The following is a 57,671-nucleotide window of genomic DNA, read 5'->3' as shown; positions in this document are numbered from 1 at the left end:
CATATTCTGTATACGGTGGAAGTGGGCAGTATACATATGAATTAGCCGGTGGGGATTATGAACTTTTCCAGACGACAATCAGTACATCAGGATATATGAGTGTATCATTTGAAAATGTAGATGCCGGCGAATATCAGATTCAGGTTAAGGCAACAGATAAGAATAACCCGGCCCTATATACGGTTGCGACAATTACATATACAATTATTGATGGAGCACATATCAGTGCGATTGTCCGGGATGCAAATGGTGATCCGATCCGAAGAGGAAATTATTCCTTTCATGGATATTCGGATGATCCATCACAGGAATTGAGTTCTACCAGTGGTTCAATAAAAGATGGTACAATGTCTTATACCATTATTCCGGGAAATTATAATATTACCTTTTATAATGCAAGTCATACAGCAAAGTATACATTTTACAATCAGAAATGTCCGGTGAATTCCAGTGATGAGCCGATGACTTTTGATGTGACACTTCCGGTCTATCCGGTAACGATCGTTCCGGATCCGGAAAAGAGTACAGCCACATCATTTGGATATTGGGTAGATGTGAATGGTGCAAATGCGTATGGATATGAATCAGGAGATACGCTCTATCTTCCAAATGGTACTTATTATATTAAGACGGAAGATGGTAAAAGTTATGCCAGATTTACTGTGAACGGCAAGAGTCTGACAGTAAAGGCATATGATCGTCAGTAAGGAGGACAGGATATGAATCGAATACATAATATGAGCTATGCCAAACGGATCCTTGCATGGGTGCTTGCTGTAACAGTCGTACTATCTATCCTGACTATTCCACAGGGAGAGAGCTATGCTGCTGCAGGAACGGTGAAGTCAGTTGCTGTAACAAATCTTCCGGCAAAGCAGTTGACACTGAAAAAAGGAAAAACATTTACTTTAAAAACAAAGGTAACGGTATCCGGTAAGGCGTCCAAGAAGGTTACTTATAAGACAAGCAATAAAAAGATCGTGACAGTAAATGCAAAGGGTAAGATCACAGCAAAGAAAAAGGGAACAGCAAAGATTTATGTGATCTCAAAGGCAAATAAAAAGAAAAAATGCACGATCACAGTGACCGTCGGTACACCGGTTACCAAGGTAAAGCTGAATAAGACAAAATCAACCATGACAGTTGGTAAGAAGCAGACCTTAAAGGCAACGGTTACACCGAAGAAAGCCAGCAATAAGGCAGTTGTATGGAAGTCATCCAACACAAAGGTTGCAACAGTATCAGGCAAAGGCGTTGTAAAGGCAAAGAAAGCAGGAACCGTTACGATCACAGCAACCGCAAAGGATGGTTCCGGTAAGAAAGCCACCTGTAAGATTACAGTAAAGAACAAGGTAAAGCCGGCTCCGGCACCTGTAACTGTAAAAAGTGTGAAGGCGATTGGAATGATGCAGGTTCAGGTAGAATTAACAGGTGCCAAGGAATTAAGCAGTTCGGATTTTAAAATCTATAAAAGAAAGTACTCCTTTGGTAGTTATAAGAAGGAATGTAATATTGATTCGGTTAAGACCTCCGATAAGATAACATACAAGATAACACTGGATACTTTAGATGCGCTTGTAACAGGAGATATGGTACAGGTTGTGATTGCCAAAATGAATTATAAGGGAGAGGCTGCATATAAGGGAATCATAAGAGAGCAGACGACAAAGTCCGAGATCATAAAAAGTGTTGGATATAGTATCAATCACTATTCCGATGAAAAATATTATGAACCGGGACTGGTCGGGCTGTGTTCGTTTAAGATAACAGGAGAGCTTCCTCCGGGAATTACATATAAGATAATAAAAGACGATGATATGTTTAATGGTATAACCGATTGTCTGGAGTTTTCAGGAAGTTTTACAAAAGGCGGAATTTATACCACGAAAATTGAGGTAGAAGACGAGATCGGTAATAAGGTCCATCATACGATCACATGGAAGATAGCCGATGAGAACCGGTTAATGGCAGCAGATATTGTGCAATATGATTATCTGCGGCAGGAAAAAGGAGAAACAAAGAAATCATGCCATGTTGATCTGGATGCCTCAGTTTATGGCGGAAACGGAAGTGTGGAATATGAGATACTTAAGTGTTCAAATGAAATAAGTTACAGCAAAAGTGCATTTGGACTTAACTGCATTCTGGATACAGAAAAAACAGGCACTTATACACTGAAAGCCAAAGTAACAGATACCGAAGATGCTTCAATAACAACGATTTTATCAGTTACAATAATTGTGAAGGATAGTGTAGCATTTAAGGGCTGTGTGTATGATCTGGACGGACACAAGATTACATCAACGGTCGCGGATGTGGCTGCACCGTACTATATATCTTTATATGCAAAAGAAAAAGATACGTTGTGTGATGCGTCAGAATTTAATGATCCGGAATCAGATGGATCATTTCAGATTTTTGTTCCGGACGGAACCTATGATGTCTTTGTAGCAAGCGAGGCACAAGATATAGGAACCTGGGTATGCGACAGCAAGGTAACCGCATCTACCCCATATCAGAAAATCGTACTTCCGGTATATCAGATCACGATCGGATCGGACAATCCGGCAATCGACATTCGTAATTTTACAAAATGGAGATCCAATGAGAGAAAAACAATATATGGAAACGTAATATATCTTACAGCCGGAACCCATATCTGGACAAGCACCGCCACTATAGATGGCGTAGAATATACTGCTACATTAAACGTAACAGTAACAGATAAAACACGATCCACAACCGTAAAGGCACATGTAGTGGCAAAATAAAACAAAAGAATAATAAAGATTATAATTATAAAACGGATACCTGTTATGATGATTTGATGCACATATCACATTATGATAGGTATTCGTTTTTTATTATGCAAAAATGATATTATAGTCAAAGATATAAATGTTACAATGAGAATATGTTTTATTGATATTATGCCAAAATATAAATAAACATCACCAACAATGCAGATACTACGATAGAAACTATGGATTTGTATAACACTAAAAAATAGTTCAAAGAATATGCGTAAATTCAAAATTAGCTACTGTACAAAGGTGAATGAATATGCAGGTATGATCTGTCCGGCTGGTACTTGTATCCTATAACAACATTAGCGAAGCTTCCGTCATGAAGTGCACATTGTCAGCACATACGGGTGCATGTTTGAGCCGCAGGCGAGTTTGCACAGGAGAGTATGTGCGGATAAGACATGTGCACTTCGTAGGAAGAGGAGCAAGTTGTTATAGGATACAAGCACCAGCGGACACACATACCTGCATATCCCTCACAAAACTAGTGGCTAATTCTGAATTATCCCCCGCCAATTCCGGGTGTTGAATGTTTTTCATAATTGCGGTATAATATTGAATTAATATGTACAAATACAGGAAGTCTGGAGGTATACAGAATGAGTGAAGAAAATACAAGCACGTATGAAAATATAGAAGAAGAAAATTCCATCGGCCATGTACAGATCGCAGGCGAGGTAATCGCGATCATCGCAGGTCTGGCAGCAACCGAGGTAGACGGCGTATCAAGACTTGCCGGCTCACTATCAAATGAACTCGCAAGCCGTCTGGGCAAGAAGAATCCGGCAAAGGGCGTGAAGGTAGAATTATTGCCGGGCGAAGTAAAAGTAGATCTTGCGATCGATGTATTATATGAATACAGCATTCCAACTGTGACAACACAGGTTCAGGATAAAGTAAAGCAGGCGATCGAGACTATGACAGGTCTTAATGTAACCAAGGTAAATATACGTGTAGCCGGCGTTCGCATGGCAGACGCAAACTAGAGAGGAACATATGACAAGACGAGAGATAAGAGAAACCGTATTTAAAATTTTATTCAGTCTGGAATTCAATGACGTTTCAGAGATCAGAGAAGAAGCAGAGCTCGAACTGGAGCATGCCAGCCTTTATGATGAAGACGATAACAAGATGGATGCAGTAGCCATGACAGAGGAAGAAAAAGCCTATGTTATAGATCGAGTAGAGGCAGTCGTAGCCCATATTACAGAGATCGATGAAACGATCAGTGGTATTTCACAGGGATGGAAGCTTGGCAGAATCGGAAAAGCAGAGCTTGCGATTCTCAGACTGGCTGTATACGAGATCAAATTTGATGAAGATATTCCTGTAAAGGTAGCGATCAATGAAGCAGTAGAACTTGCAAAAACATACTGCGACGTAGAAGCAAAGAGCTTCATCAATGCACTTCTTGCAAAGCTTGCAGATTAGGTGAGAATATGGCAAAGAAAAGCTATACTGTCGGACAGGTAAATGGATATATCAAGAATCTGATCAGCAGTGATTATCTGCTTGGTGATATTTATGTGAAGGGAGAAGTCTCTAACTGCAAATATCACAGTTCCGGGCATATCTATTTTTCATTGAAGGATGAGACCGGTTCGATCATGGCTGTTATGTTTAAAAGTTATGCATATTCCGGTCTTGATTTCAAACTGGAAAACGGGCAGCAGGTAGTCTGCCACGGAAGTGTGAATATCTACGAACGGGATGGCAGATATCAGTTATATGTAAAAGAGATCAAGCTGGATGGGATTGGAAATCTCTATGAGCGGTATGAACAGTTGAAACAGAAGCTGTATGAACAGGGACTGTTTGAATTTGATATCAAGAAGCCGATACCGGCATATCCGAAGCGGGTAGGTATCGTGACAGCACAGACAGGTGCGGCGATCCAGGATATCAGAAACATCGCAAAGAGAAGAAATCCATATGTCCAGCTTATCCTGTATCCGGCAAAGGTACAGGGAGATGGGGCAGCAGAAGATATCGCGCATGGAATCGAAGTGTTGGATAACATGGGCGTAGATACGATCATTATCGGTCGTGGCGGTGGCTCGATCGAAGACCTCTGGGCGTTTAATGAGGAGGTTGTTGCATGGGCAATCTATCATGCAAAGACGCCGATCATTTCCGGTACAGGTCATGAGATTGATAATACGATCGCTGATTATGCGGCGGATCTTCGAGCACCGACACCATCAGCCGCCTGTGAGCAGGCAATCCCGGATGTGATGTCTACAGTCCATCAGGTCATAAATCAGGGCAGACAGATGGACTATCTGATGAAACGGAGACTTGCAGCATATCAGGAGAAGCTGCAGGCTGCAGAAAGGCATCTTCGTATCCTGAATCCGAAGCAGAGGCTTGCACAGCAGCAGATCTATCTGGATGAACTGTCAGATCGTTTAAACCGTGCTATGAAGAACAAGTACGACAGATACGAACACCGGGTGATGCTTCTTGCAGAACGTCTGCATGGTCTGTCACCATCGGCGAAGCTTATAAATGGATTTGGATATATCGAAAAGACCGGAACGCCGGTAACGACGATAAAAGAGATAGAAAAAGATGACCATATTACCATCCGTGTTCATGATGGTCTGATCGAGACAAGAGTAACGGATGTGAAAGAGGAAGATTAGAAATGGCAGAGAAGATGGAAAAGGAGGATTTCTCGATCGAGGAATCCCTGAAGAAAATAGAAGCGATCACGGCTGTCTTAGAGAATCCTGCGACATCGTTAAAGGACAGTCTGGCAGCCTATGCCGAGGGCGTACAGCTTGTTCAGGCATGTAAGGATAATTTGTGTGATGTAGAAAAAGAAATGATCGTATTAAGTGGAGAGAACAGTGGAAAAGAATAAATTAGAACTTCGTACAAAAGAAGTACAGGATATTATATACACATATGCACCGGCAGAAGAAGGGTTTCAGAAAACTATCTTTACGGCAATGAACTATTCCTTTCAGGCAGGAGGAAAGAGACTCCGTCCGTTATTAATGCAGGAAACCTATCGTTTATTTGGCGGAACAGGAAAAGTTGTAGAGCCTTTCATGGCAGCAATCGAGATGATACATACCTATTCCCTGATCCATGATGATCTGCCGGCATTGGATAATGATGAGTACCGCAGAGGCAGAAAGACTTCTCATGTGGTATTTGGTGAGGCAATGGCGATCCTTGCAGGAGATGCCCTTTTAAACTATGCATTTGAAACAGCCTGTAAGGCATTTGAGCTGGAACCGGCTGATCAGAATGTCGCAAGAGCATTTACGATCCTTGCAAAAAAAGCAGGCGTCAATGGAATGATCGGTGGACAGGTTGTAGATGTAGAGATGACAGGGAAGCAGATGAGTGGTGATCAGCTTCATTTTGTATATGAGAATAAAACGGGTGCGTTGATCGAGGCATCGATGATGATCGGTGCAGTACTTGCCGGAGCAACGGAAGACGAATTGAAGCAGGTCGAGATGATCGCATCGGATATCGGACTGGCATTCCAGATCCAGGATGATCTTCTGGATATTCTGGGTGACAGCGCAGTGCTTGGAAAACCTGTCTGCTCAGATGAAGAAAATGGTAAAGTAACTTATGTCACGGTCCACGGACTTGAGGAGTCCAAGAAGGATGTCGCGGAGATATCCAGGCGTGCGGTTACAAGACTGGATCAGCTTCCGTATAAGAACGAATTTCTGGATGAATTGATTCTGGAACTGGTCAACAGAAAGAAATAACAGAGATGAAAGATATGAGTATACTGGATCGAATACAAGAACCAAATGATATAAAGAAAATAGATGAGAAAGATCTGCCGGAGCTGGCACAGGATATCCGAGAGTTTCTGATCGCAAATGTCAGCGAGACGGGTGGGCATCTGGCGTCAAACCTTGGGTGCGTGGAACTTACGATCGCACTTCACCGTGCGATGGATTTCCCGGCTGATAAGCTGGTATGGGATGTAGGACATCAGTCCTATGTGCATAAGATCCTGACCGGACGAAAAGATCAGATGACAACGTTACGGAAGTTTGGTGGTTTAAGCGGATTTCCCAAGACCAGTGAGAGTGATTGTGATGCTTTTAATACAGGACACAGTTCGACCGCGATGTCGGCGGCACTTGGTATGGCATGCGCAAGAGGAATCAAAGGAACGCAGGAAAAGATAGCAGCGGTTGTCGGAGATGGTTCCTTCACTGGTGGTATGGTTTATGAAGCGCTAAATAATATGGCAGAGGTCAAGACCGGATGTCTGGTCGTGCTGAATGACAATGAGATGTCGATCGACCACAATGTAGGTGGAATGTCAAGCTACCTGAGTAAGCTTCGTGTTGGTCAGCCATATAATGATCTGAAAAACGGAATCGAGAAAGCACTGAGGCATATACCGGTAGCAGGTGAGAAGCTTGCCAAAGGATTGAAGCGGTCAAAGGACTCCCTGAAGCAGATGTTTGTTCCGGGAATGTTCTTTGAGGAGATGGGCGTTACCTATATCGGACCGATCGATGGTCATAATATACGCTTGATGGAAGAAACCTTCCGACGTGCATTTAAGTTAAATAAACCGATTCTGGTTCATGTGAAAACGATCAAGGGAAAAGGGTATAAATATGCGGAGAAGCATCCATGCTATTTCCATGGGATCAGTTCCTTTGATGTTGCAACCGGAAAAGTGAAAAATGTAGAAAAAGGTTTATCTTATACTGCTGTATTTGCGAGAAAACTGATAGAACTTGGAACAGAAAATAATCGAATCGTTGCGATCACGGCAGCAATGAGCAAGGGAACCGGAGTCAATAAATTTGCAGAGGAATTCCCGGATCGAACCTTTGATGTGGGAATTGCAGAAGAACATGCGGTAACATTTGCGGCAGGACTTGCTGCGGAGGGCATGATCCCCGTGGTAGCGGTATATTCTTCCTTCTTACAGCGAGCTTACGATCAGATCCTGCATGATGTCTGTATGCAGAACCTGCATGTGATATTTGCAATCGACCGGTCAGGGCTGGTCGGGGCAGACGGTGAGACACATCAGGGAATCTTTGATACAGCATTTTTATCGCATATTCCGAATCTGGTCATTATGGCTCCGAAGAACCGCTATGAGCTGACCAGAGCGATGGAATGGGCAGTAGCCTATGACGGACCGGTTGCGATCAAATACGCCAGAGGACAGGCATATTACGGTTTGAAAGATTATAATGAGCCGGTCGAATACGGAAAGAGCGAGATCCTCCGTGAGGGAAGTGAGATCGCATTAGTAGCGGTTGGAAATATGGTGGAAGAAACCGAGAAATTATATAATCGGTTCCTACAGGAAGGCAGACAGGTGACCTTTGTCAATGCAAGATTTATCAAGCCATTAGATAAAGAGATGATCGACCATCTGGCAGAGACACATAAGCTGATCGTAACGATCGAGGAAGGTATTCTGCATGGCGGTTATGGTGCTCTGGTTGAGGAATATCTGGAATCAAAGGCAAGTGATGTGAAGGTGCTTCCGATCGCAATCGAAGATACCTTTGTCCGTCATGGAAGTGTAGAAGAACTGAGAAAGATGTTGAAGATAGATGCTGAATCCATATACAGACGGATTCGGGACATAATGGAGTAGAGATGAAAGAACGACTGGATGTAATGATGGTAAATCGTGGACTTGCAGAGTCCAGAGAAAAAGCAAAGGCGATCATCATGTCGGGCATTGTCTATGTAGATAACATAAAGGAAGACAAGGCAGGATCGACATTTGATGAGAAAGCACAGATAGAAGTAAGAGGCAACACATTAAAATATGTGAGTCGCGGTGGTTTAAAGCTTGAAAAGGCAATGGATTGCTTTGGAGTAAGTCTTGCAGGAAAAGTGGCAATGGATGTTGGATCTTCAACCGGTGGATTTACGGACTGTATGCTGCAAAATGGTGCAGTCAAGGTGTATTCGGTGGATGTCGGACATGGACAGCTTGCATGGAAGCTTCGAAACGATGAGCGGGTTGTCTGTATGGAGAAAACAAATATCCGTTATGTGACACCGGATGATATCGAAGACAGGATTGCATTTGCATCGATTGATGTATCCTTTATCTCTTTGACAAAGGTGCTTCCTCCGGTAAAAGAGCTTCTGACAGACGACGGAGAGATCGTGTGTCTGATCAAGCCACAGTTTGAAGCCGGTAGAGAAAAGGTCGGTAAGAAGGGCGTTGTCAGAGATCAGAAGGTGCATGTAGAAGTGGTTGAGATGATCGTTGACTTCGCAAGACAGATCGGATTTAAAACACTTGACTTAAGCTATTCACCGATCAAGGGACCGGAAGGAAATATCGAGTATCTTTTGTACATAACAAAGGATCAGACGAAGGAAAATAAAGAATTTGATATAAAGGCTATGGTGGAAGAATCACACAGATGCCTGTAAGAGGAGTAAAGATCCGATGAATCGTTTTATGATCGTGGTGAATCCCGATAAGGACACCGATTCGACAGTTACAAACAGAATACAGAGTTATCTGGAAGCGCATGGAGCAGCCTGTATGGTGCGGGACGTATTCCAGCTGGAGTCTTCGGACTGGGAAGCTTTAAAGAAAGAGCAGTTTGATTGTGTACTGGTTCTTGGTGGTGATGGAACACTGTTACGCATGGCAGGTGAGACGGAAGATATTGATATACCGTTATTTGGGATCAATCTGGGTACGGTAGGCTTTCTGACAGAAGGGGAAGTTGCAAATATCGAAGAGATACTGGATCGGCTGCTGACGGATGATTTTACGATCGAAGAACGAATGATGGTCACAGGTACGGTTACGAAAGCGGATGGCACAACGTATCGCAAGAGTGCTTTAAATGATATCGTGATCAGCCGGGCAGGATTTTCCAGACTGATCGGACTTAATGTGTCTGTTGATGGACAGGTGCTTGATACATATGAGGCAGATGGTGTTGTGATATCGACACCGACAGGCTCAACCGGCTATAATCTGTCAGCGGGAGGGCCAATCGTCAGCCCGGATGCAGAGCTATTAGTGATCACGCCGGTATCACCACATTCATTGACTGCAAAGAGTATCGTATTATCCGGCAAAGAGAGGATCACGATAGAGATCACCAAGAAGCGTAAGACGCAGGATACAGAGGCAATCTGTTCCTTTGATGGTGGTAATGATGTGGAATTATCCGTTGGTGACCGGGTAGATATCCGCAAGGCGGAGAAGATAACCAGACTGATCAAAGCAAGTAATGTAAATTTTTATGAGATACTTAGAAATAAATTAGGAGGAAACTGAGATGAAATATCAAAGACAGGCAAAGATATTAGAGCTTGTTGAAAAATATGATATTGAAACACAGGATGATCTTCTGGAGAAACTGAAGGAAGAGGGATTTCAGGCAACACAGGCAACTGTTTCCAGAGATATTCGGGAAATGAATCTGACCAAGGTATCCGTACCGGGAGCCAGACAGAAGTACGCCGTTGAGAAGAACAATCGTTATGAGACGCTGGATTCCTATAAGAAGGTTCTGAGCACAGGAATTATTTCTGTAGATGCAGCAGAGAACCTGATCGTGATCAAGACAATCTCCGGTGTTGCCATGGCTGTAGCGGCTGCACTGGATCATATGGCTATTGATGGGCTGATGGGCTGTATCGCAGGAGATGATACGATCTTCCTTGCTGTGAAGGATAAGAACCTGACGATGTCGATCAAGGCGCAGATTGAAAAGATGTAAATTCTGTTATTTTGTGCATGGAATACACAGGAGGACATATGCTTTTAAATGTACACATAAAAAATATTGCATTGATTGAAGATGCAAATATCAATTTTACAGATGGACTGAATATCTTAACCGGTGAGACCGGTGCAGGTAAGTCTATTATTATGGGAGCTTTAAAGATTGGTATGGGAGGCAAGCTTCCAAAAGATATGCTGAGAGATCCGGAAAAAGAAGGCTTCTGTCAGTTATTGTTTTTTATTGATGATGAATCACTGGTGAAGCAGCTGCAGGAGCTTGGGGTTACACCGTCAGAGGATGGAGAGATCATCGTAACCAGACGAATAGTAAATGGCAGAACCATGAATACTATTAATGACCAGACAGTAACAGCAGCAAAGTTAAAAGATGTTTCGGCACTTCTTGTGGATATGCATGCACAGCATGAGCAGCAGATCCTGTTGAAGAAGGCAGAGCATTTGAATATTATGGATAAATTTGCAAAAAGACCGCTTGCTTCATTAAAACAGAAATATGAAGACTGCTATAAAACATTTGAAGATCTTCGAAAAGAACTGGAAGAAGGACAGATGGATGAAGGCGAGCGGAAACGGAAACTGGAATATATCCGGTTTGAAGCAGGAGAGATCGAAGGAGCCAGGCTGGTTCCGGGTGAAGATGAAGAACTGGAGAAGCAGTACCGTAAGATGGTGAATGCCAAGGATATTGTAGAAGCAGTTTCTGAGGTGTATTCGATCACAGGGTATAACCGGAACGCATCTGCCGGAAATGAGATCGGACGTGCACTTGCAAGCTTAAAAGCGATAAAAGGTCTGGATGAGGAGATAGAGAGCATCTTCAGCGAGCTTACAAATATTGATTCGCTGTTAAATGATTTTAATGTATCGGTCAGTGATTATATGCAGAGTATGGAATTTGATGAGTCTGAATTCCATGAGGTTGAAGACCGGCTGAATACCATTAATAATTTAAAAGGAAAATATGGAAGAACCCTAGATGATGTGCTTGCTTATCTGGAGCAGCTGAAGCAGGATGAAGCAAAGCTTGTGCAGTATGAGGAATATGCGGAAGAATTGCAGCAGAAGGTGCAAACAGCACAAAAAGAACTGGATCAGGCAGCGGAAGCTTTAAGTGCAGAACGAAGGATTCAGGCAAAAGAATTATGTAAGCGGGTATCAGAGGCACTGGAGGATCTGAGTTTTAATCAGATCCGGTTCGATATGCATTTTGACCGTCTGGCACATCCGGGAACCTCCGGTATCGACGACTGTTACTTTGTTGTATCGACAAATGTCGGAGAAAAAGAACGTCCGCTTTATGAGGTCGCATCCGGCGGTGAGCTTTCGAGGATCATGCTTGCGATCAAATCCTGCATGGCATCGGAAGATAACATTGATACTCTGATATTTGATGAGATTGATGTCGGCATCAGCGGCAGAGCAGCATCAAGTGTGGCAGCAAAGCTTGCGGTTATATCAAAAGCGCATCAGGTGATCAGTATTACGCATCTGCCACAGATCGCGGCAATGGCGGACAGCCATTACAGAATTGAAAAAGTGGTAAAGGATGGCAAGACGATCACGCAGATATCCAAGTTAGACCGGGAAGAATCCGTGCTTGAGATTGCCAGACTGCTTGGTGGCGCAGAGATCACAAATGCCGCGGTTGAAAATGCCAGAGATATGAAAGAACTGGCAGACAAAGCAAAAATACACTAATTAAAAACAGAACAAAAAAACCAATACTAAGAGTAGCAATAAATCAGTTGCTGCTCTTTTTTATCTTTTTTTGCGCGGACAACAAGCCAAAGTCTGTGTAGTGAATTTTCTGAGAGCAGCCTGTAAATGGAAAGGAGAAGTTAGGATGGAAGAAAGTAAAACTTCAAGCCGTTACCGTTCGCTGCTGATCGGATTTTTGATCTTGGATCTGATCGCATTTACACTGTTGGCAGTCGCTTATTTCTGGAACGGAGATATCGGAGATCAGGAGATCAGGTATGAAGATGCGGAGCTTGTATTCGATGATCTGTCCGGACAGAAAGTGATACCGTCCGGCGAACCGGTCGGGATCTATCTGAAAACAGATGGAGTTATGGTTGTAGACTGTGGTGAGGTGGAAACTGCACAGGGAGAGATCTGCTCTCCCTGTAACGGCCTGATTCAGACAGGAGATTACATCACAGCTGTAAACGGAACAGCCATATCAACAAAAAAGGAACTGATGCAGGCTTTATCCGGGAATATTACCGGAGCTGTGAGGCTTACATTTCTGCGGGACGGAAAGTCACAGGTAGCAGAGGTTACACCTGTGAAAACAAATAAGAATTCTTATATGTTAGGCCTGTGGGTGAAAGATGACATATCGGGTATCGGAACAGTGACCTTTCTATGTGGCAATCAGTTTATGGCACTTGGACACAGCGTATCGGATAATGATACCGGGCTTAAGATCAGCAGCACCGGTGGGGGTATCTATACTACACATATAACGAAGATCAACCGATCCTTTGTGTCGATGCCGGGACAGCTTCAGGGAACGATCCTTTACAAGAAGGATCTGATCGGAATTGTAGAAGGTAATTATGATAACGGAATCGGCGGATATCTGGATGAAGAATATGTGGCGAAGCATTACAAAGCTGCAGAAGCCATGTATATCGCAGATCCTGATGAAGTTCAGACCGGAGAGGCATATATTTATTCCAGATTGGATGGGGATCTGAAAAAATACAAGATCAACATTCTGGCGGTTCATACCGATACTGCCAATAAAAATATGGAATTTAAGGTAGAGGACGAGGATCTGATCGCACTTACCGGTGGTGTCTGTCAGGGCATGAGTGGAAGCCCGATCGTACAGAATGGCAAGCTGATCGGTGCGGTTACACATGTGCTTGTGGATGATCCGACGGAAGGGTATGCTGTATTTATTGAAAATATGATAAAGTAGTGACTTAATCGATCATTCATGTTAGAATCGAAGCTGTACACTGTGAAAAGAAAAAAGAGAAGGGATATTTTGCTTCAGGGTACATGGAGCAGAAGTTAGAGTACGATGGATATACAAAATAATAACAACAGAAGTTCATTTTCGGGGAAGATAGGGTATGTGCTGTCGGCGGCAGGAGCGTCGGTCGGTCTTGGAAATATATGGCGGTTTCCGTATCTGGCAGCAAAGTACGGAGGAGGAATCTTCCTTCTGATCTATATTCTACTGGCACTCACATTTGGATATACAATGATCGTTGCTGAGTCTGCGATTGGTCGTATGACAAGAAAGAGTCCGGTCGGAGCGTTTCGGTCATTTGGTAAGAAGAAATGGTTGTCCTTTGGCGGCTGGATCAATGCGATCATACCGGTGTTGATCGTACCGTATTATTCGGTGATCGGTGGCTGGGTTATCAAATATCTGGTGGAATATGTCAAAGGAAATGGAAAGAATCTGGCAAAGGATGGATATTTTACAGACTTTATCTCGAATGGCGTTTCGACAGAGCTTTGTTTCATCGTATTCTGTCTGTTTACGCTGGGGATCATCTTTGCAGGTGTTCAGAATGGTATTGAGCGTGTATCAAAGATCATGATGCCGGTACTGATCGTGTTATCGATCCTTATTGCTGTATATTCAGTGACAAGACCGGGGGCATTAAAGGGCGTGAAGTATTTTCTTGTTCCGAATTTTGATAATTTTTCATGGATGACTGTGGTAGCGGCGATGGGCCAGATGTTTTATTCCCTGTCAATCGCAATGGGTATTCTGATCACATTTGGTTCTTATATGAAAAAGGATACGGCGATCGAGGATGCTACAAGGAATGTTGAGGTGTTTGATACGGCGATTGCGATCATGGCAGGACTTATGATCATTCCTGCGGTATTCGCATTTTCAGGTGGTAATCCTGATACCTTACAGGCAGGTCCTTCATTGATGTTTATAACGATCCCTAAGGTATTTCAGAATATGGGACTTGGAACAATAGTCGGTATTCTGTTCTTCCTGTTGGTTTTATTTGCAGCAGTAACCAGCTCAATCGCACTGACTGAGAGTGCAGTATCCACATTTGAGGATGAGATCGGTTGGAACAGAAAGAAAGCAACTGTTTTCGTAGGTGTGATCATGCTGATCCTTGGAAGTCTGTCATCACTTGGATATGGACCGCTCGCCTGTGTAAAGATCATCGGTATGCAGTTCTTAGATCTGTTTGATTTTCTGACGAATTCGGTTATGATGCCGATCGCAGCACTTATGACCTGCTTACTGGTTTCAAGAGTTGTGGGAATCGATAAGATAGAAGAGGAAATCCGTCATGGTGAGGGTGCATTCCGCAGAAAGAAAGTCTTCGTTGTGATGATCAAATACATATGTCCGATCTTCGTCCTGATCATTCTTGCAAGCTCGGTTGCAAATGCACTTGGCTGGATCTCGATGTAGAATAATAAAATAGATATTCAATATATGAATGAAGAATGAGAATCAATATTCAGTGGGGTGATCTGATAAGAATAAAATCTCCTTGTGTTAAAAATGGATGTGCTGTTTATGGTATCCGTTTATGGCAGAAGGAGATTTTTATTTTTGTGTTGGATAAAAGTCTTGACTTTTTTTTGCTCTACTCATATAATTACCATCGGTAATTAACTATGGTAACTATACAGACCGATATATAAAATTATCTGATTGCAGATGATAATTTTCAAATGGCTTAAGAAAGGAGTATCAGGACATGGATGCAGATAAGATCAAACGGATGCTGGATGCCTGTTATCTGGCGAAACGGATACGGGAGCTGTTGCCGGAACTTCCGGAGGGTATCACACCGGCATATATCCAGTATATGGATGTCATACATATCATCAAAAGGAGTCAGGAACACGTAAAGGTATCGGACATCAGCGACTACCTGAATCTTCCAAGACCGGGAGTGACAAGAACGGTAAAGGAAATGGAAGCCAAAGGTTACCTCAGCAAATATGCCTCAGCGGAGGATGGCAGAATAACCTATATCCGGATCACAGAGAAAGGTGAACTGCTGTCAGAGAAATATGACCAGAATTATTACAGCCGGTTATCAGAGTATATGGGTGATATCTCTGATGAAGAAGCAGACTGTATGATCCATACGATTGAGAAGTTTTATAAAGTCATGAGCGAAAGGAGGGTCAACATTGAATAGTTCAAGATCAGATTTTACACAGGGAAGTATACTTGGAAAATTAATTCCGTTTATGATGCCGGTGCTTGGTGCACTTGTATTACAGGCGGCATATGGAGCAGTTGACCTTCTGGTGGTTGGACGATTTGGCAGTACCTCCGGTCTGTCTGCGGTATCGACCGGAAGTCAGGTTCTAAATCTGGTTACATTTGTGATCACACAGCTTGCGATGGGAATTACGGTACTGATCGCAAGATATATCGGAGAGAAGAAACCGGAGCAGATCGGAGCGTTGATCGGTGGATCTGCAGTTGTATTTGCGGTGATTTCAGCCGTACTGTTTGTTGTTATGATCGCATTTCCCCGTCCAATCGCAATTCTGATGCAGGCGCCGGAAAAGGCAGTAGGACTGACTTCTGCTTATATCCGCATCTGTGGAGGCGGTATTTTCTTCATTGTTGCTTATAATCTGTTATCGGCGATATTCCGTGGACTTGGTGACAGCAGATCACCATTAATATTTGTAGCGGTTGCCTGTGGCGTAAATATCATCGGGGATCTGGTGCTGGTAGCCGGATGCCATATGGATGCAGCCGGAGCAGCGATCGCAACTGTGGCAGCACAGGCGGTCAGTGTTGTATTTGCAATTATTCTGCTTGTAAAGAAACAGCTTCCATTTACGATCACAAAGGCAGATTTCAGACTGAATGAGCACTGTAAAAAGGCGTTAAAGACCGGACTGCCGCTGGCACTTCAGGAATGTCTGACACAGGGATCTTTCCTTGCATTATGTGCATTTGTCAATCGCCTGGGACTGGAAGCATCATCGGGCTATGGAGTAGCCTGCAAGGTTGTAAATTTCGCCATGCTGGTACCTAGTTCGCTGATGCAGTCGATGGCATCCTTTGTTTCACAGAACGTCGGAGCCGGTAATGAGAAGCGGGCAAAGAAAGCAATGTATTCCGGTATGGGTATAGGACTTGTGATCGGGTGTATTGTATTTGTACTTGTCATGTTCAAGGGTGATCTTCTGACCGGTATCTTTACAACGGAACAGGTGGTTATTCAGAAAGGCTATGATTACCTGAGAGGTTTTGCATTAGAGTCTATTGTTACAGCGATTCTATTCAGCATGATCGGTTATTTTAACGGACATGACAAGACATTGTGGGTTATGATCCAGGGGTTGATCCAGACCCTGCTTGTGCGTCTGCCACTTGCCTATTATATGAGCATCCAGCCGGATGCCAGCCTGATGAAGATCGGACTTGCAGCACCGGTCGCAACGATATTCGGTATCGTGATAAATATTATCTTCTATATTCATATGAATAAGAAAATGCATTTTTAAAATTCCGCTTTTGTTCACCACGGTAAAAGAGGACGGAGACTGCAGTTCCGCAGCACCAGCCGACCGGCCAGGAGCACCAGATACCGACAGAACCGAATATCTTTGAAAAGATGATAGATAAGACTACTCGAAGGATCAGATCGGTAAAGGTGGAGATCATGAATTTGTTCATGATACCAGCGCCACGCAGAATTCCGTCTGCCATTAATTTGATGGATACGACGAAATAAAATGGTGCGAGGATACATAAGAAAGTGATACCTGTTTTGATCGCAGTTGCAGTCGGATTGTCAAGAAAGAGCAGTAACAGCCATCTTCCGCAGGTGAAGTATAACAATGCAAATGGAATACATAACAGCCAGACCAGCTTTAAGGAAGCCTTGAAGCCGGAACGGATACGATCGATCTTGCCTGCACCGATATTCTGGGCGGTATAGTTTGAGATACCATTTCCCAGTGTGGTAAGAGAGGTGATAACCAGATTGTTCAGCTTGACAGCCGCAGAATATCCGGCGATAACGCTGGTTCCGAAGTCGTTGATAACGCTCTGGATGATAATATTTCCGATGGATATAAAGCTCTGCTGCAGGGTGCTTGGGATAGCAACGACCAGGATTTGTTTTAAGATGCTGCCATCAAAGAACCGGAAACGGCCGTCTGTCTTGATACCGGTAAGACGGCGTATCACAACAGCGACAGCCAGAATAGCACTGACACCCTGACAGAGGAAGGTCGCCCAGGCAACACCTGCGATTCCCATCTGAAAGGATTTTACAAATAAGATATCGATAAATATATTGGAAACGGATGATATTGCAAGGAAGATGAATGGAGTTCTGGAATCACCGAGAGCGGAGAAAATTCCGGTTGCAATGTTGTAAAAGAACATAAACGGAAGACCATAGATATAGATGTTCAGATACAACAGGGAAGCATCCATGATATCGTCCGGAGTGTGAATCAGAGCAAGCAGTTCCCGGCTGGTGAGCAGACCGGCGATCACCATAACAGCCAGTAAAACAGCCGTAAAGATAAAAGTGGTCGATACAGCCGTCTTCATATTCCGATATTCTTTTGCTCCAAATAATCTGGATACGATAACCGAGCATCCCATATTGCATCCAAATGCAAATGCGATAAAGATCAATGTGATCTCGTAACTGTTGCCAACAGCGGCAAGAGCACTTTCATTGATAAATTTTCCGGCAACCAGACTGTCGGCAATGTTATAGAGCTGCTGGAAGATCACACTTCCAAAGAGTGGCAGACAGAAACGCCACAGCACAGATTCCGGTTTCCCTACGGTCAGATCCTTGTTCATTTTTATTCGTCCTCATTTCTTTTTTTATGACATGATGAATTATAGAACGATAAAATAAAATGTCAAGAATGATTAAAGGTTCCCGTGGAGTAATTGGGATAAATCATCAGGTGTATCAATATCCCTTAGTTCGTTTATATCTGAAACAGAAAAGGTACGGATACGATCAGGATGATTATTTATTACCAGACTGCCGCCTTTTCTTAAAGGAAGATTCTGAAGTTCCTCAAAAAATTCAGACGGGAAGATAACAGGAGAACCGACTATATCTCCATAACAGGTTCGCCAGATTGAGTTTCTGTCATTTTCCGCACAAAGAAGCAGCGAGATCATGGATTCTTTTTGAAGCAAAGGCTGGTCGGCGGGGAGAAAGACGCAGCGATCGATATGATCACCAATGGTTTCCAGACCGAGGCGAATCATGTCGTTTCGATGCGGAAAGGTATGAAGCAGTACCGGAATATTTTGTTTTATATATAGGCTCTGAATTTCCTTGTGAATGGTTACCACGACAGATGTTGTAAACAGATTCTTAATAATGTTAAGAGAGAAATCGATCAATGGTTGTCCATTGAAATCAGCAAGCAGCTTATTTCCACCAAAGCGGGTACCCTGACCGGATGCCATGATGATACAGCCTGCATTTCCATATGGTTGATCGAGATCCACAAGGAAAACATCCTTATGGTTACGCAGTTCCTCCAGGAACGGAAGCTTTTGTTTTCGCACGACCATGAGAAGCTGTTTGTGCTTCATTAAGGTTCGTATAGCTTGCCGGTATTTGCAGGAATTACTTTCCAGAAAACCGATTTCATCAATCGTGATCCATTCGGAAGTTGTATGCAGACAGGAATGTAAGAATGCGGTTCCTTTTTCATCAAAGCATTCGGGAATAGCAAGCATCTGATTTCTCTTATGGGTTGGATCCGAATGATAACGTCCAATCTGGATTATTTCTTTTGAACAGTTGTTTTTCAGGTAGACTCCTTTTTCCGGTACTACCCAGGAGGTAACACCGGGCATCGGGGAGGAAAAGAGAGATGCCAGAAGTGTTGTTTTTCCACTTCCGGATGCTCCTGTCAGAACCAGATGTTTTTTTCCACTAGTCTGAAAAGATCTCCATATAGAGTTTGCTGTTGGCCTCGTTACAGGCATTCCGGTAGGTTTCATATTTTTTCAGCCATTCCTTTCCCTCTGGAGTCAGAGTACTTCCACCACCGGATCTGCCACCGGTGCTACGTTTTGTCAGAGAAAATCCCAGTTCTTTTTCTGCCTTATTGATCATACGGAGTGCCTTTGTATAGGCAAGTCCCATAGAGATTGATGCAGAACGGAGAGAGCCGGTTTCTTCGATCATATGAAGCAGTTGGCATGGTCCGGCCCCAAAAAATTTTTCGTTATTATCATTTACAAAATAAATTTTTGTTATTGCTTTCAAGATGTTTCAGCCTCCTTCATCATAACAAGCCTGCTATTTCCAAGACGATCGTTAAGCGTTGACAGACTGATTGTACCATATATTTTGGAAAGAAGCTGTTCCATATCGGAAATTGATGTTTCGGATGGAATGATCGTACCGATCAATCTGCCGTCTGACAGGATCAGAAGTGAATCACAATAATTTAGCGCCAGAGCTGAATCATGTAGTGTGATCAGGGCAGAAGCATGATTTTGTTGGATATAATCCTGTAAAAGTTCCATTGCCTGATAACGTAGCCGAAAATCTAAGGCACTTTCCGGTTCATCCAAAAGAAGAAGTTTTCGTTTGCCTGCAAATGTACGTGCTAATATACATAACTGTTTCTGACCGGCACTCAGACTTTGAAAATTATCATACATCCGGTTGCCAAGACCAACATCGATAAGTGCCTGTATAGCTGTTTCTTTCATTTGCCGGGTTGGAGTCTGCAACAGTTTCAGTTCAGGGTTGAACCCCATCATAACTACATCAAAAAGCGTGAGATCTAAAGAGATACTGTTATTTTGTGGTATATATCCACAAAGCCTTGCCAGTTCCTTTGGGGAAACTGATTCTACGGTAATTGTATCAAGCTGACAGTTCCCCGTATGGGGAAGCAGATTTGCCAGGGACTTGATCAAGGTGGTTTTTCCGCAACCGTTTGCCCCCAGTATACCAATAATCTGACCGGAGTCGACGGAAAAACTGATATTTCTGATAATGTTTGTTCCATTATATCCGGCAGACAGATTGTTTACAGTTAGTAATTTCATATCCGATCACTTCTCCTTATACATAAATAGATTAAGAATGGGACTCCTAAAAGACTTGTAAAGATACTTACAGGCAGTTCTGTGGATGCTATACTACGAGCGAATATATCTCCCATGGTCAGCAGACATCCACCGATCAGTCCGCTTAACAGCATAGTGGATAGTCGGTTGTTTTTTAGTAATAAACGTGCTCCGTGTGGTGCCAGAAGAGATACGAAGCTGATCAGTCCGGTCATACTGATCACACCGGAAACAGCCAGTGTCGCAATCAACAAAACAATCAGACGAATCTGCTGTACATTTACACCGAGCATTTTTCCCTCATTATCATCTAAAGAGAGAAGTATGATCTGTCGATATAATAAGAATAGAATGACTGAACAGAAAAGACATAGGATAATATTTCCTTTTATGGAGTAGATGCTGATTCCATTTAGGCTTCCCATGATCCAATATTCAATTGATGCCAGTTGTTTTTCCGGATCTGCGATTAATTTCAGACAAACCAGCGCCGTCTGTGCGAGACTGTGAACAGCGATTCCGGCAAGTACAATGCTGTGACCATCCCGGCCTGCGGTTATGGAAGATAATACCAGTGCAAGGATAACAGAACAAACAGCCCCTGCAAAAGCAGAGACTGTGATCGCCATAGAACCGGATAAGAACAGAATTCCAAATGCTGCACCGGCACTGGCTCCCGAAGATACGCCAATGATATCAGGGGAGGCCAGAGGATTCCGAAAAACGGTCTGATAGACAAAACCTGCCATGCCAAGGACAAATCCTCCGATAGCACCGATAACAGCGCGGCTGGCACGGAGCGTAAGAAATATACGCCATTGCATGGAGTCTCCGGCTATCAGACCGGTCAGGGTGATCCTGTATTTTCCGATAAACAGGGAAGCTGCTGTCAGAAGAATCAGACCTACGCTTCCGGCAATAAGATATAAATTTGCTTTATTTTTTGATTCCATAGAATGTTTCATAGAAAGAATTCATCTCTTTCGTATAAGTATCAGTTGAAACCTGATCAGGATGCAGGATTCCGGCAAGCCAGATGGAAGCCAGGATACTAGCAGGTACAGGACTGTCCAGTGCTTCGATATCCCCTGGAATAGCATAAACGTGGTTATTTTTTACTGCTGTGCAGTCTTTCAGGTTCGGATCGCTTAATACATCATCTACTGTATATTCTGCATCAGAAGCAAGAATAATATAATCAGGATCCCAGGAGAGAAGCTGTTCATAGCTAATCTCGGCCCAATAGGTATCAGAGATATCAGATGCTACATTTTTACCGCCTGCAAGTTCGATAATACCTGATTGGTACATAGCTGGACCGGCAGTTGACAGGAGAGAAGAATTACCTGCAAGGTAAATATTCGGAGTGTCGTCTGCGGTTGCAAGAGAAGTAGTAAGCATTTCTTTTTCCTGATTAATGAAGTCAAGCAGTTGGTCTGCTTTATCCTGGGTATTTGTAGCTGTGGCAATAAGACTGATCATATCGGATAACTGATCCGGACTTTCTGGATTTACCAGTAACACAGGAATACCAAGCTCTGTCAGACTCTTTGCGGCATCCTTTAGCTTTAACGGCAAAATTACAAGATCCGGTGAAAGAGAAGCACAGGTTTCCAGATCGAATTCCTTTGCTGTTCCGACATTTGGAAGTTCCAGAAGCTCCGGAGCAGCCAGTTTGTAGATTGGTCTTTTGTCTGCCTTTGCCTCAATGCCTACCACCTTGTCCGATAATCCAAGTGCAATCAGAAGACTGGAAGGAATGTAATATCCGCTTACAATCTTAGCTGGCTCTTTTTCAATGGTAACGGTGCGGTCTGCCTGATCCGTAACTGTGACCGGATAAGAGGTTTCTTTTTCGGCAGCTTCTGTAGACACATCATCTGAAGAAGCTTCTGATGATAATTCTGAGGTTGCTTCTGATGAAGCGGTTGTCCCCGTGTCTGCAGGCTTTGATGAAGTATTACAGCCTACCAGAGATAAAAGCAGGGAACAGATTAATAATAAGGATAAGTATTTTTTTAGTGTGTTTTTCATAATAACTCCTTTTCGTTATATTTTGAATAATATAACGGTATTGTAGCAAAGCATCTTTTCAAAAACAAGTATTTTTACTATAATATATTTTGATATAGTGCGGCTAAGGCAACATTTAAAGGAGCTTTTTATGGTAACAATTCAGAATTATATACGTGTTAAAAGTCTGGAAGAGGCTTATCAGTTAAATCAAAAAAAAGGTAGCTGTATAATCGGTGGAATGTTATGGACAAAGATGCAGAACCGGACGATATTGACAGCAATTGATCTATGTGATCTGAAACTGGATCAGATCGAGGAGACGGAGAATGAGATCATTATCGGTTCGATGGTATCTCTACGACAGCTTGAATTGCATAGAGGCTTAAATAATTATACACAAAATTCTGTCAGAGACGCTGTAAAAGATATTGTCGGTGTACAGTTTCGTAACTTGGCAACGATAGGTGGAAGTATCTGGGGACGTTTTGGTTTCTCTGATGTGCTGACGGTATTTCTTGCCATGGATACATATGTGGAATTATATCAGGGTGGGAGAATACCACTTAGAGAATTTGTGGGGCAGAAACCGGATCAGGATGTTCTGGTTCGTCTTGTCATAAAGAAAACGTCTGGGTGCTTCTCTTATGCATCTGTAAGAAATCAAAGTACTGATTTTCCGGTGATCGCATGTGCGGCTTCTGTTGTAGGCGGGGAATATCGTTTATCAGTGGGAGCAAGACCGGGACGAGCGATGCTTCTTCTGGATGAAGAAGGACTTTTGTCAGAGAAACTGACAGAAGACTCTATAGAGGACTTTGCTATGTGGGCAGAGAAACATATTCCGACAGGAAGTAATCATCGAGCTGGAGCAAAGTATCGTTCCAGACTGATTCGTATATTAAGTCAGAGATTATTAAATAAATTGAGAGAGGAGCAGAAATGGAGATAACAGTAATTGTAAATGGAAAAAAACTGGTGGATTCTATTGAACCGGATCTGCTTCTGATCGATTTTCTGAGAAAGCATGGATGCTACAGTGTAAAGCGAGGCTGTGAAACTGCAAATTGCGGATTGTGTACAGTCTTTTTGGACGGCATTCCTGTGCTTTCCTGCTCAGTGCTGGCAGCAAGAGCAGCTGGTCATGAGGTACAGACATTAGAGGGACTTCAGGAGGAAGCTTCTGAATTTGTCGGTTTTATTGCAGATCAGGGAGCTGATCAGTGCGGATTTTGCAATCCCGGATTTGTCATGAACACGATTGCATTATTGCGAGAAAATCCGGATCCTACAGATGATGAGATCCGTGCTTATCTGGCAGGAAATCTTTGCAGATGTTCCGGATATGAAGGCCAGTTGCGGGGAATTCGAAATTATCTGGAACATAAGAGATCAGAGGAGGGCATTCATGGAAGAAAAGAAGTATAAGTCAGTCAATTATTCGGTTCGTAAAAAAGATGCAATGCAGCTCCTTTTGGGAAAACCGGTTTATGTTGATGATATTACATCATCAGATGCTTTGACGGTAAAGCTTTTAAGAAGCCCATATGCCAATGCTATTGTAGAAGATATCAACGTAGCAATAGCAAAAAAAGTTCCGGGAGTTGTAGATGTTTATACATGGAAGGATGTTCCAAAGCAGAGGTTTGCGATTGCAGGACAGACATATCCGGAACCATCTCCCTATGATCGGCTGATCATAGACCGGCATGTACGTTTTGTAGGGGATGTTGTTGCTATTATTGCGGCTACGGATGAGAAAGCTGCTTTAAAAGCAATGAAGCTGATAAAAGTGAAATATGATATCCTCGAACCGGTCCTTGATTTTCATCAGGCAAAGGATAGTGCTGTCCTTGTACACCCGGAGGAGGACTGGTTTCCACCTATGGAAGTTGGAGGAGATCCCGGACGGAATCTGGTTGCAAGTGAAAAAAACGGAGATGGTGATGTGGATGCCGTAATAGCGGATTGTGATGAGGTGTTCGAACACACATATCATATGCGGGCGTTTAACCAGGCAATGATGGAAACCTTCCGCACATATACCTGTTTTGACCGATATGGAAGGCTTCATGTGATCTCGTCTACACAGATTGTATTTCATGTGCGTCGTATCCTTTCCAGAGCACTGGGCATTCCAAAGAGCAGGATACGTGTTGAGAAACCAAGAATCGGTGGGGGTTTTGGAGCAAAACAGACAGCAGTCAGTGAAGTATATCCGGCGTTTGTCACACTGAAGACCGGACAACCCGCCAAACTTATATTTACAAGAGAAGAGAGTCAGATTGCCGGTTCTCCGCGGCATGAGATGGAAGTCCGTGTACGCCTGGGAGCAGACCGGGACGGACATATCCGCGGACTGGATCTGTATACACTTTCAAATACAGGAGCATATGGAGAACACGGACCTACAACAGTTGGTCTGAGCGGACATAAATCAATTCCCCTTTATACAGGTGGACTTGAAGCATATCGGTTTAATTATGATGTAGTATATACCAATACGATGGCAGCCGGTGCTTACCGGGGATATGGTGCGACACAGGGTATATTTGCACTGGAAAGTGCTGTAAATGAACTTGCAGAAAGACTTGGAATTGATCCGACTGTAATCCGTGAAAACAACATGATCCGTGAAGGAATGAAGATGCCGGCATATTATGGAGAGACAGCAAATGCCTGCGCACTTGATAAATGTATGGCAAAATGCAAAGAATTATTTCATTGGGACGAGAAATATCCTGTTCGTGAGATAGGAGATGGGAAGGTAAGAACAGCCGGAGTAGCTATGGCGATGCAAGGCTCCTGTATCTCCAATCTGGATGTCGGATCGGCAACGGTAAAGCTGGCCGATGACGGAACATTTAATCTGATCATCGGTGCGGCAGATATGGGAACCGGGTGTGACACGATCCTGGCTCAGATGGTGGCAGAATGTATGGATTGTTCCGTGGATGATGTAGCTGTATTTGGGGCAGATACAGATGCATCACCATATGATTCCGGTTCGTACGCATCATCTACAACATATGTTACGGGTAAGGCCGTAGAACTTGCCTGTGAGAAACTGAAAAAAAAGCTTTGTGCGATAGCAGCCGGTATGCTTTCCTGCAGTCCGGAGGAAATGATCTTTGAAAATGGAAGGGCATGTCGGGTCAATACAGATCAAAGTGTGTCACTTGCCGAGATTAGTGTAAAAGACCAGATTGCAAATGATATCGCAGCAGTAGCAACGGTTTCCCATTCTTCACCTGTATCGCCTCCGCCTTATATGGTCGGCATGGTTGAGATTGAGTTAGATCGATATACAGGAGAGGTAAAAATTCTGGATTATGTAGCTGTTGTTGATTGTGGAATTCCTATCAACCCGGCATTGGCACGTATTCAGGCAGAAGGCGGCATCGTACAGGGAATCGGGCATACACTGTTTGAGAATGTCACCTACAATGAAAGAGGATGTCCGATTGAATCCAGTTTCATGCAGTATAAGATTCCAACCCGCCTTGATATGGGGCATCTTCAGGTAGAATTTGAACACAGTTATGAATCGACAGGCCCATTTGGAGCCAAGTCTATAGGAGAGATAGTGATCAATACACCTGCACCTGCAATTGCACATGCAATCTATCGTGCAACAGGCGTATGGCACAGAGAACTTCCGATCACTCCGGAAAAGATACTGATGTCCATGTTGGATGAAAAAGAATAAAGATGAGGAGAATTCACAAATGAAAAAAATATTTAAGCTGTCTGAGACAGCATTTCAGATGGATGGAAAGATGCCGCTTTCGCAGGCGATTCCGTTAGGATTACAGCATGTTTTGGCAATGTTTGTAGGAAACCTGACCCCACTTCTGATCATCACAGGAGCATGTGGCCTGGCAGGCGGTGAGTTCGCAGATCTACAGCTTTCTTTGCTTCAGAATGCGATGCTGATCGCAGGAATTGTGACATTGGTACAGTTGTTCGGAATTGGTCCGGTAGGAGGCCGGGTACCGATCATAATGGGAACATCTTCCGGATTTATAGGTGTCTTTAACAGTGTAGCAGCAACCATGGGTGGTGGTATACTGGCATATGGTGCGATCATGGGAGCATCTATTATAGGTGGCCTTTTTGAAACAGTGCTTGGCTTTTTCTTAAAGCCCCTTCGTAAGTTCTTTCCATCGGTTGTAACCGGTACCGTGGTAATGTCGATTGGATTAAGCTTGATTTCGGTAGGTATCAATTCTTTTGGTGGAGGAAATAAAGCAGAAGATTTTGGCTCCATTGAGAATCTGTTGCTTGCGTTGTTTGTACTTATTGCGATCTTGTTTTTCAAACATGCGACAAAAGGCTTTTTGAGTTCGTCATCTATTTTATTTGGCATTATTTTCGGATACATTGCAGCAATGATCATGGGCTTTGTTTTGCCGAAAACCGGAGTGACGGCAGATGGTGTAGAATATACAAAGGCATGGGTGTTGAACTGGGATAAAGTTGCGGAAGCCTCCTGGTTTGCGGTTCCGAAGCTTTTGCCTGTAAAACCTGTTTTCGATCTGCGGGCGATTCTTCCGGTTCTTATTATGTTCATTGTAACTGCAGTTGAGACGGTTGGAGATATTTCAGGTGTTATGGAAGGCGGATTGGACAGAGAAGCAACAGATAAAGAACTTGCAGGCGGTGTTATGTGTGACGGACTGGGTTCTTCATTTGCAGCGATATTTGGTGTCCTGCCAAATACATCATTCAGTCAGAACGTTGGATTGGTAGCCATGACAAAGGTTGTAAACCGGTTCGCTCTTGCAACCGGAGCCATTTTCCTTGTCCTTTGCGGCTTATGTCCAAAGCTTGCAGCGTTGGTATCAATCATGCCACAGTCTGTACTTGGTGGCGCAGCAGTCATGATGTTTTCCTCGATTGTAATCAGTGGTATTCAGTTGATCACGAAGAATCCGTTGAATGCCAGAAATCTTTCCATTGTATCAGTAGCACTGGGCGTTGGATATGGAATGGGAGCTAATCCCGGAATTCTGGTACATACACCGGAGGTGGTACAGTTGGTATTTGGTGGATCGGGAATTGTACCAGCAGCAATGGTAGCTATTCTTTTAAATATCATTTTGCCGAAAGAGGAAAAATAAATACTATTTATACAGCATATGAAACAAATGCAGATATTCCTGTTCGACATCCTCAAACGAACGAACCTCATAAGAAAGGTTGATGTGAAGCTCAGGCTCCGGTCTGTCCGATGGCTCATTTAACAATGTGAGAAGATCGAAATAGAGCATGTCGTCGTCGATGCATTTGATCCTGCGTTCTTCTTCCTCTGTCAGAGGAGAACCCAGATATTTTGTATAGATCACATTTAACAGATTCTGTTCCAGATCTTTATATGCAGGAAGATGCTTCTTAAAAGGTCTTGGAACATCTGACAGGTAGGCTTCACTTGCATCGTGAAGCAGACAGGCAAGTACCAGTCGGTCGGAATACCCACGGGCAGCCGCTTCCTTTGCACAGTTGATACAATGACTGCCAACGGAAAAGAAGGTCTTTACATGACCGTTTCCACGACAAATTAGTGATAATGCGTGTGCGATGTCCTCGATATGAAGATGTTCTGCCTCCGGCAGAGTTGGATCAAAATGATCCCCGGTATAAGTTGTAATATAATCAGCCATATAAAAATTATCCTGTCGAAAATAGTTATTTCTCACTGATTATATAACAAAAGCAGATAAAATCAACTTTATTTTTTATCCAATTACGGCTCTGTTATAGTTCACTATTATGAAGCAAGCCTTTTTCAACGCCGGTACTTAGTGAGTCGCCTTATAGGCGAGAAGCTTAGCACCGTTGCGTTGAAATAGAGTGCAAACGACTTGCGTAATAATATGTGAACTATAACAGAGCCGTAATTTTGGAAATGTAAGTTATTTCAAAATATACATAAGAAAAAGGAAACCGATATACTATTATAAAGCAAGCCTTTTTCAACGCCGGTACTTAGTGAGTCGCCTTATAGGCGAGAAACATAGCAGCGTTGCGTTGAAATAGAGTGCAAACGACTTGCGTAATAAAATGTATATCGGTTTCCTTTTTCGTAGGGATTCCTACGCCTTCTTGCCGGCTGCTTCAAACTCCCGGACGATTTCTTCATCAGGAGCTTTTGTAAGCAGGCTGACCACAATGATGAAGATCAGGGATACGATAAATGCAGGAAGCAGTTCGTAGATATCAAGAATTCCTCCAAGTGGACGAATCAGATACTTCCAGATAAATACAGTAGCACCACCGGATATGATACCGGCGATCGCACCTGCAAGATTACAACGTTTCCAGAATAAAGAACAAAGCACAACAGCACCAAATGCACCGCCGAAGCCTGCCCATGCGAAGGAAACGATCTTGAATACACTGGAGTCAGGATTTCTTGCAAGGAAGATACTTACGATCGCAATACCAACGATTGTTAAACGTGCGATCAGAAGATTTGTCTTCTCGGAAATCTTGATCTTTAAGAAATCATGTACTATATTCTGTGAAACACCGGATGCAGCAGCAAGCATCTGACTGTCTGCGGTAGACATCGTAGCGGCAAGGATACCGGCAAGGATGATACCTGCGATAAGAGCAGTTAATGCATTATGCTGGCTGATGATACCTGCGATACGAACGATAATAGTTTCACTGTTTGAACCGGTCAGAGTTTCAAGTGCGCCTGCTTTGGTCATACCAAGACCGACAATACCGATCAGAACACCTGCGGTCATAGCGATCACGACCCATACAGAGGCAATACGGCGGGAAAGTACCAGTTTTTTCTCATCCTCGATTGCCATGAAACGGACAAGAATATGAGGCATACCAAAGTAACCGAGTCCCCATGCTGCGGTTGAGAAAATTGTCAAAAAGTTATATTTGACTTCAGAACCGGAGGCAACATCAAAGGTAGATGTCAGAGACAGATAACCCGGAAGGGCGGCTGCATTGTCCATAACGGCTGTCCAACCACCTGCTCTTGAGATTCCATAGATCAGAACGATTGCAAGTGCACCGGTCATAACGATACTCTGAACAAGGTCTGTAACACATACGGCATTGAACCCACCGGTGATTGTGTAACCAACAATCAACAGGGCGGACAACATCATGGCAACCTGATAATTGATACCGAATAAGCTGTTGAACAGCTTACCACAGGCAGCAAAACCGGATGCTGTGTAAGGGATGAAGAAGATAATGATAACAAGAGCGGAAAGTGCTGTGATAACATTATTCTTATCATGGAATCGTTTTGCAAAGAAATCAGGCACAGTGATCGCGCCGATATTATTTGAATAACGTCTGAGTTTTCTGGACACGAAGAACCAGTTCAACCATGTACCAACGGCAAGACCGATGGCAGTCCATGCGGCATCGCAGATACCGGACAGATATGCAACGCCCGGAAGTCCCATCAGGAGCCAGCTTGACATATCACTTGCTTCAGCACTCATGGCTGTTACGAGAGGTCCCATCTTACGGCCGCCAAGATAGAAATCTTCTGTACTGTTGTTACGCTTGCTGTAAACAAAGCCGATCACGAGCATGATCGCCAGGTAGACAACGATTGCAAGCATGATGAAAAAGTTAGTTGTCATAAACATTTAAATATCCTCCAATTTTTTATTGCGTATGCATAACATGGACAAAATCGTTAAATTTCGTAATAGAATACATAACTAAAAAATCATAGCGTAATATGAGAAAAAAGTCAAACAAATACGATCTGCTTTAGAAAAACAGGTAAAATTATGTCCTGGCTAAAGAATGGTAAAGAATTTGTAAAAAATACTTGAAAAAATAAATCAGGTCTGCTAGTATGTCTTCAGACAAAGACGTCAGTTGAACGAGATACGTTCGATTGGCGTCTTTTCTGTTTTACAAAAAAAGTACCATGGAATTTTGTAAAAAAGTGAAGCGAAACCTGTCGGGGGATGCGCACCTGCCGGAGATTTCAAAAAGAATTTCAGAAAAAAATGGAGGAAATAGTTATGAATACTGGTGATACTGGTTTTATGCTGATCTGTACAGCATTGGTATTTTTTATGACACCGGGACTTGCTTTCTTTTATGGTGGAATGGTGCGAAGGAAAAATGTCGTTAATACGATGATGGCATGTACTTTTATTATGGGACTTTCGGTTGTAATGTGGATATTATTTGGTTACTCCCTTTCCTTTGGGGGAAATCACGGAGGAATCATTGGTGATCTCAGATGGTTTGCGTTAAATGGCATATCCATGAATGAGGCCGGACCGTATGCAGACAATATTCCGCATTTTGTATATATTGCATTCCAGATGATGTTTGCAATGATCACGCCGGCACTGATCACAGGATCATTAGTCGGACGTGTAAAGTTTAAGGCTTTATTCTTCTTTATCATGTTCTGGTCGATTCTGGTTTACTACCCGATGGCACATATGGTATGGGGACAGGGCGGTTTCCTTGCAGAGATCGGTTCCGTCGATTTTGCAGGCGGAAATGTCGTACATATCAGCTCCGGTGTAAGCGCATTGGTATTTGCGATCATCCTTGGCAGACGAAAAGGTTATGAGAATACTGCTTATCGTGTTCATAACATTCCATTCGTTGCTCTTGGTGCATTTATCCTTTGGTTCGGATGGTTCGGCTTCAATGCAGGAAGTGCCCTCGGAGCAAATGGTCTTGCAGCTCATGCATTCTTAACCTCAGCGATCGCAAGTGCGAGTGCCATGATGTCATGGATGCTGATCGATGTGATAAAAGACGGAAAGCCAACCTTGGTTGGTGCTTCGACCGGTCTTGTTGTCGGACTGGTTGCGATCACACCGGGAGCAGGCTTTGTTCCAATCTGGTCTGCATTTATTATCGGTGCACTTGTAAGTCCGATTTGTTGTGGTATGATTACTTTATTAAAGAAGAAATTGAAAATAGATGATGCACTCGATGCTTTTGGATGTCATGGTATCGGTGGTGTCTGGGGTGGTATCGCGACCGGATTATTTGGTAAGAGTTCGATCAACAGCGTTGCCAGATGGGATGGACTGTTCTTCGGAGACTATCACCTTTTTGTTGCACAGTTGATCGGTATCGTTGTGACAATAGCAGTTGCAGTGGTCGGAACGTTTATCTGTCTTGGACTTGTAAGACTGATCACGCCGCTTCGTGTATCGGATAAGGAAGAAAAGATCGGTCTGGATCTTGCAGAACAGGGAGAAAGTGCATATCCGACATTTAACGGATTGGATTCATAGAAGTTGCGGAAAGGAGTAGGAGAATATGATGATCAAGATAGAAGCAATCGTGCGAGAAGAAGTATTTGAAGATGTAAAAGAAGCACTGAATGCGATTGATGTAAATGGTATTACAGTATCTCAGGTAATGGGATGCGGTGCACAGCGAGGATATAAGAAGCTTGTACGTGGTACAGAGGTTGATGTCGTTATGCAGCCGAAGATCAAATTTGAGATCGTAGTTTCTTCGGAAGAATGGGAGAAGAAGACGATCGATGCAATCCAGAAGGCAGCATACACCGGAGAAGTCGGAGACGGCAAGATCTTCAGTTATGAGATCCGCACCGCCATGAAGATTCGTACGAAGGAAAGCGGCTATGATGCGCTGAATTAGACAAACAGGAGGAGCCTGTAAGACGGGTTCCTCTTATTTTTCTGTCTTAAATTCCATTTACAAGCCATGAAAAACAGTTTATAGTTATAGGCAGTTAAAATTGTTCAGGACGGTGTATAAAATATGAAATTTAAGAGTACAAATGAGATAGAAACCATTCAGTTACGGGATGCACAGATCAAAGAAATGAAGCTTGTCGGAGTCGGAGAAGTGGAAACAGATGGCGAAGCAGCAGAGAGTGTTGAAAAAGTGAAAGCAGACGACGCGGCAGGGAGTGTCAGAGATGCAGAAACTTCCCTTAAAGGGCTTCGGGCAAGATGGCTGGAATTCTATGTAGAAGGTGCGGTTGTAAAGGATAACAATTCTCAGAACGAATACTATACAGACAAATATGCCGATCAGATGGAGATACGGTTTAAGAATCCGGTCATTGAAGCGGTATTGTTGGAAGGTCATAAGTATTATGATGCAAATGATAATCTGGTAGAAGAAGTTCCGGATCAGAAACTTGCGGAAGATGAGTATGAAAAGATATTTGGAAAGTTCAAAGAGAACTATATCTTCTATGGTGGTAAGCCGGAAGCAGATAAGAAGTGTTATCAGATGATCATTGATGTTGACGAAGATTCTTATATAGTAAGCTTTTATTATGATAAGGTAATTGCCGGATGGAATCATTTCCTGAATAAGGCAAACATGGGTTAGGTGATCGAATATGGCAAAACGAATCAAAGAATATCTGGCATATGTAGATAAGCTGCTTGTAAGGGATGATGTTGATTTTGATGAGGAGATGAGGAGACATCTGGTGCAGATTGAATTTTTCATGCATGAGCGTCTGATCCATCTTCTTGTAACAATCTTATTTGCGATCCTTACGGTAGGCTGCTGTGTGACCTTTGTGGTGACGGAAAAAATACAGATCTTACTGTTAGCGGCAGCACTGTTTGTCTTACTGATTCCATATATCCGGCATTATTATTTACTCGAAAACAGCGTGCAGAGAATGTACGATCAGTATGACAAAATGATGGAAAAAGCAGGAAAAGATGCATTTTATACAGGAAAGGAAAGTTAAATGTTTAATCTGGTAATGGGAATCGTCATGATCGGGATCGGAACAATCTGTCTGGTAAAAGGCTGTGTAGGAACCTTAAGTCCAGTGATGATCTTTTTTGGATGCTGTATGATTGTATTCGGTATCGTGGAGATCATCCGGTCAAAAGCTATCCGTAAACGCGAACAGCAGAGAAAAGACCATGAGATGGATGTCTACCTCAAAATGGCAGAGGAGATGGGCGTAGTCGTAAATCCCATCACCCATGAGATTGTCAAAAAAGAGGACGATAAGGAGTAAGGCGGACGAACCGGTCGATGGTTATACTTGCTGCATAATAGTACAACCATCGACCGATACTGTAGGCAAAAATGGAAGACAGGGTTACTGTTATGAAGCAAGCCTGCCTGAGCGCTGGTACTTAGGCTGCGTACTTTGCAGTCTTACGTACCACTGCGTTGAAGGTAGAGCGAAAGCGTCTTGCATAATAATAGCTAACCCTGTCTTCCGTTTTTTAAAGGTGGTCTACTTCAAGGTCGAGAAGTCAAATTCGGACACGCCGGAGCCGGAGACTGCCTTGTAGACCTTGCCGGAGGTAGAATCTACATAGAAGTCACCAACCTTAGAGTTGTCAGATTTTCTGGTGTCATGAAGCTCAAAGTGGTACCCCATGCTGCCGGAGTTATAATCAGTAAGATCCTTGTCGTTATTGCGGACTTCATAGTTCTTGGAGTCGCCGGGAATCTGATCCATAAAATACTTATAAGCATGGTCATAAGTATCATAGTTTCCGGTCAGAGCATCGGATACATCCTTTGCTGCATCATCTACAACATCTCCGGCATCGTCGATCATGTTACCGAGATCCTTACCTACAGAACCTGTACCGTTTGAATTATTCCCGTTTTCTGTGGAACTGCTGTCCTCTGTACTGCTCCCGGTTGTTGTACCGGTTGTTTCAGGGTTATTTTTCTCGCCGCATGCGGTCAGGGTAAATGCCATGACAACCAGACATGCACATAAAAGAAATGTTTTTTTCATTTTTTTATTCTCCTTTTCCATTTGATAAAAATAGTATCTGACATTTCCTGTTTTTTATTCGAATAAAAATATCAGATCAGGAGTATAGATGTATAAAAAACGGAAAATCTTATAAAAATGAGGAAAAAAATAAAAACAGTTTTATCCCACATAAATGACAACGAAGCGTTAAAAGAGTGTGACCGATTTTTTGCAGCTTATTGGCAAAATATAATTCTGGTTGCTGCACTGATCGTATTTTTATTGTTTACAGGAAAATTCATTATCGATCAGAAAGATAAATTTCCGGATTCAGACAGCGTGGCTGCCATGTCATCAAAAACAGTGACACGAAAACGGGCATATCTGACCTTTGACGACGGTCCATCCGATCAGACCGGAGAGATCCTTGATATTTTAAAAGAGCATAATGTTAAAGCTACGTTCTTTGTAATAGGAAGAAATGAACGATACTATCCCATGTACAAACGGATCGTGGAGGAAGGGCATACACTGGCGATCCATTCATATTCCCATGAATATAGTACGATCTATGCAAGCTATGACAATTTCGTGAATGATGTTGAGGAATTAAGAAAATTATTGTATGATGTTACAGGAGTGGACTGCCGGTATTACAGGTTCCCGGGTGGAAGTTCAAACCGTGTTACGCAGGTACCGGTGAATGACCTGATCGACTATCTGGACTCAGCAGGATTGACGTATTTTGACTGGAATGCATTGAATAATGATGCGGTGATTGCCGGACAGACACCGGATCAGCTTGTAAAGAATATATTGAAGGATGCATTAAATTATGATGACACGATCATATTGATGCATGATCTGGATTGCTGTCATGAAACAGTGGAATCTCTGCCGTCACTGATTGAACAATTAGAGGAACATGGATATGAGATCCTTCCGATTGATGATGATACACCGCATATCCAACATAGAACACATTAGAAATAGTTCATTATATTTTATCTATACATAATCAAGTAAAGAGGCTAAAGAATGACATACGAAGAAGCATATCTATATATGAAAGAAGCGGGAAAAAGAGGCAGTGTCTACGGAACGGAGACAGTGAAAGAACTACTTTTAAGACTGGGAAATCCACAGGATCGGGTTCCTGTCGTTCATATAGCCGGAACAAACGGAAAAGGTTCTATATTTGCATTTGTCGGGCATATTCTGGAGGATGCAGGGTATGTTGTCGGACGTTATATATCCCCAACGATCTTTACATATCTGGAACGATTTCAGATAAATGGACATTATATGAAAGAATCGGAATTTGCACGGATCATGGAGACCGTGATCCCGGTTTGCGAGGATATGGAGGAAGCCGGGCTTCCGATCCCGACCGCATTTGAGCTTGAGACTGCGGTAGCATTTCTGTATTTTGTGCAGAAAAAGGTCGATATCGTGTTACTGGAAACCGGAATGGGTGGAAAGAACGATGCGACAAATGTGGTGAAACAGCCGCTTTGTACCGTGCTTGCAAGCATCAGCAGAGATCATATGCAGTTTCTTGGTGATACATTGCAGGAGATTCTGGAACAGAAGATGGGGATCCTTCGGGAACAGGTTCCGTGTGTGGCATATCCGATGCAGGATGAGATGAGACAGATATGGCTAAAAAAATGTGATAAAATGCAGATAGAACCGATCATGGCAGATACCGACCAACTGCAGGTCATAGCAGAAAATCTGCATGGAAGCAGGTTTTGTTATAAAGGACAGGAGTATGAGCTGGGGATTCCCGGAATCTATCAGATCTATAACAGTATAACCGCAATTGAGGTCTGTAATTGTTTAAAAAAACAGTATGATTTAAAAAATGTGAATATAAAGAACGGATTAAAAGAGACGGTGTGGGAGGGCAGATTCCAGAAGATTAAGGATGTGCCTTTGACTTATATCGATGGAGCGCATAATGAAGGCGGATGGAGAAGCCTCAGAGAGAATATCCAGGCATATTTTACAGGGCGGCCGTTGATCTATATCTGTGGTGTTCTTGCAGATAAAGAGTATGAGAAAATGGTGGATATCATGGCACCGTTTGCAAGCTTTATCATAACGGTAACACCGGATAATCCACGGGCGCTTGATAAGGAGATTCTGGCAGACTGCTATCGTTCATACGGAAAGCCGGTGGATACGGCAGAGAATGTGTTTGCTGCGCAAAGACAGGCGGAAACATTGGCACAAGAATTGACGGAGCCGGTGATCGTGGTATTTGGTTCATTATCTTTTATAGGACCGCTGATACCGCGGATAAAGTAGTACGATAAACCAGGAGAGGACTACAGAGAAGAAATGACGATGGACAGAGTCAACGCAATATTAGCAAATGAAGAATATAAAGACTGGATGGAGCAGATCCGAACATCCGAGAAAGAACGAAGATTCTGCTGTCATGGGATCGATCATTGTCTGGATGTAGCAAGGATCGGAATGCTGATGAATCTGGAGGAGAAGTTAGGATTGGAACCGGAGCTTATCTATGCGGCAGCATTATTACATGATATCGGACGGGCGGTCAGCTATCAGACCAGCGAAGAACATCATCTGGCAAGTGTTCGTAACAGCCGGAGTATTTTGCTGGCAACCGGATTTTCCGGTAAGGAAACAGAGCTGATCTTAGAAGCAATCAGCAAACATAATACGACAGGGAAGGAAGCAGAGGGGCTTTCCTATGTAATATACAGGGCAGACAAGCTTTCCAGACGCTGTTTTGACTGTGAGGTCTATAACGAGTGTTACTGGAAGGAAGACGAAAAGAACAAAGGAGTGGTTTACTGATGATTATAGGGAACAAAGAATTTAAACTGAATGAAAAACCGTATGTAATGGGAATCTTGAATGTGACACCGGATTCATTTTCCGATGGAGGAACACATAACAAGTTCGATGATGCATTGTATGCTACAGAGCAGATGATAAATGATGGTGCAGATATTATAGATGTAGGCGGAGAATCGACCAGACCCGGTTATACATTAATTTCAGATGAGGAGGAGATTGGTCGTGTTGTTCCTGTGATCGAGGCAATCAGGGAACGATTTGATACCGTAATTTCACTGGATACCTATAAGGCTGGCGTGGCGGAAGCCGGAATCCGGGCAGGTGCAGATCTGATCAATGATATCTGGGGCTTCAAATGGGATGGAAGGATGGCAGATATCGTTGCTGCACATGATGTGGCATGTTGCCTGATGCATAACAGAAGGGTAATGGATTATACCGATTATTTAAACGACGTTGTTAAAGATCTGGACGAATCCGTTCAGATGGCACTTAATGCAGGTGTGAAGAAGGAGAAGATCATGGTAGATCCGGGAATCGGATTTGCAAAGAACTTAGAACAGAATCTCGCTTTAATGAATCATCTGGAGCTTTTGCACAAATGGGATTTTCCGATACTGCTGGGTACTTCCAGAAAATCTATGATTGGTCTGACTCTCGATCTTCCTGTTACAGAGAGGGAAGAAGGTACGATCGCGACATCGGTCATGGGGCTTATGAAGGGCTGTCAGTTCTTCCGTGTGCATAATGTAAAAGGAAATGCGCGTGCACTTCAGATGGCATGGGCGATCATGCATAGTTAATACAGTCAATAAGAGAAAATGAAGCAGTACTTAATGATTCAATGAACAGAAGAAAATTTCATTGAATCATAAATAAAAAAGATGAGGTTTGATCTGGTAAAAGGGAGAACAGACAGGAGGTGTCGTATGGATAGAATCAGCATAAAAGGACTGGAAATATTTGCCAATCACGGAGTTTTTAAAGAAGAAAATGTGCTTGGACAGAAATTTGTAATTAATATTGATATGTATACATCGACAAGGGCGGCAGGGATCCGGGATGATCTGAAGCTGTCTATTGATTATGGAGCCATCTGTAATCTGGTTGAAAAGACGATGAAAGAGCATACTTATAAGCTGATCGAAGCAGTTGCGGAAGAGGTAGCGGCGAATATCCTTCTGTCATATCCGACGATGTCAGAGGTTGAAGTAGAGGTTGAGAAACCATGGGCACCGGTATTAATGCCGCTTCAGACAGTGTCAGTAAAGATACGAAGAAAGAGACACATTGCTTATCTGGGACTTGGTTCGAATATGGGCGACCGGGAATCCTATCTTGATTTTGCGATTGATGAATTAAATAAAGATGAATATACTAAGGTGACTAAGGTTTCAGATTTCATCGAGACAGAGCCGTATGGTGGCGTGGAACAGGATGATTTTTTAAATGGCTGTATCGAGGTAGAGACACTTCATTCGCCGGATGAACTGTTACATCTGATCAATGCGATTGAGAAGGACGCCGGCAGGGAACGCCTTATCCACTGGGGACCAAGAACTCTGGATATCGATATCCTTTTATATGATGATCTGATCTGTGATGAGGAGAATCTCCATATCCCACATATAGAGATGTGCAAGCGGGAATTTGTATTAGAGCCGTTATCCAATATAGCAGGCTATAAGAGACATCCGGTCAATGGCAGGACGATCCGGGAGCTTCTTGACGAGCTGGAACGGAACGAAGAATAAACCGGGGAAAATGAGCATGCGCATTTGATCGTATTGGCAAAGTTTTAAAGACAACATTAATATTATAGAAAGACTGCAGGCGGAATGTCTTGTATTTGGAGCAGATAAAACAATGGATAAATATAATATGGAAGATTTACGGACAGTAGAAGCACAGATTGCTTCTCTTGTAAAGACAAGAGATAAGATTCTGGCAGGTATGGCAGATGAGAATAAGAAGCTGACGAATGACAGCTCTCAGGTTGTTTGTGATGGAATGAAGGATTTTACCTGTGTGAAGAAATTAGAAGTAGATAAGGATACTGTTGTCTGTTATCAGGGGGTTCCGGGAGCATACAGCCAACAGGCAATGTTCAGGTTCTTTGGAAAGAAGATCCAGAATATCAATGTACCGGATTTCGGAGATGTGATCGAGATGGTGAAGAACGGCAAGGCAGACTATGGTGTACTTCCAATCGAGAATTCTTCAGCCGGATTTGTAAATGGAATCTATGACATGGTGGGAAATAATGATGTGACCATCGTCGGCGAAGAAGAGGTTCATGTAGCACATGCATTAATGGGTGTGCCGGGCAGTGACCTTTCACGGATCAAAACCGTATATTCACACACACAGGGTTTGCTTCAGTGCACGAATTATCTGAGCCGGAAGCCGTGGAAGCAGTGCAGTGTTGCAAATACGGCAGTAGCGGCGGTCAAGGTCATTGAAGAAGGAGATAAGACACAGGCAGCGATTGCAAGCGAGCTTGCAGCAGAGCTTTATGGACTTCAGATCCTTGCAAAAGACATTGTGAACAATGACAACAATACGACACGTTTTATAATCCTGTCAAAACAGAAAATCTTTGTGGAAAAGGCTGAAAATATAAGTATCCGCTTTTCCTTACCGGATGAAAGTGGTACACTTTACAATATATTGAGCCATATAAATCTGAACGGAATTAATATGACAAGCATCGAATCGAGACCGCTTACCGGTAGAAAATGGGAATATGCCTTTTTTGTTACAATGGAGGGCAGTCTGTTAGATTCAAGAACAAGACATGCATTACAGGGAATCTGTGAAGATGCGATGGATTTTCGTCTGATCGGTACATATTAGGGGTGTAAAAAAGAAGTGAGGTGTATGAAAGTATGGCAGGAAAGACATTTGCCGCGATCAATGTAGGTTCTAATGAGATATCAATGAAGATCTGCGAGATCACACCAAGAAAGGGTGCCAGGGAGCTTGATACCGTAAAAACGATCATTGAGCTTGGAAGTGATACTTATAATAAAGGATATATTGAAGAAAATAATTTGAATAAGCTGTGTGACACGTTGATTAAATTCCGGAGAAAGATGAAGGAATATGATGTATCTGATTACAGGGCATATGCATCCAGTGCGGTCAGAGAAGCAGAGAATGCTTCTATGATCATTGAGAGAATTAAGATGTGTACGGATTTTGATGTGCAGATACTCAGTAATTCAGAACAACGTTTTATGAATTATAAAGCATTTGTGGCAACCGGGATGGATGTGGATGTGGCAACCCATAAGAATAATGCATTGCTTGATATCGGAGCCGGAAGCTTACAGATCTCAATCTTTGACAGAAGAAATCTGGTGCAGACACAGAATCTTCCAATCGGTGCAGTCCGAATCCGTGATTATCTGACCCGGTTCGGTTCCGATACGGTAGATCTTGAAACACTGATGGAAGAGTACGCATCAAATGCGATCATAGAATTCAGAAATCTGTTTTTAAATGATAAAGATATTAAGAGTATTATTGCAATCGGTGATGGTATCAACAACCTGAAAAAAGTTGGTCCGGAGCTTTCGATTGCAAACAGTATATCGAGAGAACAATTCCGCATTCTCTATAAACGGGTAGTTGACATAAAACCGGAAGATCTGGCGGAACGATATGGTATTCCATATGAGCGTGCCACCCTGATGCTTCCGATGGCGATTATTTATCAGTCATTTCTGGATAATTCCAGGGCAGAGGAGATCCTGACTCCGAATGTGATCTTCTGTGATGGCATTATTGCCGACTATATGGATAAGCAGGGAACCTTCCTGATGGACAAGAATTTTGATCAGGATATTCTTGCATCTGTGAATACAATTGCAAAGAAATATAAAGTAAATCGTGCGCATGTCCAGAATGTATCGGATAATGCACTTGCAATATTTGACAGCATACGGAAATTACACGGACTTGGTAAACGGGAACGGTTGCAGTTACAGATCGCGGCGATCCTGCATAATTGTGGTAAATTTGTAAATATGAAGGATGTATCCCTGATCTCTTATCATATCGTGATGGCGACAGAGATTCTTGGACTTTCTCATAAAGAGAGAGAGGAGATCGCAAATGCGGTTTATTATAATGGATTTTACCTTCCGTCGGAATTAAGGGCATCCGGGCGGATCGGATCGGCAGATTATATGAAAGTGGCCAAGCTTACCGCTATCCTTCGACTGGCTGATGTGCTTGATAAGAGCTATAAACAGAAGATTACAAATCTTAGGATTTCATTACATGACAATACACTGGTGATCTATACAGATACGCTGGAGGATATTACACTTGAAGCAGGCATGTTTAAAACGAATAATATCTTATTTGAAAAGGTCTATGGTGTAAAAGTAGTATTGAAACAAAGGAGGGGTATATAAATGAGTGATAAGAATTTATTTTACAACCGGGAACTGTCCTGGCTGGAATTTGATAAAAGATGCCTGAGTGAAGCGAAGGATAAGAATATTCCGATATTTGAACGGATCAAGTTCCTAAGCATCACAGCATCCAATCTGGATGAGTTTTTTATGGTGCGTATCGCATCCTTAAAGGATATGAAGAATGCGGGATATACGAAGAAGGATATCGCAGGAATGACACCGGAAGAACAGCTTGATGAGCTGATCCCTGCAACGAAGGAATTCATGAAGAATCAGTATCAGACCTATAATCGTTCACTGGTTCCGTTATTAGAGGCAAATGGACTGAAGATTGTCAGACATTATGAAGATCTGACACCGGAACAGTCCAGATATGTAGATAAATTATTCGAACGGGATATCTATCCGGTATTAACACCGATGGCAGTGGATTCGTCCAGGCCGTTTCCTCTTGTAAGAAATAAATCTTTAAATATCGGTGCGCTGATCTATGATAAGAAGAAAGATGTTACAGATATCGCGACCGTTCAGGTTCCATCTGTACTTCCAAGAGTGATCATTCTACCATCCGAGCGACAGGGCATGACAGAAATCATCCTGCTTGAAGAAGTAATCGAGAAGAATCTGGATAAGCTGTTCTTAAGCTATGATATCGTATGTGCACATCCATATCGTATTATGCGTAATGCGGATTTCTCAATTGATGAGGAAGAGACAGCCGATCTGTTAAAGGAGATCGAGAAGCAGTTAAAGCAGCGCCAGTGGGGTGAGGTTATCCGTCTGGAAGTAGAAGATACGATGGATAAGAAGCTGTTAAAAGAATTAAAGAAGCATCTGGATGTGGTTGATCGTGTTGTATATAAGATAAACGGACCGCTTGACCTTACCTTCCTTATGAAAGTAAATGGCCTGCCGGGCTTTGATCATCTGAAATATGAGAAATATGTTCCACAGCCGGCATTTTCAAATGGTGACTACAGCAATATATTTGATAAGATCAAGAAGCATGACCGTCTGTTGTTCCATCCATATTATGAGTTCACGCCGGTTATTGAATTTATCCGTCAGGCGGCAGTCGATCCAAATGTACTTGCGATCAAGCAGACCTTATATCGTGTCAGTGGCAATTCACCGATCATAGCAGCGTTAGAGCAGGCTGCGGAGAATGGCAAGCAGGTAACTGTTCTGGTTGAGTTAAAGGCAAGATTCGATGAGGAAAACAATATTGCATGGGCGAAAAAGCTTGAGAAAGCCGGTTGCCATGTTATCTATGGCCTGGTCGGACTTAAGACTCATTCCAAGATCGCGCTGGTTGTCAGAAGAGAAGAAGATGGTATCAAGCGTTATGTACATCTTGGTACCGGTAACTATAACGATCAGACAGCAAAGTTATATACAGATATGGGACTCCTGACCTGTTCAGACCCGATCGGCGAAGATGCAACGGCAGTATTTAATATGCTGTCCGGATATTCAGAGCCAGGAAAATGGAACAAACTGGCAGTTGCACCTATCTGGTTAAAGGATAAATTTCTGATGCTTATTAACCGTGAAGCGGAAAATGCCAGACAGGGTAAGAAGGCACGGATCATTGCCAAGATGAATTCTCTTTGTGATCCGAAGGTGATGGAAGCCTTATATGATGCATCGGCTGCCGGTGTTAAGATCGATCTGATCGTCCGCGGTATCTGCTGTATCAAAGCAGGTGTGCCGGGACTCAGCGAGAACATATCGGTTCGTTCAATCGTTGGTAATTTCCTGGAACATTCCAGAATCTTCTATTTCTATAATGATGGATTTGAAGATATCTATATGGGTAGTGCGGACTGGATGCCGAGAAACCTTGACAAGCGTGTCGAGATTACCTTTCCGGTAGAAGATCCTGATCTGAAGAAACGGATCAAGGACATCTTAAAGATCCAGCTTGCCGATACTTTAAAGGCTCACATCATGCAGCCGGATGGCAGTTACGAGAAGCAGGATCTTCGCGGCAAGGTAAAACTGGATTCCCAGATGTATTTCGCAGAAGAAGCCCGTAAGCGTTCTGCAAAACCGGAGGATGCAGATGCTGCAATCTCTCATGACCGGGTATTTATCCCGATCGAAGCGGAAGAGAGCGAGCATTAAAAAGTTGCTAAATATAACGAAAAAAGTTGTTGGATGCAGTAAAAAAATTCTTGACATTTGCACACGTGTGTGCTAACCTATAGAAGCTGTTTAGCAGAGACAGACAAGAAAGCAGAGTATCCACTCTCACCTTAGCACGAAGAACAGTGACTTGGGTTCATATCTAAGTAGATTATAATATGTACTTATATATAATAGTGGATGGTTTGCGCTGTCCACTATTTTTTATGCAATGGAGGTAAAAAGTCATTAGCGAATTAATGATTAACGAACAGATTAGAGACAGAGAAGTGCGCGTGATCGGCGAGGATGGTCAGGTGATCGGAATTATGTCCTCCAGAGATGCACTGAAGCTTGCAAAGGAAGCAGAGCTTGATCTGGTTAAGATCGCTCCACAGGCAAAACCACCTGTATGCAAGATTATTGATTATGGTAAGTACCGTTATGAGCTTGCTCGTAAGGAGAAAGAAGCCAGAAAGAAACAGAAGACAATGGAGATCAAGGAAGTTCGTTTATCTCCAAACATTGATACTAACGACTTGAATACAAAAGTAAATCAGGCAAGAAAGTTCCTGACACATGGCGATAAAGTAAAGGTTACACTTCGATTCAGAGGTAGAGAGCTTGCCCATGTAGAACAGACAAAGGGCATTCTTGATGAATTTGCTGAGAAGCTTTCAGACATCGCAGTCATCGATAAGCCTGCCAAGTTTGAAGGAAGAAGTATGATAATGTTTTTAACTGAAAAACGTTAATTTACAATATGACATATATTAAGGAGGAAATACACACATGGCTAAATTAAAGACAAAAAGAGCAGCAGCTAAGCGTTTCAAGAAAACAGCTAACGGCGGCCTTAAGAGAAGCAAGGCTTACAAGAGTCATATCTTAACAAAGAAGACAACTAAGAGAAAGAGAAATCTTAGAAAGTTAACAATGACGGATTCAACAAATGAAAAGGTAATGAAGAAGATTTTACCTTATATCTAATAAATCAGGAGGAACTAGAGAATGGCAAGAGTAAAAGGCGGCGTTGGCGCTAAGAAAAAACATAACAGAACACTTAAGCTGGCTAAGGGTTACAGAGGAGCTAGATCAAAGCAGTATAGAGTAGCAAAGCAGTCAGTTATGAGAGCTTTAACAAGTTCATATGCTGGCAGAAAGCAGAGAAAGAGAGAATTCAGACAGTTATGGATCGCTCGTATTAATGCTGCTGCAAGAATGAATGATATTTCATACAGCAAATTAATGCATGGCTTAAAGCTTGCAGGTGTAGACATCAACAGAAAGATGCTTTCAGAGATGGCTATCAGTGATCCGGAAGGATTTGCTAAGCTTGTTGCTGTTGCAAAGGAAAAGCTTGCTTAATTTAAGATAAGCAGAAAAAACAGATCATGATGATTTTCGGAAGAAGATGGTTATGGTCTGTTTTTGCGTTATCGGAACGTTTGCCCGGCCAAGTGATCCGTTATTTTAAAGATCATAAATAAAAGGCGGACATTGACATAATTGCCTTTACAGAGTTGTCCTGTTCATACTATAATAGAACTGTACATTGAGCTAATTTATGGGACATGGAGGGTGACATATTATGTTTGTAGAACGAGTAACAAGAGAGCAGATGAAGATGTTCTTGGAGACATTTGCATGCTGCAGCGAACAGAAGAATCTTGTAATGAGATTAAATTACGCAGGAAAAGAGCCATATCTGGATGTAACCAGATACAGTAACGGAATGATGTACACAGACTCTTACTATGATTTTGACAGTACATATTGCAGTAACCTGTGGAACAAATTCCTTTATACACAGTTTACACATGAGTACTACAGTGCATTTAAGGCACATCTGTTAGAAGACGTAGAAAAGAAGCTTACCAATATGATAAAAATCTGAGAAAGTAAAATCCCTGATACAAGTATATTAACAACAAAACACTTACAGGTATATACCATTTATTCCGCAGAACACTTTCGTTCTATTTCAAACGTAGCGGTACTAAACTCTTCATCTTGCGATGAATCGTTAAGAACCGATGTTTGTAACTGAGACCTTAGCGAGGCTCGCCGAGGTTAGTTCGAAGTTATACAGAGTAAAAAGGTCTGCTTCATAAAGATATATACATGTAAGTGTTTTATTATAATTATATAAATACTTTGTATCAGGGATTTTGTGCATAAAAAAAGAAAACCTCAAAGGTTTTCTAAAAAATAAAGATGCGGGAGATGGGACTTGAACCCACACGCCGTTTCCAGCACTAGATCCTTAGTCTAGCCTGTCTGCCAATTCCAGCACTCCCGCATGTCTTATTTCGTACGGCTTACCGCCGACGCAAGTAAGATAATACCACTGTGCTATATAAATGTCAACAAGTTTTTTTACTTTTTTTTGAAAAAATCCAATGCACGCATTATGATAGAGATTTTCATCATAAAATGGACACATTTACATGATAAACTTATAACGAAGTTTGTATGTAAAACGAAAAGATGCAAATATGATACATTTGTATTTTATACTGGCATAAGATCAGGACATTTGTCAGAAAATGATATGTAACAGAAATAATACAGGAATCCTTAAGATTGTTTAATAAAATAAGGATTGCTTGATTATGCCAGACAGAGAGAGTAAAATTACAATGATTTAATTTGGAAAATATAGTATTTTCAGATATACATAAAAATAAAACAGCGCAAGCAAGGAGGCAACGATGCGGAAACGAATCAAAAAGGGTGTGGCATGTGTATTATGTGCCAGCATGGTAGCTGCCCTTCTGGGTGGATGCAGCAGCAAAAATGCAGAAAGCAGCAAACCTTCTATTCATATTGAATCATATACAAAGGTGGGATATGATACGGTGACCGTTCAGTCAGGAGATATTTCACCAATCTTGAATTTAAAACTTTCCCCGGATGAATTTGAAACGAAAAATTATAAAGTTTCACAGGATGATTACGAAGTAGAAAAAGTTAATGTATCAAAGGGAGATCGGGTTAAAGCCGGAGATATCATGGTTCAGTTTAAGGCAGATGATATTCAGGATACGATCAAGGAATATACAGAGCAGAAGGCAGAGAATGAACTGCTGATCGAACATTATCAGAAACTGATGCAGATTGATGGATCAGAGGATTATTCTGATGATATTGCAAGTCTGAAAGAGGATATCCAGATCGCAGATACATATATTAAAGAACAGAACGAGAAGATGAAGGAGTATTGTCTGATTGCAGAAAAGGATGGAACTGTAACCTATGTCAATGAGTGGTTGGGATATGGATATGCAAGTTCATCCGATAATCTGGTGACCGTAGCATCCGGATCCTCTAATTATACAGCAACGACAGATGATGATTATGAATTTAAAAAAGGGGATGTCTATCAGGCAGATTATGAAGTGGCATCCTACGATATGAAGGTTATTGATGTCAGTCAGTATGAAGATAAGGCAACCGGTAAGCAGATGCAGAAAATCTTATTTGAGCCGGTAGACAGTATGGCAGGAATTTCAGAAGAAGATGTGCTGACCATGACGATCCATAAGCCGGTGATCAGCAATGTTATCTATGTCGATGAAAAAGCAATCAATGAGAAGTCAGAAGATAATTATTATGTATTCACGATCAATGATGATGGCTTCCGGACAGCAGTTGATGTAACAATTGGTGAAACGGTAGACGGATATACGATTATTAAGTCTGGATTGAAGGCTGGAGAGCAGGTGACGGTAAATTGATAAAGAAGAGAATAATGATCAATAAAAAATCGTATGCAGTCAGAATGACAGCAATCGCTGTGGCAATGATGCTTGGTTTAACAGGCTGTGGAAAAAAAGAAGAAAAAGCACCGGAGCTGTTAGAACCGGTTACAACGAATGAGGCGTACCGTCCGGTCGAAAAGAGCGATGTTGGTAAGAAGATTATCAAGAATGGTGCGATTGTACCAACGGATTACTGTTATTTCTTTAAAACCTCAGCGACACTCTCAAAGGTTTATGTTAATGTAGGTGATTATGTTAAAAAGGGCACGGTTCTTGCAGAGGCAGACAGCGATGATACGACTTCAGGAATTGAAGACCTGAAAGCCTCTCTTTCCAGTGAGCAGCAGACCCATAATGTAAATGAAAAGATATACGAACAGAAACAGAAGGAACTGGATTATAAGATTAAAGCATGTAATGAGGCTGGAGATTCTGCCGGTGCGAAAGAAAACCAGAGCACAAAAGCAGTCAATGCCGAGAATAACCGGTATGATAACATGTTGTACAATTATAAGGTCAAGAAGCTCCAGCAGCAGATTGACGAGAAGGAATCTCTGGAAACCGATAACAAGCTCGTAGCAGAACAGGACGGCTATGTTACATATGCCAAGAGCCTGACAGATACAGATTCATCAGATGAAGGCGGCGGATCGATCTCCAGTGGTGAGAATGTTGTTATCATATCTGATTACAACACACCGTATATTGAGATCACCGGTGAGCAGATCACAAGAGATGGATATGCAAATTTTAACACCATGTACACGATGATCGATGGCAAACGGTATGAGCTGGAAGAATACAAATATTCCAATCAGGAGATCGCAGCAGCACAGAGTGCATCCAAGCTGCCATATGTCCGTTTTAAACTGAAGGATGTGGATAACAGCAAGATTTTAAAGACAGGAACACTGACACCGTTGTATTTCAGTACATCAACTGCTGCAAATGTTCTTGTAGTCGGAAATGATTCCTTATACGAAGAAGGAGATAAGTATTTTGTATATGTGAAGACAGACAGCAGTGATAAGGAAAAGCGTGAGATCAAGATCGGTGCACAGGATGATAACTACACGGAAGTAAAGAGCGGTCTTTCAGAGGGAGATCTGGTTTATTATGATTCTGATTCAACGATCCCAAGTGATTATACAACATATGAGATTAAGCTGGGAACTTTTAAGACAACAGGAACCAGCAAATCCTATAAGATGGTAGATACCAATCAGATAACCTATAAAGCTCCTGTAGAAGGCTATTTTACACAGCTTGATCTGGCGGAAGGTCAGGAAGTGAAAAAAGGCGATCTGTTGTATATTGTTGACAGTGGTGGTGGTAGCGCAGAGCTGCTGGAGTTAAACTCCCAGATATCAGATGCAAAGAGTGATTATGATTCGACAGTAGCGGGCTATGAAGAGCAGATCAAGGATCTGAGAGCCGAGATTGAAGATTACCGTTCCGGCAGGAAGAAACAGCAGGTGGCAACACCGGGAGATGCTGATCCGGCAGATGATACAACGGATACTACAACAGATGACGGGGATGAAGAAGACGGTGATTACGATATCCCGGATCCAGATGATAATAATGGCAATACATTATACATGGTTGAGCAGCTTACCTGCCAGATTGAGATTGCAAAATACAATGAAGAGCTGGCAAAGATCAATTATAATACGACTGTGAATCCATTGATCGCAAAGCGTGATAAGCTGAACAAAAATAATGATGGAAAAGGTAATATCAGCGTATATGCAGAAAGCGACGGCGTTGTACAGAGTGTATATGCCAGTCAGGGAAAACAGATCAAAGAGGGTGACAAGGTTGTCAGCATAGGAAGCAATGAATCCAAGATGATGTCCTTATCCCTGACAGATAACGGTGGAAGCTCCAGACGTAACGGAAATAGCGGAAGTGACGATACCGGAAGTGATAACAGCAATGCAACACTTCTGGTCAATCAGGAGGTTACTTTAATTGATCAGAAGGATGACAGCAAGAAGCTGACCGGAAGATGTATCGGAGCAACAGCGGATTCCAAGAAGGCTTATGTAACAACGATCGATGGTCAGGTATATATAACAAGCAGCTCCGGATCCGAAGATACCAGATATTATATACAGGTGGATGATAAGAGCTTCTATGATTCACCAAAGGGATATTTTGTAAGCTTTGCAAAAATGTCACTGGAAAATGTAGTAACAGTTCCAATGAATATTATTTATACAGAGACGGATAAGACATCCGGTAAATCCTATGAATATGTGTGGAAGCTTTCAAAGGATGAGATTGTAAAACAGTATGTAACAACAAGCACAGATACAAAGTCGTCAAATGCATGTGTACTTACCGGATTGTCAGAAGGAGATGTGATTCTGAAAGAATCCGGTTCTTCCGGCAGTGGTGACAATACAAAGAAAAAAGCCGATAGCAGCTCAGAAGAATAGAAGGGAGAAGAGGAATGTTTAAATTCTTAAGAAATAAATTACTGAATAAAAAGTGGCTGAATGCCTGTCTTCTTCTTGGTATTGTGCTTCTGGTTGCTGTAGCATCCTGTAATCCGATGTTCAAAAACGGTGCAATGGATATGACGCTGGCATCCAAGTTTGATTCAGCGATAGAAGATAACAACACATATTCAGCCGTGGTCGGAAGACAGGGCTCCTGCTCAACAGACAATTTCCCGGATTCTGCATCCGTACTTGACCGTATCAATGCATATGAAAAGAAGTGGATGAGTTACATTGACGTACCGGTATTAAGCAGACAGAACAGATTGTTTATAGAAGGTACTTATGCAATGACCGGGCTCGGTTCCAGGAGATTTTTCAGTGTAAACTATATGCAGGATATGAGCGAACATATCAATATCACGTTTGGAGAGGGACTTGATACCGGGAAACCGGTTGAAGGTACTTATCCGGTGATTATCAATCAGCAGAATGCGGATACATATGATCTGGTTGTAGGTGAAACCGTATCAATTGATAAATTGGTAGACAAGGATGGAAAGCCGGTTACATTTACGGTTGTCGGAATCTTTGAACCAAAGGATACCACTGATATTTACTGGAAAGAGACACCGGTAGATTTTGATAAGATGATATTTACAGATCAGGCATCCTTTGATGCAACCGTTGCAAACTATGGTGTTTTGACAATATATTATGCAACATATAATATGCTGGATTATGCATATATCGATCATACAAATGCATCAGATATCCGTTATTATCTGAGTGCATTTTCAAAAGCAGATGGTAACTTTATTCAGAATTTCAGCAGCATACTTGCTGATTATCAGGACGATGCAACATCGATCATGATCATTATCTGGGTACTGGAGCTTCCAATCCTGGTATTGCTTCTGGCATTTATCTATATGGTATCCAGTCAGATTCTGGAAATGGAGGACGGTGAGATTGCGATGCTAAAGAGTCGTGGTACCAGTACGAAACAGATTCTTGGCATCTATTTTGGAGAATCTGCGATCCTTTCTTTGATCGCGATCGTTATTGGTATTCCGGTCGGATATCTGTTGTGTAAATTATGTGCAAGTGCAACCTCCTTCCTGAAATTCAGTTTTGGTGATACACACTTTTATAAGCTGACATGGGGAATGTTATTATACAGTCTAATTGCTGCAGTTATCGCAATCCTGTTTATAACACTTCCGGTATTGAAATACGCGAAGAATTCGATAGTAGAGCAGAAGAGTAAACTTGGAAAGGTGAATACAAAGCCAATCTGGGAGAAGGCATTTCTGGATGTGATCCTGGTGGCAGTTTCCATTTACCTGCTGTACAACTACAATAAACAGAAGAGTGATATTGCATTAAGCATTCTGGCTGGAAACAAACCGGATCCATTGATCTTTTTGAATTCCTCCCTGTTTATATTTGCAGTTGGGCTGCTGATCCTGCGACTGATCAAATATCTGATCAAGTTCATTTATTTCATTGGTAAGAAGAGATGGTCACCTGCGGTATATGCTTCCTTCCTTCAGATCACCAGAACAGTGAAGAAGCAGGGCTTTATCTCTGTATTTCTGGTTATGACGATCGCCATGGGTATGTTTAATTCCAATATGGCAAGAACGATCAATGAGAACAATCAGGAGCGTATCGAATATAATCTTGGAACAGATATCGTTCTGAGTGAACAGTGGAAGATGGGTGCGTATCTGGATAAAGATAAGAAGAGTCACTGGTACTATGAAGAACCGGATTTTGAACGGTATACAGAGAATCTTTCCAATTCATGCAAACATCTGACCCGTGTGATCTATGATGACAATACAACGATCAAGGTTGGAGGTTCTGAACTTCCGGACTCTGTTCTGATGGGAATTAATACAAAGGAATTTGGTGAGACAGCCGAATTAAAGTCAGGCTTGAATGATGAGCACTGGTATAATTACCTGAACAGTATTGCAACTGTTTCCAATGGTGTTATCATTTCATCAAATCTGGCAAAGGAATATGATCTGTCTGTTGGTGACAGCATCACATATGCAAGATACAGCCCGATGAAGACAAAGGAGCCGGTTGAGATCGCATCACCGTCCGGAACAATCTGCGCAATTGTAGATGCATGGCCTGGATTTAACCAGTACACATATGAGAAGGACAACAGTGGAAAAGTTGTTGAGAAGGAACGTTATCTGATTGTTGCTAATTACGCATATGTTGTCAGTGCATTTGGTCTTACTCCATATCAGATATGGGGACAGCTTGCAGATGGACATGATTATCAGGAGGTCCTGGATACGGTTGAAAAGCAGGGTATTTCATTAAAGAGTTATCAGAGTGTAGATCAGGAAGTACAGAACATGCTGGAATCTCCGCTTGTACTGATCACAAATGGGTTATTCTCACTGAGCTTCCTGGTAGCAGTTATCCTCTGTACAGTAGGATTCCTCATCTACTGGATCACATCGATCAAGCAACGGGAGCTTCTGTTTGGTATCTACCGTGCGATGGGTATGAGCATGAAGGAGATTAACAAGATGCTGATCAACGAGCAGATGTTCAGTTCCGTTCTTGCCAGTCTGGCAGGATATGGAGTTGGAGCGGCGGCTACTGCGTTGTTTGTAAAGCTGGTAGCGATCGTATATCTGCCGGAGTCGCATAACATAGCGATCAGCATAGCGGTCAACCCATTTGATATATTGAAACTGACGATCGTAGTTGTGGTAATGTTTATTATCTGCTTCATTGTTCTCCGGACAATTTTAAAGAAGATGAACATCACACAGGCATTAAAACTGGGGGAGGACTAAACAATGAATATGATTACTGCAAGAGGAATAAAGCGGTGTTTTACAGTTGGAAATGGCGAACCATTTTATGCTCTTAAAGGAATAGATCTGGATATCCCGGAAGGAAAACTTGCGATCCTGAAGGGAAGATCCGGTTCCGGTAAAACAACCCTTTTAAATATTTTAAGTGCGCTGGATGAAGCAACGGAGGGGCAGGTGATCATAGAGGATCACGACCTGTCGGAGATGGCTGTACCGGAAAGAGAAAAACTCAGACGGTACGATATCGGATTTGTATTCCAGTCGGTAGCGTTGATTCCGATCATGAATGCATATGAGAATGTAGATTTTGGTTTAAGACTTGCGGAATATGAAGGAAACCGGGATTCCCGTATCCGCGAGGTTCTGGAGATGGTTGGACTTAGTTCCAGAATGTTCCATATGCCGAACCAGATGTCCGGTGGTGAGCAGCAGAGGGTAGCGATCGCAAGAGCGGTTGCCCATAAGCCAAGGGTAATCTTTGCAGATGAGCCGACAGGAGCTTTGGATACAGCATCCGGACTGAATGTTATGAAGCTGTTCAAGGATCTGGTGGCAAAAGAAGGAATCACGATCGTTATGACGACACATGATCCAAACCTGATGGAACTCGGAGACGTAGTATTTGAGATAGAGGATGGTGAGATCATTGGCAAAGCATAGTGGATTTTTTAAGAAAAAAGATAAAAATACGATTCCGGAAACTGATATGCAGGAAAATGTTGCACAGATGATGGAAGAACCAATGGATCAGGATCCTGTTCAGGAAGACGCCGATATCGCAGATACAGACATGAACGATATCGGTGTGCAGGAGACTGCAGTGGATGCTGGGAACGCTGTTGATGAAGCAGATATAGCAGATGACGATACAGAAACATCAGAAGATTTGGACGATACAGACAGAAATAGTCAGGCTGCGGAAGAATATGAAGAAACCGGCAATATCATTGACTGCGACAGTCTGGTTAAGATCTATAAAACAGATGAAGTTGAAGTAATGGCACTTCAGGGGCTGGAGCTTACGATCAAAAAGGGTGAGCTGATGGCAGTTATCGGTAAATCCGGTAGTGGTAAGTCAACGCTTCTGAATATGATCGGTGGACTGGAACGTCCGACAGCAGGAAAATTATATGTAGATGGAAAAGACCTTTTTGCAATGACAGACAAAGAACTGGTAGAATATCGGAAACATACCGTTGGCTTTGTATGGCAGAAGAATTCCAGAAACCTGCTTCCGTATATGACAGCTCTGGAAAATGTCCAGGTGCCGATGTATTTTGATAAAGACAATAAGGAAGACCGGGAAGCCAGAGCCTATGATCTTTTGTGCAAGGTTGGTTTAAAGGAAAAGGTAAATTCCTATCCGGCACAGATGTCCGGTGGTGAGCAGCAGAGAGTTGCAATTGCGATCGCACTTGCCAACAATCCAAAAATCCTGCTGGCAGATGAGCCGACCGGTGCAGTCGATTCCAAAACCTCAGATATGATCCAGGATCTGTTCCGGAAACTGAATGAGGAAATGGGTATTACAGTTATCATCGTAACGCATGATATCAGTCTTGCAAATAAGGTTGGACGTGTGGTTATGATCGCAGATGGTAAGATCAGTACAGAAAAGATCATGAAAGAGGATTACAGAAAACGGATCAATGACATGGAAAGCGAGAGCTTTAATGGAACCGATTCCCATGAAGAATATTCCATTATGGATAAGGCACACCGTGTACAGATCAGTGATGATATTCTGGAGGCTGCCGGAATTGATACAAACAAGGTAAAGATTCAGGTAGTGGATGGCAAGGTTGTTATTTCAAAAGAATAAATATCAGTTCAGAAAACGGCGCTGGATGCATATGCATTCAGGGCCGTTCGCAATATTTTCACATTTTCTTTCTTGCTTTTTCTTGCTATCGTGCGTTGGTTCGATTATAATAACTTTGTTTAGCTGATTTGGAATTTCGAGGAGGAAACCATGAAGAAGAGAAAATTAACAAAAATGTCGGCAGTGTTACTGGCAACAGCATTGTCTGCAGCAACTGTTTTTTCAGGATGTAATAAGAAGGTTGATTACGATATGGGTGATGGAACGCAGAAAGAAGGAAGTGCAGGAGAAGGCGGCGAATTATCGTCCCGTCTCGGTGTTCCGGAGTCTTATGAGGGTAAGCTGGATGTCGGTGATTCCGGTATCAAAGAGATTACCATTAAAGATGATGATATCATAACACCAGATTCCGACAGTATGTCTATTGTGTCTTATAAGAAGAATTCCTTTGATAATGCATACAGGCAGAAGGTCTGTGAGGCAATCTTTGATAAGTCAAAGGGTATCTATGTATATGACTTTGAGCACCAGACCAAGAGTGATCTGCAGACTCAGATTGATTCATATCAGACGATGTTAGACGATGCGAAGGAAGCTGGAGATACAGATACAGAGGATTATTGTAAGGAATACATATCCTATCTGGAAAATGAAATGGCAACGGCAACGGATGAGAGAGAAGGAGCCGGTGATTACAGTGCATCGGATTATATCGGACAGATTGGCGATAATCAGTTCATGCTCTCATTTTCAGAGGGAACAGAAGGGTTAAATGCAAGCTTTGATCTTTCTTATTATCCATCCGAAAGCATGATCAATTACAGACCATATGAGGGTGCATCCTTTGTATATGCTTATGACGCAAAGTATGGAGAAGAGGGGATTGATGACAGCATTGTAAATACTTGTACATTTTCTGAAGATGAAGCCGTATCACTGGCACAGGAATTTCTTGCCGGATGTGGAATTGATGATGTGATCGTTACAGATAAATCTCCGTTATTATGGGAGTATTATGACAGCTCTTATAATGTGATTGCAACAGAGTATGAAGGCTATATCGTAAACTTTGGACGTTCTGTCAATGGAACTGCTCCATACAGTGCGGATCTGTCTATGGTTGACACTCTTTCAAGCGATGAGGATGATGCCTGGTATGATGCTCCAACAGAGACGTTCTCCATTCAGATCGACTCCAATGGCGTGATCAACGCAAGCTGTTATCCATTGTTAGTTTCAACCGGTGAGGATCAAAAAAATGTAGATCTTTTGAGCTGGAAGGAGCTTTTAAAGGAACTGGATAAGAATGTTGCACAGTATTATACAGATAATAAGACTTCCTACAGCGATATTGAATTTAACGATGTCAGATTGACATATTACTGTATTAAGGATGATTCTCAGGATGATGTATATAATTATGTTCCTGTATGGATATTTGCACAGGCAGACGAAAATGATGGAACATATGATTTTGACTATCCGGTACAGGCACTTATGGTAAATGCAACCGATGGAACAATCTACAATCTGAAAGATGTTCTGGAGGCCGGTTCGATCTCATACAGTGATTATTACGATGATCAGGGTGATATGATCGATGGATACGAATATGATGACAGTGATATGGAAAGTATAGATTCAGATGGCAGTGATGACGGATCCGGTGATTCATCAGATGGCAGTGATGACGGATCCGATGATTCATCAGATGAGATAGAGGATGGATCCGATGAAGGGATCATTGACGACGAAGGTCTGTTAGAGGATGATGTTGTAGAATAATACAATCCTACAGGAAAATAAGGTGTCATACGACGCCAGACTATAAAGATGCAGGACGAGTGATATTTTTTATCATTTGCCCTGCGTTTTTTATTGGTTTTGGTATTGACAAAAATACCCCTATGGGGTATATATAATATCGTATCCGGGATCATTAAAATTGGATACAAAAAATAAATGTACAGATACAGATGGATGAAAAAATTCAGGAAACAGACAGAAGGGAGCGGACAAGAATGGAAGAACCATGTTGCCATTGTCATAAAACAAAACAGAGAACAGAAGGTGAATATAAGAAGCTGATGAACCGGCTGAACCGGATCGAGGGACAGATCCGGGGAATCAAGGGAATGCTGGAAAAGGATGCATATTGTACGGACATATTAGTACAGGTTGCCGCTGTCAATTCTGCATTGAACAGCTTTAATAAGGAACTTCTTGCAGAGCATATCCGAACCTGTGTGATCGAGGATATCAAAGCAGGAAAAGAAGATACGGTGGATGATCTGGTAGATACCATTAAGAAATTAATGAAATAAACACATAGAAATTTTCTGTCTGAAAGATCGTATGAGAATATGTTCGTATGATTGCTTTGGATATGAAACATAATAAAAATGTGTTTAAGATATAATGAAGGCATAGAATGTGCGAAGCACATGATAAAAGCTTGATAAGAGGGTGAATGAATTGGATAAATATAACGTAACAGGAATGAGCTGCAGTGCCTGCAGCGCAAGCGTAGAAAAGGCAGTGAAGAAAGTAAAAGGGATTGACAGTTGTACCGTCAGCCTGCTTACAAATTCGATGACAGTAGAAGGACATGCTGATCCTAAGACAGTTATTGAAGCAGTAGAAAAGGCAGGATATGGAGCCAGTCTGATGACAGGAGAAGACCGGAAGAATGTCGGGAAGAAGCAGGCAGCGGATGCAGATGAATTGGATAATCATGCAGCCCTGCACAAGATGAAGGTCCGGCTGATCGCATCTATCGTTCTGTTAACTCCGCTGATGTACATTTCCATGGGACATATGATGTGGGGATGGCCACTGCCGGCGATTATCAGTGATAACCATGTCGCTATGGGACTGATCCAGATGTTATTTGCAATTGCGATCATGGTTGTAAACCAGAAGTTTTTTATTAATGGATTTAAGGGTGTGATCCATGGAGCACCGGGTATGGATACATTAGTAGCACTTGGCTCAGGCGCATCCTTTATTTACAGCACATATGTATTATTTGCAATGACAGATGCCGTGATGCGGCAGGATAATGACCGTGTTATGACC

54 protein-coding genes and 1 tRNA gene (2 of these 55 cut by a window edge) are annotated in these 57,671 nt (G+C 42.4%); 45 read left to right on the top strand and 10 right to left on the bottom strand.

Annotation, left to right across the window (positions count from 1 at the left end; translation table 11 throughout):
* The 16 genes from OCV60_RS05175 to OCV60_RS05100 all read left to right on the top strand — a co-directional run.
* Positions 1–707, top strand: partial view of an Ig-like domain-containing protein gene (locus tag OCV60_RS05175; RefSeq protein WP_262529632.1) — the end only. It extends 1,297 nt beyond the left edge of the window; the window shows 707 of its 2,004 coding nt (coding positions 1,298–2,004); its start codon lies off the left edge, out of view; the stop codon is at positions 705–707.
* 12 nt (positions 708–719) lie between these two features.
* The gene (locus OCV60_RS05170) at positions 720–2,771 is read left to right on the top strand and encodes an Ig-like domain-containing protein (RefSeq protein ID WP_262529631.1); all 2,052 of its coding nucleotides are present in this window, start codon (positions 720–722) and stop codon (positions 2,769–2,771) included.
* Between the two features lie 635 nt (positions 2,772–3,406).
* Positions 3,407–3,793 (top strand): Asp23/Gls24 family envelope stress response protein, encoded by a 387-nt coding sequence (locus OCV60_RS05165; RefSeq protein ID WP_008401476.1) that lies wholly within the window; start codon positions 3,407–3,409, stop codon positions 3,791–3,793.
* A gap of 10 nt (positions 3,794–3,803) precedes the next feature.
* On the top strand, positions 3,804–4,238 hold the full coding sequence (nusB, locus tag OCV60_RS05160; protein ID WP_118675324.1) for a transcription antitermination factor NusB: 435 nt from the start codon (positions 3,804–3,806) through the stop codon (positions 4,236–4,238).
* 8 nt (positions 4,239–4,246) lie between these two features.
* On the top strand, positions 4,247–5,452 hold the full coding sequence (gene xseA, locus OCV60_RS05155) for an exodeoxyribonuclease VII large subunit (protein ID WP_262529630.1): 1,206 nt from the start codon (positions 4,247–4,249) through the stop codon (positions 5,450–5,452).
* Positions 5,453–5,454: 2 nt separating this feature from the next.
* A complete protein-coding gene (xseB, locus tag OCV60_RS05150) occupies positions 5,455–5,673 on the top strand; it encodes an exodeoxyribonuclease VII small subunit (protein WP_117823484.1) in 219 nt (72 codons plus the stop codon).
* A complete protein-coding gene (locus tag OCV60_RS05145; RefSeq protein ID WP_262529628.1) occupies positions 5,660–6,544 on the top strand; it encodes a polyprenyl synthetase family protein in 885 nt (294 codons plus the stop codon). The genes xseB and OCV60_RS05145 overlap by 14 nt, the downstream gene beginning before the upstream one ends.
* A gap of 14 nt (positions 6,545–6,558) precedes the next feature.
* The gene (dxs, locus tag OCV60_RS05140) at positions 6,559–8,421 is read left to right on the top strand and encodes a 1-deoxy-D-xylulose-5-phosphate synthase (protein ID WP_262529627.1); all 1,863 of its coding nucleotides are present in this window, start codon (positions 6,559–6,561) and stop codon (positions 8,419–8,421) included.
* A gap of 2 nt (positions 8,422–8,423) precedes the next feature.
* A complete protein-coding gene (locus tag OCV60_RS05135) occupies positions 8,424–9,218 on the top strand; it encodes a TlyA family RNA methyltransferase (protein WP_021944754.1) in 795 nt (264 codons plus the stop codon).
* A gap of 16 nt (positions 9,219–9,234) precedes the next feature.
* Positions 9,235–10,083 carry an NAD(+)/NADH kinase gene (locus tag OCV60_RS05130; RefSeq protein WP_262529626.1) on the top strand — a complete coding sequence of 283 codons (849 nt, stop codon included), beginning with the start codon at positions 9,235–9,237 and terminating at the stop codon, positions 10,081–10,083.
* A gap of 1 nt (position 10,084) precedes the next feature.
* A complete protein-coding gene (gene argR, locus OCV60_RS05125; protein WP_021944752.1) occupies positions 10,085–10,528 on the top strand; it encodes an arginine repressor in 444 nt (147 codons plus the stop codon).
* A 38-nt stretch (positions 10,529–10,566) separates the two neighbouring features.
* Positions 10,567–12,252, top strand: a complete 1,686-nt coding sequence (gene recN / locus OCV60_RS05120) for a DNA repair protein RecN (RefSeq protein WP_262529625.1) — start codon at positions 10,567–10,569, stop codon at positions 12,250–12,252.
* 145 nt (positions 12,253–12,397) lie between these two features.
* The gene (locus OCV60_RS05115; RefSeq protein ID WP_262529624.1) at positions 12,398–13,483 is read left to right on the top strand and encodes a SpoIVB peptidase S55 domain-containing protein; all 1,086 of its coding nucleotides are present in this window, start codon (positions 12,398–12,400) and stop codon (positions 13,481–13,483) included.
* A gap of 105 nt (positions 13,484–13,588) precedes the next feature.
* On the top strand, positions 13,589–14,965 hold the full coding sequence (locus OCV60_RS05110; protein WP_262529623.1) for a sodium-dependent transporter: 1,377 nt from the start codon (positions 13,589–13,591) through the stop codon (positions 14,963–14,965).
* Positions 14,966–15,257: 292 nt separating this feature from the next.
* A complete protein-coding gene (locus OCV60_RS05105) occupies positions 15,258–15,707 on the top strand; it encodes a MarR family winged helix-turn-helix transcriptional regulator (protein ID WP_262529622.1) in 450 nt (149 codons plus the stop codon).
* A complete protein-coding gene (locus OCV60_RS05100; protein WP_262529621.1) occupies positions 15,700–17,037 on the top strand; it encodes an MATE family efflux transporter in 1,338 nt (445 codons plus the stop codon). Before OCV60_RS05105 ends, OCV60_RS05100 begins: the two co-directional genes overlap by 8 nt.
* Here the strand turns inward: OCV60_RS05100 and OCV60_RS05095 are convergent.
* The 6 genes from OCV60_RS05095 to OCV60_RS05070 form a co-directional block, all read right to left on the bottom strand.
* Complete coding sequence (locus OCV60_RS05095; RefSeq protein WP_262529620.1) at positions 16,997–18,358, bottom strand: MATE family efflux transporter; 1,362 nt, start codon at positions 18,356–18,358, stop codon at positions 16,997–16,999. The genes OCV60_RS05100 and OCV60_RS05095 overlap by 41 nt on opposite strands.
* A gap of 72 nt (positions 18,359–18,430) precedes the next feature.
* A complete protein-coding gene (locus OCV60_RS05090) occupies positions 18,431–19,528 on the bottom strand; it encodes an NTP transferase domain-containing protein (RefSeq protein ID WP_262529619.1) in 1,098 nt (365 codons plus the stop codon).
* Positions 19,461–19,796 carry a winged helix-turn-helix domain-containing protein gene (locus OCV60_RS05085; protein WP_008401492.1) on the bottom strand — a complete coding sequence of 112 codons (336 nt, stop codon included), beginning with the start codon at positions 19,794–19,796 and terminating at the stop codon, positions 19,461–19,463. The genes OCV60_RS05090 and OCV60_RS05085 overlap by 68 nt, the downstream gene beginning before the upstream one ends.
* A complete protein-coding gene (locus OCV60_RS05080) occupies positions 19,793–20,590 on the bottom strand; it encodes an ABC transporter ATP-binding protein (protein ID WP_262529618.1) in 798 nt (265 codons plus the stop codon). The genes OCV60_RS05085 and OCV60_RS05080 overlap by 4 nt, the downstream gene beginning before the upstream one ends.
* Entirely contained in the window at positions 20,587–21,564 is a 978-nt protein-coding gene (locus OCV60_RS05075) for a FecCD family ABC transporter permease (RefSeq protein ID WP_262529617.1), read from the bottom strand. Before OCV60_RS05075 ends, OCV60_RS05080 begins: the two co-directional genes overlap by 4 nt.
* Positions 21,548–22,645 (bottom strand): ABC transporter substrate-binding protein, encoded by a 1,098-nt coding sequence (locus OCV60_RS05070; RefSeq protein WP_262529616.1) that lies wholly within the window; start codon positions 22,643–22,645, stop codon positions 21,548–21,550. The genes OCV60_RS05075 and OCV60_RS05070 overlap by 17 nt, the downstream gene beginning before the upstream one ends.
* A 130-nt stretch (positions 22,646–22,775) precedes the next feature.
* On the opposite strand from OCV60_RS05070, the gene OCV60_RS05065 reads away from it, so the two are divergent.
* From OCV60_RS05065 to OCV60_RS05050, 4 genes are read left to right on the top strand one after another with little or no spacing between them, the layout of a single operon-like run.
* Positions 22,776–23,576 (top strand): FAD binding domain-containing protein, encoded by an 801-nt coding sequence (locus tag OCV60_RS05065; protein ID WP_262529615.1) that lies wholly within the window; start codon positions 22,776–22,778, stop codon positions 23,574–23,576.
* Positions 23,567–24,052: a (2Fe-2S)-binding protein gene (locus tag OCV60_RS05060; RefSeq protein WP_262529614.1), complete on the top strand. Its 486-nt coding sequence runs from the start codon at positions 23,567–23,569 to the stop codon at positions 24,050–24,052. The genes OCV60_RS05065 and OCV60_RS05060 overlap by 10 nt, the downstream gene beginning before the upstream one ends.
* Positions 24,033–26,333: a xanthine dehydrogenase family protein molybdopterin-binding subunit gene (locus OCV60_RS05055; RefSeq protein ID WP_262529613.1), complete on the top strand. Its 2,301-nt coding sequence runs from the start codon at positions 24,033–24,035 to the stop codon at positions 26,331–26,333. Before OCV60_RS05060 ends, OCV60_RS05055 begins: the two co-directional genes overlap by 20 nt.
* Positions 26,334–26,352: 19 nt before the next feature.
* A complete protein-coding gene (locus tag OCV60_RS05050; protein ID WP_021944738.1) occupies positions 26,353–27,747 on the top strand; it encodes a uracil-xanthine permease family protein in 1,395 nt (464 codons plus the stop codon).
* A gap of 3 nt (positions 27,748–27,750) precedes the next feature.
* On the opposite strand, the gene OCV60_RS05045 is transcribed toward OCV60_RS05050, so the two are convergent.
* Both OCV60_RS05045 and OCV60_RS05040 read right to left on the bottom strand, forming a co-directional pair.
* Positions 27,751–28,287 carry an HD domain-containing protein gene (locus OCV60_RS05045; RefSeq protein WP_021944737.1) on the bottom strand — a complete coding sequence of 179 codons (537 nt, stop codon included), beginning with the start codon at positions 28,285–28,287 and terminating at the stop codon, positions 27,751–27,753.
* 432 nt (positions 28,288–28,719) lie between these two features.
* Positions 28,720–30,249, bottom strand: coding sequence for a sodium/proline symporter (locus OCV60_RS05040; RefSeq protein ID WP_334307884.1), 1,530 nt, complete (start codon positions 30,247–30,249; stop codon positions 28,720–28,722).
* 393 nt (positions 30,250–30,642) lie between these two features.
* Here OCV60_RS05040 and OCV60_RS05035 point away from each other — a divergent pair, with 393 nt between their 5' ends.
* The 5 genes from OCV60_RS05035 to OCV60_RS05015 all read left to right on the top strand — a co-directional run bounded on the left by OCV60_RS05035 (position 30,643) and on the right by OCV60_RS05015 (position 33,617).
* The gene (locus tag OCV60_RS05035) at positions 30,643–31,887 is read left to right on the top strand and encodes an ammonium transporter (protein ID WP_021944735.1); all 1,245 of its coding nucleotides are present in this window, start codon (positions 30,643–30,645) and stop codon (positions 31,885–31,887) included.
* A gap of 25 nt (positions 31,888–31,912) precedes the next feature.
* Entirely contained in the window at positions 31,913–32,260 is a 348-nt protein-coding gene (locus OCV60_RS05030) for a P-II family nitrogen regulator (RefSeq protein ID WP_008401503.1), read from the top strand.
* Positions 32,261–32,383: 123 nt separating this feature from the next.
* Positions 32,384–32,965 (top strand): hypothetical protein, encoded by a 582-nt coding sequence (locus OCV60_RS05025; RefSeq protein ID WP_117785063.1) that lies wholly within the window; start codon positions 32,384–32,386, stop codon positions 32,963–32,965.
* A gap of 10 nt (positions 32,966–32,975) precedes the next feature.
* Entirely contained in the window at positions 32,976–33,338 is a 363-nt protein-coding gene (locus OCV60_RS05020; RefSeq protein WP_117785062.1) for a hypothetical protein, read from the top strand.
* On the top strand, positions 33,339–33,617 hold the full coding sequence (locus OCV60_RS05015; protein ID WP_262529611.1) for a DUF308 domain-containing protein: 279 nt from the start codon (positions 33,339–33,341) through the stop codon (positions 33,615–33,617). It abuts the gene before it with no gap.
* 225 nt (positions 33,618–33,842) lie between these two features.
* Here the strand turns inward: OCV60_RS05015 and OCV60_RS05010 are convergent, their stop codons facing one another.
* On the bottom strand, positions 33,843–34,358 hold the full coding sequence (locus tag OCV60_RS05010) for a lipoprotein (protein WP_262529610.1): 516 nt from the start codon (positions 34,356–34,358) through the stop codon (positions 33,843–33,845).
* 117 nt (positions 34,359–34,475) lie between these two features.
* Here OCV60_RS05010 and OCV60_RS05005 point away from each other — a divergent pair, with 117 nt between their 5' ends.
* The 12 genes from OCV60_RS05005 (at position 34,476) to OCV60_RS04950 (ending at position 45,605) form a co-directional block, all read left to right on the top strand.
* The gene (locus tag OCV60_RS05005; protein WP_021943707.1) at positions 34,476–35,306 is read left to right on the top strand and encodes a polysaccharide deacetylase family protein; all 831 of its coding nucleotides are present in this window, start codon (positions 34,476–34,478) and stop codon (positions 35,304–35,306) included.
* A gap of 51 nt (positions 35,307–35,357) precedes the next feature.
* The gene (locus OCV60_RS05000) at positions 35,358–36,632 is read left to right on the top strand and encodes a bifunctional folylpolyglutamate synthase/dihydrofolate synthase (protein WP_262529609.1); all 1,275 of its coding nucleotides are present in this window, start codon (positions 35,358–35,360) and stop codon (positions 36,630–36,632) included.
* Positions 36,633–36,671: 39 nt separating this feature from the next.
* On the top strand, positions 36,672–37,151 hold the full coding sequence (locus OCV60_RS04995) for an HD domain-containing protein (RefSeq protein ID WP_262529608.1): 480 nt from the start codon (positions 36,672–36,674) through the stop codon (positions 37,149–37,151).
* Entirely contained in the window at positions 37,151–37,957 is an 807-nt protein-coding gene (gene folP, locus OCV60_RS04990) for a dihydropteroate synthase (protein WP_021943710.1), read from the top strand. The genes OCV60_RS04995 and folP overlap by 1 nt, the downstream gene beginning before the upstream one ends.
* A gap of 126 nt (positions 37,958–38,083) precedes the next feature.
* Positions 38,084–38,908 (top strand): 2-amino-4-hydroxy-6-hydroxymethyldihydropteridine diphosphokinase, encoded by an 825-nt coding sequence (gene folK / locus OCV60_RS04985; RefSeq protein ID WP_021943711.1) that lies wholly within the window; start codon positions 38,084–38,086, stop codon positions 38,906–38,908.
* Positions 38,909–39,020: 112 nt separating this feature from the next.
* A complete protein-coding gene (locus OCV60_RS04980) occupies positions 39,021–40,010 on the top strand; it encodes a prephenate dehydratase (protein WP_243000383.1) in 990 nt (329 codons plus the stop codon).
* A gap of 32 nt (positions 40,011–40,042) precedes the next feature.
* A complete protein-coding gene (locus OCV60_RS04975; protein WP_008401515.1) occupies positions 40,043–41,578 on the top strand; it encodes a Ppx/GppA phosphatase family protein in 1,536 nt (511 codons plus the stop codon).
* Complete coding sequence (locus OCV60_RS04970; RefSeq protein WP_118675336.1) at positions 41,579–43,708, top strand: RNA degradosome polyphosphate kinase; 2,130 nt, start codon at positions 41,579–41,581, stop codon at positions 43,706–43,708.
* Between the two features lie 260 nt (positions 43,709–43,968).
* Complete coding sequence (gene infC, locus OCV60_RS04965) at positions 43,969–44,463, top strand: translation initiation factor IF-3 (protein WP_008401517.1); 495 nt, start codon at positions 43,969–43,971, stop codon at positions 44,461–44,463.
* A 37-nt stretch (positions 44,464–44,500) separates the two neighbouring features.
* Positions 44,501–44,698, top strand: coding sequence for a 50S ribosomal protein L35 (gene rpmI / locus OCV60_RS04960; RefSeq protein WP_008401518.1), 198 nt, complete (start codon positions 44,501–44,503; stop codon positions 44,696–44,698).
* A 21-nt stretch (positions 44,699–44,719) separates the two neighbouring features.
* Positions 44,720–45,076: a 50S ribosomal protein L20 gene (gene rplT / locus OCV60_RS04955; RefSeq protein ID WP_008401519.1), complete on the top strand. Its 357-nt coding sequence runs from the start codon at positions 44,720–44,722 to the stop codon at positions 45,074–45,076.
* A 223-nt stretch (positions 45,077–45,299) separates the two neighbouring features.
* Complete coding sequence (locus OCV60_RS04950; RefSeq protein ID WP_008401521.1) at positions 45,300–45,605, top strand: hypothetical protein; 306 nt, start codon at positions 45,300–45,302, stop codon at positions 45,603–45,605.
* Between the two features lie 321 nt (positions 45,606–45,926).
* Here the strand turns inward: OCV60_RS04950 and OCV60_RS04945 are convergent.
* A tRNA-Leu gene (locus OCV60_RS04945) sits at positions 45,927–46,010 on the bottom strand.
* Positions 46,011–46,422: 412 nt separating this feature from the next.
* On the opposite strand from OCV60_RS04945, the gene OCV60_RS04940 reads away from it, so the two are divergent.
* The 8 genes from OCV60_RS04940 to OCV60_RS04905 form a co-directional block, all read left to right on the top strand.
* Positions 46,423–47,448, top strand: a complete 1,026-nt coding sequence (locus tag OCV60_RS04940) for a permuted SH3 domain-containing protein (protein ID WP_262529604.1) — start codon at positions 46,423–46,425, stop codon at positions 47,446–47,448.
* On the top strand, positions 47,445–49,916 hold the full coding sequence (locus tag OCV60_RS04935; protein WP_262529602.1) for an efflux RND transporter periplasmic adaptor subunit: 2,472 nt from the start codon (positions 47,445–47,447) through the stop codon (positions 49,914–49,916). Before OCV60_RS04940 ends, OCV60_RS04935 begins: the two co-directional genes overlap by 4 nt.
* A gap of 14 nt (positions 49,917–49,930) precedes the next feature.
* Entirely contained in the window at positions 49,931–52,750 is a 2,820-nt protein-coding gene (locus tag OCV60_RS04930; RefSeq protein ID WP_262529600.1) for an ABC transporter permease, read from the top strand.
* A 3-nt stretch (positions 52,751–52,753) separates the two neighbouring features.
* Positions 52,754–53,431, top strand: coding sequence for an ABC transporter ATP-binding protein (locus OCV60_RS04925; protein ID WP_117785052.1), 678 nt, complete (start codon positions 52,754–52,756; stop codon positions 53,429–53,431).
* Positions 53,418–54,593 (top strand): ABC transporter ATP-binding protein, encoded by a 1,176-nt coding sequence (locus tag OCV60_RS04920; protein ID WP_309295078.1) that lies wholly within the window; start codon positions 53,418–53,420, stop codon positions 54,591–54,593. Before OCV60_RS04925 ends, OCV60_RS04920 begins: the two co-directional genes overlap by 14 nt.
* A 150-nt stretch (positions 54,594–54,743) precedes the next feature.
* The gene (locus OCV60_RS04915) at positions 54,744–56,378 is read left to right on the top strand and encodes a DUF6034 family protein (protein ID WP_262529597.1); all 1,635 of its coding nucleotides are present in this window, start codon (positions 54,744–54,746) and stop codon (positions 56,376–56,378) included.
* A 236-nt stretch (positions 56,379–56,614) separates the two neighbouring features.
* Positions 56,615–56,917, top strand: a complete 303-nt coding sequence (locus tag OCV60_RS04910; protein WP_008401532.1) for a metal-sensing transcriptional repressor — start codon at positions 56,615–56,617, stop codon at positions 56,915–56,917.
* Positions 56,918–57,068: 151 nt separating this feature from the next.
* Positions 57,069–57,671, top strand: the start of a protein-coding gene (locus OCV60_RS04905; RefSeq protein ID WP_262529594.1) for a heavy metal translocating P-type ATPase. The gene runs 2,022 nt beyond the window's last position; only the first 603 of its 2,625 coding nucleotides appear in the window; the start codon lies at positions 57,069–57,071; the stop codon falls past the right edge of the window.

The sequence above is a fragment of the Coprococcus ammoniilyticus genome (assembly GCF_025567345.1).
Taxonomy (GTDB): domain Bacteria; phylum Bacillota; class Clostridia; order Lachnospirales; family Lachnospiraceae; genus Coprococcus; species Coprococcus ammoniilyticus.
The sequence above is the reverse complement of the archived record's forward strand: the minus strand, read 5'-3'. Positions and strand labels throughout refer to the sequence as shown.

Coding starts and splice junctions, on each gene's coding strand:
- OCV60_RS05170 (WP_262529631.1), top strand. CDS start 720: ATGAATCGAATACATAATATGAGCTATGCCAAACGGATCCTTGCATGG.
- OCV60_RS05165 (WP_008401476.1), top strand. CDS start 3,407: ATGAGTGAAGAAAATACAAGCACGTATGAAAATATAGAAGAAGAAAAT.
- nusB (WP_118675324.1), top strand. CDS start 3,804: ATGACAAGACGAGAGATAAGAGAAACCGTATTTAAAATTTTATTCAGT.
- xseA (WP_262529630.1), top strand. CDS start 4,247: ATGGCAAAGAAAAGCTATACTGTCGGACAGGTAAATGGATATATCAAG.
- xseB (WP_117823484.1), top strand. CDS start 5,455: ATGGCAGAGAAGATGGAAAAGGAGGATTTCTCGATCGAGGAATCCCTG.
- dxs (WP_262529627.1), top strand. CDS start 6,559: ATGAGTATACTGGATCGAATACAAGAACCAAATGATATAAAGAAAATA.
- OCV60_RS05135 (WP_021944754.1), top strand. CDS start 8,424: ATGAAAGAACGACTGGATGTAATGATGGTAAATCGTGGACTTGCAGAG.
- OCV60_RS05130 (WP_262529626.1), top strand. CDS start 9,235: ATGAATCGTTTTATGATCGTGGTGAATCCCGATAAGGACACCGATTCG.
- argR (WP_021944752.1), top strand. CDS start 10,085: ATGAAATATCAAAGACAGGCAAAGATATTAGAGCTTGTTGAAAAATAT.
- recN (WP_262529625.1), top strand. CDS start 10,567: ATGCTTTTAAATGTACACATAAAAAATATTGCATTGATTGAAGATGCA.
- OCV60_RS05115 (WP_262529624.1), top strand. CDS start 12,398: ATGGAAGAAAGTAAAACTTCAAGCCGTTACCGTTCGCTGCTGATCGGA.
- OCV60_RS05110 (WP_262529623.1), top strand. CDS start 13,589: ATGGATATACAAAATAATAACAACAGAAGTTCATTTTCGGGGAAGATA.
- OCV60_RS05105 (WP_262529622.1), top strand. CDS start 15,258: ATGGATGCAGATAAGATCAAACGGATGCTGGATGCCTGTTATCTGGCG.
- OCV60_RS05095 (WP_262529620.1), bottom strand. CDS start 18,358: ATGAACAAGGATCTGACCGTAGGGAAACCGGAATCTGTGCTGTGGCGT.
- OCV60_RS05090 (WP_262529619.1), bottom strand. CDS start 19,528: ATGAAACCTACCGGAATGCCTGTAACGAGGCCAACAGCAAACTCTATA.
- OCV60_RS05080 (WP_262529618.1), bottom strand. CDS start 20,590: ATGAAATTACTAACTGTAAACAATCTGTCTGCCGGATATAATGGAACA.
- OCV60_RS05075 (WP_262529617.1), bottom strand. CDS start 21,564: ATGGAATCAAAAAATAAAGCAAATTTATATCTTATTGCCGGAAGCGTA.
- OCV60_RS05070 (WP_262529616.1), bottom strand. CDS start 22,645: ATGAAAAACACACTAAAAAAATACTTATCCTTATTATTAATCTGTTCC.
- OCV60_RS05065 (WP_262529615.1), top strand. CDS start 22,776: ATGGTAACAATTCAGAATTATATACGTGTTAAAAGTCTGGAAGAGGCT.
- OCV60_RS05060 (WP_262529614.1), top strand. CDS start 23,567: ATGGAGATAACAGTAATTGTAAATGGAAAAAAACTGGTGGATTCTATT.
- OCV60_RS05055 (WP_262529613.1), top strand. CDS start 24,033: ATGGAAGAAAAGAAGTATAAGTCAGTCAATTATTCGGTTCGTAAAAAA.
- OCV60_RS05050 (WP_021944738.1), top strand. CDS start 26,353: ATGAAAAAAATATTTAAGCTGTCTGAGACAGCATTTCAGATGGATGGA.
- OCV60_RS05045 (WP_021944737.1), bottom strand. CDS start 28,287: ATGGCTGATTATATTACAACTTATACCGGGGATCATTTTGATCCAACT.
- OCV60_RS05040 (WP_334307884.1), bottom strand. CDS start 30,249: ATGACAACTAACTTTTTCATCATGCTTGCAATCGTTGTCTACCTGGCG.
- OCV60_RS05035 (WP_021944735.1), top strand. CDS start 30,643: ATGAATACTGGTGATACTGGTTTTATGCTGATCTGTACAGCATTGGTA.
- OCV60_RS05030 (WP_008401503.1), top strand. CDS start 31,913: ATGATGATCAAGATAGAAGCAATCGTGCGAGAAGAAGTATTTGAAGAT.
- OCV60_RS05025 (WP_117785063.1), top strand. CDS start 32,384: ATGAAATTTAAGAGTACAAATGAGATAGAAACCATTCAGTTACGGGAT.
- OCV60_RS05020 (WP_117785062.1), top strand. CDS start 32,976: ATGGCAAAACGAATCAAAGAATATCTGGCATATGTAGATAAGCTGCTT.
- OCV60_RS05015 (WP_262529611.1), top strand. CDS start 33,339: ATGTTTAATCTGGTAATGGGAATCGTCATGATCGGGATCGGAACAATC.
- OCV60_RS05010 (WP_262529610.1), bottom strand. CDS start 34,358: ATGAAAAAAACATTTCTTTTATGTGCATGTCTGGTTGTCATGGCATTT.
- OCV60_RS05005 (WP_021943707.1), top strand. CDS start 34,476: ATGAGGAAAAAAATAAAAACAGTTTTATCCCACATAAATGACAACGAA.
- OCV60_RS05000 (WP_262529609.1), top strand. CDS start 35,358: ATGACATACGAAGAAGCATATCTATATATGAAAGAAGCGGGAAAAAGA.
- OCV60_RS04995 (WP_262529608.1), top strand. CDS start 36,672: ATGGACAGAGTCAACGCAATATTAGCAAATGAAGAATATAAAGACTGG.
- folP (WP_021943710.1), top strand. CDS start 37,151: ATGATTATAGGGAACAAAGAATTTAAACTGAATGAAAAACCGTATGTA.
- folK (WP_021943711.1), top strand. CDS start 38,084: ATGGATAGAATCAGCATAAAAGGACTGGAAATATTTGCCAATCACGGA.
- OCV60_RS04980 (WP_243000383.1), top strand. CDS start 39,021: ATGGATAAATATAATATGGAAGATTTACGGACAGTAGAAGCACAGATT.
- OCV60_RS04975 (WP_008401515.1), top strand. CDS start 40,043: ATGGCAGGAAAGACATTTGCCGCGATCAATGTAGGTTCTAATGAGATA.
- OCV60_RS04970 (WP_118675336.1), top strand. CDS start 41,579: ATGAGTGATAAGAATTTATTTTACAACCGGGAACTGTCCTGGCTGGAA.
- infC (WP_008401517.1), top strand. CDS start 43,969: ATGATTAACGAACAGATTAGAGACAGAGAAGTGCGCGTGATCGGCGAG.
- rpmI (WP_008401518.1), top strand. CDS start 44,501: ATGGCTAAATTAAAGACAAAAAGAGCAGCAGCTAAGCGTTTCAAGAAA.
- rplT (WP_008401519.1), top strand. CDS start 44,720: ATGGCAAGAGTAAAAGGCGGCGTTGGCGCTAAGAAAAAACATAACAGA.
- OCV60_RS04950 (WP_008401521.1), top strand. CDS start 45,300: ATGTTTGTAGAACGAGTAACAAGAGAGCAGATGAAGATGTTCTTGGAG.
- OCV60_RS04940 (WP_262529604.1), top strand. CDS start 46,423: ATGCGGAAACGAATCAAAAAGGGTGTGGCATGTGTATTATGTGCCAGC.
- OCV60_RS04930 (WP_262529600.1), top strand. CDS start 49,931: ATGTTTAAATTCTTAAGAAATAAATTACTGAATAAAAAGTGGCTGAAT.
- OCV60_RS04925 (WP_117785052.1), top strand. CDS start 52,754: ATGAATATGATTACTGCAAGAGGAATAAAGCGGTGTTTTACAGTTGGA.
- OCV60_RS04915 (WP_262529597.1), top strand. CDS start 54,744: ATGAAGAAGAGAAAATTAACAAAAATGTCGGCAGTGTTACTGGCAACA.
- OCV60_RS04910 (WP_008401532.1), top strand. CDS start 56,615: ATGGAAGAACCATGTTGCCATTGTCATAAAACAAAACAGAGAACAGAA.